This window comes from Paractinoplanes pyxinae, from assembly GCF_026626335.1.
Lineage (GTDB): Bacteria > Actinomycetota > Actinomycetes > Mycobacteriales > Micromonosporaceae > Actinoplanes > Actinoplanes pyxinae.
In genome coordinates this window covers 170945-225144 of sequence record NZ_JAPNTZ010000014.1, presented here as the reverse complement: position 1 = coordinate 225144, position 54200 = coordinate 170945, and the positions used below count along the sequence as shown (strand labels likewise).

The following is a 54200-nucleotide window of genomic DNA, read 5'->3' as shown; positions in this document are numbered from 1 at the left end:
ATCAGTGCCTCCTGGGGATCAGGGCGAAGGCCGGCAGCGTGGCCACCGCGGCCAGAAGGAACACCGCCGAGACGCCCAGCGACGCCACCAGCAGCCCGGCGACCAGCGCGCCGGCGGCCATGCCGAGGTCGTACGCGATGTTCCAGACCGCGCTGACCGTGTTCTCGCCACCGAGCGGCGCGCCGTCGTACATCAGCGCGAGGGTGGCGTTCTGCAGCAGACCGAAGCCCGCGCCGAAGACCAGGGCGGCCAGGATCACGGCCGCCGGCATCCCGGTCAGGGCGAGGCCCGCCGTCCCGGCCGCCGTCAGCACGAGGCCCGGGGCCAGCAGCCGGCGCTGGCCGTGCCGGTCCCCCAGCCGGCTCGCCACCCAGCGCGCGGCGGTGGCGGCCGCCGGCTGCACGAGCAGCGCACCGGCCACGACCCCGGCCGACAGCCGCCCACCGGCCAGCGGAAGAAACGTCACGAAGACACCGAGTGCCGCAGTCGAGGCGGCGAAGATGATCGCCGGCCGGGCCAGCGCGGCCCCCGCCCCGGACGACTCGGCGAAGGAAGTGGAACGGCGAGGCAGCCCCGGCACCGAGATCAGCGCCAGCAGCGTGATCACGGCCGTCGTGACGAACACCGGCCCGAAGCCCCACCGGTGCGCGGCCCACACCCCGGCCGGCAGCGCGAGCAGGCTCGACACCCCGCTGACCAGGCCGACGAAGGCCAGCCCCTCGCCACGCCGCTCGGGCGGGATCAGCTTGGCCGTCAACGCGCCGCCGGCCACCGTGCAGATGGCGAACCCGAGCCCGCGCAACACGCAGACGACCAGGATCACGGTGGGATCCGCGCTCACGGCGAGCACGAGCGTCGGCGCGCCGAGCAGACTGAGCCCGAGGGCGAGCGCCGAGCGGTAGCCGATCCGGGCGACCAGCCGCGGCGTGGCCATCTCGCCCAGAACCGTGGCCACCAGCAGCGCCACGGTCGAGAAGCCCGCGCCGCGGCCCGACGCGGCCAGCATCGGCACGACCGAGAGCGGCAGGAAGAAGCCCACCGAGGCGCCGAGAATCGACACGGAACGCAGCAGCAGCGGGCGGGTGATCAGTCGGCTGTGGACCATCGTGGCGGTCATGAGAACGACGCTAGGGCCGGACCGGGTCACTGATAAGGTCCAGTTCCATGCCCGTCGAGTGGGCCGGTTCGGGGCCTTCACTACTCGTGACGATCGACCGCGGCGTCGGCGCGGGATTGCGTACGCAGCTCGAGGATCAGTTGCGAGCGGCCATCCGCGCCGGTCGGCTGGCCGCCGGCGAGCCGCTGCCGTCCTCGCGCGAGCTGGCCCGGCAGCTCGGCCTGTCCCGCGGGCTCGTCCAGGACTGTTACGCCCAGCTGCAGGCCGAGGGCTATCTGACCAGCCGTCCCGGCGCGGCCACGCGGGTGGCGACCGCTGTGTCCCGAGAGAATGTGCCGGCTCCCCCGCCTCCGGTGGCCACGGCCGTGTTCGCGATCGCCGACTTCCGGCACGGCGTTCCCGACCTCGGGCTCGTGCCGCGGCAGGACTGGGCGTGGGCGGTCCGCGAGGCCCTGCGCACGATGCCGGACGCGGCCTTCGACTACGGCGAGGCCGTCGGCGCGTCGCGGCTGCGTGAGGTGCTGGCCTCTTATTGCGTACGGGTCAGAGCCGCCGCGGCCACCCCGGCCGACCTGATCGTGTGCACCGGCACGCAGCAGGCGCTCGGCCTGGTGATCGGCGCGCTGGCGGCGGCCGGCGTCGACACGGTCGCCGTCGAGGATCCCGGCAGCGCCCGTACGGTTGATCCCCTGGCCGCGGCGGCCGGACTGACCGCCGTACCCGTGCCGGTCGACGATTCCGGCCTCGACGTCGCCGCCCTGCGCCGCACCCGGGCCCGGGCCGTCCTCGTCACCCCGGCCCACCAGTGGCCGACCGGTGTCGTGCTCACCGGCCCCCGCCGGCAGGAGCTGATCGCCTGGGCCCGCGAGCACGACGGCGTCATCATCGAGGACGACTACGACGCCGAGTTCCGCTACGACCGGGAGCCCGTCGGCTCCCTGCAGGGCCTGGCCCCGGACCGCGTCGTCTCGCTCGGCACGGTCAGCAAGTCACTGGCCCCCGCCCTGCGCCTCGGCTGGATCATCGCCCCGGAGCGCCTGCGCGAGCCGATCGCCGCCCGCAAGTGGCTGGCCGACCGGGGCAGTCCCGTCGTCGACCAGCTGGCCCTGGCCGTCCTGATCGAGTCCGGCCGCTACGACCGGCACCTGCGCCGGATGCGCGCCGAGTACGCGGCCCGCCGCGACACCCTCGTGGCCGCCCTGGCCCGGCACGCGCCGCACCTACGGCTGACCGGCCTGGCCGCCGGCTTCCACGCCGTCCTCGAACTGCCGCCCGGCGCCGACCGGGAGGCGCTGATCGAGCGGGCCGCCGAGCGCGGCGTCGGCCTCTACGGGATGGCCGGTCCGCGGATCATCCTGGGCTTCGGCGACACGTCCGGCCGGGCGATCGACGCCGGCATCGCGGCTATCGCTGATCTGCTGTAGCCGGTTCGCCGTCGACCCAGCGGTGGCCCTCGGGGCAGGCCCAGTCGGGGTTCACCTCGCCGATGACGCAGCCGCCGAAGGCGATCTCGCCGCGCTCGCCGGCGGCCATCAGCTCGGGGCCGGGCATGCCGTAGACGATCGGGACGCCGGGCCGGCCGCAGGTGGGACAGGGTGGGTTCACGCCGTTCAGCCTAGGCGAGCCGGAGGTTTCTCAGGCGCGGTCGTGCAGGGTGATGTGGTAGCCGCAGCCAGACGGCGGCGCCGAGGCCGGGCCGCTCGGCCGCGTCGAGGTCGGTGCCGGGGACGATGTCGCGCAGGGCGAACGCGATCGGCTTCGTCTCGAAGACGACGGCGTGCGGCGGGCCGGCCGGTGAGCGGACGAGGCCGAGGTAGCGCTCGTAGAACGCCTGCGAGGCGTCGAGGTCGCGGGCCTGCAGCGAGATGAAGTCGGGACCGGTGGCGGGCATGACGAAACTCCTCAGATCGACGTGACAACATGTCAGTTTACTGACACGCCCCACGGTATGTCAGAATACTGACATGAGTCAAGACGGTGCCGGCATCCACTTGGAGACGTCCCTGGGCTACCTGTTGAAGGAGGCGTCGAGCGCCCTGCGCACGGCCATGGAGGACGTGCTGCGCCCGCTCGGGATGACCGTGACGCGCTACTCCTGCCTCGAGCTGCTGGCGCAACGGCCCGGCCTGTCCAACTCCGAGCTCGCCCGGGGCACGTTCGTGACCCGGCAGTCGATGAACGTGCTGCTCCAGGCCCTGGAACGGGAGGGCCTGGTGACCCGGCCGCCGGAGGCGCCGGTGGGAAAGGTGCTGCCGACCCGGCTCACGCCCACGGGCCGGAAGGCTCTGGAGAAGGCGACCGTGGCGGTCCGGTCGGTCGAGCTCAGGATGCTGGCCGGTTTGACCGACGACGAGCAGGCGCAGGCGCTGCGGATCCTGCGGAGCATGGTCCGGTCCCTGCAGGCTTGACGGGCTCACTGGGCCAGCGCGGGCTCCGGGTCGCGCAGGCGGGAGCTGGGCAGGGCCCGGGGCACGGTCAGCGTGAACACCGCACCGTGCGGCTCATTGGGCTCGTACGCGACATCGAGCCCACCCGCCTGGGCCAGCTGCCGCACCAGATACAGACCGAGGCCGGTGCCCGCCGTGGTCGTGGCCACGCCCGAACCGGCCCGGGCGAACCGGTCGAACAGGTGCGGCACGAACTCCGCCGGCACGCCCTCGCCGTGGTCGGCCACCCGGATCGCCACCAGCTCCTCGGCGTTGGTCACGGTCACCTCGATCGGCGGCCGGCCGTACTTGGCCGCGTTGGTGAGCAGGTTGCCCAGGATGAGCTGCAGCTGACCGGGGTCGGCCAGGCCGGTCGTCTCGTAGTTGGGCGCGATGATCAAGATCTGGGTGCCCATGCTGACGTGGTGGGCCACCACCGCCTCGCGCACGGCCTCGGACAGGTCGAGCCGCACCGGCCGGGCCATCATCGCGCCCGCGTCGAACTGGGCCAGCATGAGGATGTCGGTGACCAGCTCGTTGGCGCGGTGGCCGGCCACGGTCATCCGGCGCACGTCGTTGGTCTTGGCGTGCTCGGGGATGTTGGCCCACTCCTCCAGCAGCAGCTCCCCCAGCCCGACGATCTTCGCCAGCGGCTGCCGGACGTCGTGGCTGAGCATCGCCATCACGTCGGCCAGGTGGGTGTTGGCGTCCTGCAGCTCCTCGGCCCGGCGGGCGATCTCGGCCTGGTTGCGCTCGCGTTCGCGCTCGAGGGCGTTGCGCTCGGTGACATCGATAATCTGGGTGGCGAAGTACTGAGGGCGGTCGTCCTCGTCGCGGAGCACGGCACTCGTGATCGTGGCCTCGACGATCCGACCGTCCGCGCGTACGAACCTCTTGTCCAGATCGAAGCCGTCGAGCAGCCCGGCCTGGGCGTCGCGCACCAGGTCGACGGCCGGTTCCACGTCGTCGGGGTGGGTGAACTCGGTGACGTGGCGGCCCAGCAGGTCCGGCTCGGACCGGCCGAGGATCTGCCCGGCCGCCGGGTTCACCCGCAGGCACTGGCCGTCGAGGTCGGTGAGCACCATGCCGATCCGGGAGCCGTCGAACACCTTGCGGAAGCGGCGCTCACTGACCAGCAGCTCGCGCCGATTGACCCGGGCCCGGGCCAGGGCCACCACCACGGCCAGGCCGACCAGGGCGGCGCCGGCCAGCGCAGCCCGGCCCGCGAACTCGGTGTTGCGCAGCGAGGCGAAGAGCACGTCCTCGCGTACGGTGGCCGACAGCCGCCACGGCGTGCCCCGCACCGCCACCGAGGCGTACCGCCACCAGGCCCCGTCCGCGTCGTACCGGCCGTCGGCGTCGTGGACCAGGGCCTCCTCGAGTGCGGTCTCCTGGGTCGCCAGCGTGGGCTCCCCGGTTGTGAACGGCTCGGTGCCGGCCACGATCGACCCGCGCGAGTCGTCCAGCTGCACGTGCGCCCCCTCGAGCGAGAGCGCACTGGTGAAGTAGGCGGCCAGCGGGTTGGCCTGAATGGGCAGGGCGCCCGAGAAGACGCGGCGGCCCGAGCTGGTCTCGAAGGGGACGGCGAAGGCCACGACCGGGGTGCCGCGGGCGACCGAGTCGACCACCTCGGAGACGGACGGGCGGCCCGCCAATGCCGCCTTCAAGTGCTCGTAGCGGCCGGCGAGGTTCTGGCCGACCGAGGTCGGATCGTCGGGCATGACGTGCAGGGCCCGGCCCTTGTCGTCGAGCAGGACGGCGGCCGGGTAGCCGAAGCCGGCCACCGCGCGCTCGAAGTCCCGGCGGGAGACGACCGGGTCGGACAGCGACGCCTGGGCCTGAACGCGTTCGCGCTCCAGCGCCTCGCCGGCCACCCCGGTCATGAACTCGCCCAGCGTGCCGACGCCGTGCTCGAAGCGCCCGGCCACCGCGTTCCGGCTGCTGTCCTGCTGCCACAACAGCACCGAAGTGCCCGCCAGCACCAGCAGCAGCCACACCACCAGGGGCACCACGACCGGACGCCCCCAGTGGCTGAACCCGCGCGGCACACGCATACCCAATAGTCGGCATCCGGCCCGGCTTACTGAGCGGCGCGGCCGCGCGGCCCGGTCAGCCCAGGGCGGGCTGCCAGACGTACGTCCGGGGGGTGACCGTGGCGACTGCCGAGGACCGGAAGTTCGCCTCGACCTGAGCCAGCTCGCGGGCGTTGGGGTACGAGTTGGTGCACGACACGGCGGCGCTGCTGCCGGACATCAGGTCGGCGCACAGGCCGGTCCGGCGGTCGGGCAGGCCGAGGATGTGGCCCAGCTCGTGGGCGGTGATCCGCGGCGGGTAGTAGCCGTCGGTGATGGCCTCGCGGCCCATCCAGACGCGCCCGTTGCCGAGCGAGGTGGTCTGGGCGCGGGGCCAGCCGTTGTCGGCGTAGATGCGGATGTTGGGCGTGCGGCCGGCGGTGACCGGTTGCAGGCGCACGTTGGTGGCCCGGCTGTTCCAGATCTGGGCGCCCTGGGTCCACGCGGCCGCGAACTCCTGGGCCTGGCTGGTGTCGTAGTACAGCACGCGCGGCGCGGCGGAAGCGGGCGCGGAACCGGCGACCAGCACGCCGGCGAACGCGACGGCCGAGATCAGCGCGGCCGCCATCCTTCGAAGAAGCATCGGTGCCCTCCTGCGGGGGATCGGGGGGTAGTCCTGGCCCCGACCCTAACTACGCAGAGGAGATTATCGATGCTTTCCGGGCATACCGATGAGGTCCTACCGCGGCGGGGCGGCCGTCACGTGGGCCACCACCAGGTCGCCGATCATCTGGCGCTGGTGGGCTCGCCGCGACGGGTCGAGCAGGTCGCGGTCGAAGATGGCCCGGAACGTGTAGCGGTTGGCCCCGCGGAAGATGCAGAACGCGCTGATCACCTGGTGGACGTCGAGGGCGTCGACGTCATCGCGGAACAGGCCGGCCGCCACACCCCGGCCCATGATCCTGGTCAGCACCTCGAGCGCGGGCGCGGCCAGGCCGTCGCGGACCTCGGACTTCAGCAGGTGCTGGGCGTAGTGGATGTTCTCGATGGCGACCAGGCGGACGAAGTCCTGGTGCTGCTCGTGGTGGTCGAAGGTGAGCTCGGCCAGCTTGCGCAGCGCCTCGACCGGCTCGAGGTGGTCGACGTCGAGCTTCTGCTCCAGCGCGCGGATGTGCTGGTAGGCCTGCTCGAGGACGGCCAGGTAGAGCCCTTCCTTGCCGCCGAAGTAGTAATAGATCATGCGCTTGGTCGTACGGGTCTTGGCGGCGATCTCGTCGACCCGGGCCCCCGCGTAGCCCTGATCGGCGAACTCGTGCGTGGCCACCTCGACGATCTCGGCCCGGGTCCGCTCGGCATCGCGCACCCGCTCGCCGGGCGCCGCCGCTCCCGTTGCCATCCGCTTCCCCTCCGCCGGTCCACCCGACTCTAGCGAACCCGGGATATTGAGCACCCTTCGAAACAGCAGACCTTTCAGGTCGGCGTGTCAGCGGCCGACAGTGCGGTCATGTCTCGTTGGTGCCGGGCCCATGCCCTTGAACTCACCGGAGCGCTGCTGGCCGCGTTCGGCGCCGTCTGGGTGGCCGCGGGCCTGGCGCACGAGTGGGCTCACCCGATCATCGGCTGGCTGCCGCTGCCGGTGGGCACCGCCTTGGCCGTCGTCGCCTGCGTACGGGCCGCCCGCGACGCCCGCCTCGACGCCGGCACCCGCCGCTTCTGGCGGCACCTCACGCTGGCCGGTGTCTTCTTCACGGCCGGTACGGTCGGCAACGCCTACGACGCGGTCGGCGGCCCCACACCCTCGCAGGTGCTCGGCCCGGTCACCGTGGCTCTGTATCTGGCCGTGCTCGGCCTGGTCATCTGGGCCCTGCTGCGCCTGCCCACGTGGCAGCGCAGCCGGGCCGACTGGATCCGATTCGGTCTGGACGCGTGCATGGTGCTGGTCACCACCGGCGCCCTGGTCTGGCACCTGGCGCTGCGCGACCACGACCGCTGGACGGCCCAGACCGGCTCGGCCGGCCCGATGCTGGCCATCATGCTGTCGGCCTTCGTGGGCGTCGCAACCTTCGTCAAGGTCGGCTTCGCCGGAGCCGGGCGGCTCGACCGGCAGGCCATCCGCATCCTGGCCATCGGCGCCGCGATCTCCGCCTCGCTCGGCGGCCTGTCGCCGTTCCTGGCCGACAAGATCTACCTGTCGTCCAGCCTGGTCTCGGTGCCGGTGGCCGCGCTCACCATCACCCTGGCCGCCACCCGCCAGCGGCTCAACGGGGACCGTGCGCCCGAGGCCCGCCGGACGTCGCGGCGGATCAGCATCCTGCCCTACGCCGCCGTGGCCGTGACCGACGCGCTGCTGCTCTCGACCGGCACCGGTGACGCGGCCGAGACGACCACCATGCAGCTGGCCGCCGTCGCCCTCACCGCGCTGGTCGTGGTGCGCCAGATCCTGGCCCTGCGCGACAACCACCGGCTGGTCGACGAACTGCGCGGCTACCAGGCCAAGCTCACCCACCAGGCGACCCACGACAGCCTGACCGGGCTGGCCAACCGCGCCCTGATGGAACAGCACGTCGAGGCCCTGCTGGCCGAGGGCCGCCCGTTCCACCTGGCCCTGCTCGACCTGGACGACTTCAAGATCGTCAACGACCGGCTCGGTCACCACGTGGGCGACCTGCTCATCGAGGCCACCGGCGACCGCCTGACCGAGGTCGTGGGCGATCGCGGTCTGGTGGCCCGGCTCGGCGGCGACGAGTTCACCCTGATCATTCCCGACCGGGGCGACATCGAGGAGCTGCTGCGGCGCTTGATCGTGGCGGTCGGCGCGCCGGCCGAGCTCGACGGGCACACCGTGGTCACCGCGGCCAGCCTGGGCGTCACCACCAGCCGCCCCGGCGACGTGCCGGCCGAGCTGCTGCGGCGGGCCGACGTCGCCATGTATGCGGCCAAGCACGCCGGCGGCGACGACCGGCACTGGTTCGACGCGGCCATGGACCGGGCCGCCGACGACGACGCGCGCCTGGCCGCCGAGCTGCGCCGCGCCCCCGCCGAGGGCCAGCTGGTCGCCCTGTACCAGCCCATCGTCACCCTGCCCGGCGGCGCGCCGACCGGCGCCGAGGTGCTGCTGCGCTGGCAGCACCCGGAGCACGGCCTGCTCGCGCCGGACACGTTCATCCCGCTCGCCGAGAGCAACGGGTTCATCGTCGAGCTGGGCGACTGGGTGCTGCGCGAGGCCGTCCGCCAGTCGATGGAGTGGCGCGACCGGCTGGGCGACCGGGCGCCCGAGCGGATCAGCGTGAACGTGTCGGCCCGGCAGCTGTCCGACCCGCACTTCGTCGACCGGGTGGCCGGGCTGCTGCTCGAGAGCGGCCTGCCCCCGCATCGGCTGATGCTCGAGGTGACCGAGACGGCCGTGCTGTCGGCCGGCGCCGCGATCGCCCAGCTGCACAAGCTCAAGGCGCTCGGGCTGCGGATCGCGCTGGACGACTTCGGCACCGGCCACTCCTCGCTCAGCCTGCTGCTGGACTGCCCGGTCGACGTGCTCAAGGTGGACAAGTCCTTCGTCAGCGGCACCACCGCGGGCCGGGCCGGCGCCATCATCGTGCGCAACCTGATCGGCTTCACCCAGGACTTCGGCATCGAGGCCGTCGCCGAGGGGGTCGAGACCACCGGCCAGGCGGCCCAGCTGTACGAGGCCGGCTACCGGTTCGCGCAGGGCTACCTGTTCGGCCGGCCGATGAGCGCCCCCGCCCTGGAGGAGCTTCTGACCGCCCCGGCCGAGCCGGGCTATCGTGCAGTGCATGCGGGTGCTGGTCGCGGATGACGAGAGGGTGCTGGCGGACACCGTGGCCGACGGGCTGCGCGACTTCGCCATGGCGGTCGACGTCGTCTACGACGGCGAGGCCGCCAAAGAGCGGGTGACCGTCAACCGGTACGACGTGGCCGTGCTCGACCGGGACATGCCCGGCGCCACCGGCGACGAGGTGTGCCGCGAGATGGTGGCGGCCGGGCTCGACACCCGGGTGCTGCTGCTCACCGCGGCCGCCGGCATCCGCGACCGGGTCGAGGGGCTGGGGCTCGGCGCCGACGACTACCTGACCAAGCCGTTCGCCTTCGCCGAGCTGGTCGCCCGCGTGCAGGCGCTGGGCCGGCGGGCCAACGCCGCGCACGGCCCGGTGCTCGACCGCGAGGGCATCACGCTCGACATCCCCCGGCACACCGCCTCCCGCGACGGGCTGCCGCTGCGCCTCTCCCCCAAGGAGTTCGCCGTCCTGCGCGTGTTGCTGCGAGCCGACGGCGCCGTGGTCAGCGCCGAGGAACTGCTCGAACAGGCCTGGGACGAGCACGCCGACCCGTTCACCCAGACCGTGCGGGTCACCGTGATGACGCTGCGCCGCAAGCTCGGCGACCCGCCGGTCATCCACACCGTGCCGAAGGTCGGCTACCGGCTGGGCAGCTAGAGGCGCTGCAACTGCGTGATCACCATGGCGACGGCGAAGAAGCCGTAGAACCCGATCGCCACCAGCATGCCGCCCAGGCGCCAGCCTCCCAGCCGTACGGGGGAAGGAAGGTCTTTGACGTTGAGGCGCACCAGCAGGATCGAATAGAGCAGCGTGACCACCGACGCCGCGCAGGTCGACACGATCAGCAGGCCCAGCGGCTGGGTGAAGCCGGCCAGCAGGATGATCGACCCGAGCACGATCTCGGCCCAGACGACGGTCAGATAGAGCCGCGGCTCGGTCCAGCGGGCCGACGTCTGCAGGTAGTTGCGGCGCAGGAAGTCGCTGGCCACCCGGCCGATGATGTCGAGCAGGCCCATCGCCGCCGCCCACAGCGAAACCGTGGCCACGGCCAGGAACAGCAGCTTCAGCCAGCCGCCGACCTGCTCGCTCAGGATGTCGCCCTCGATGCGCAGGAACGAGGTGTCGTTCTTGACGTCGTCCCGGCCGAACAGCAGCTGATAGGCCAGCAGGCACATGACGGTGATGGTCACGAAACAGACGGCGACGAAGGTGACCAGGTGCTCGGCGTTGGCCCTCTTCCACCACACCTGCCAGCGGGCCAGGTTCCGCTCGTCGGCCGGGAAGGCGTAGAGGTCGGTGCCCGCCGCCTCCTCGCGGCCGGTGATCGGTGAGACCAGACGCGGGACGTGCGCGCCCATGCCGTACCGCTTGTCGCGGATCCAGTTGCTGAGAACCAAATTGTGTACGCCGCCCGCGCCGGCCGCTCCGATGGCGCTCAGCAGCAGGGTGAACGTGACGCCGTCGGGGATCCGCCCGAACTCGGTGACCGTGGCCCGGGCCCCGTCGCCCCACGTGCTCAGCGAGATGACGAAGACAACCACGACGAGCAGGAAGAAGATGGTGAGGCCGACCTTCACCAGTTCGACCCGCTCGACGGTGTTGTAGACCACCTTGGACACCGACAGCAGTACGCCGATGGCGACCAGCGTGACCACGGTGATCCACACCGGGTCGCCCCCGCCGACCAGGTAGGTCAGCACGGTGCTGCCGCTCGTGGCCCAGCCCGGCCACACGTACTGGAAGGCCCCGGCCAGGCAGATGATGATGCCCCAGCCCTTCCACCAACGGGAGAAGCCGGCCACCACGGTCTGGCCGGTGGCCAGGGTGTAGCGCTCGATCTCCATGTTGATGACGAACTGGACGGCCAGCGTGCAGAAGGCCAGCCAGAGCAGGCCGAGACCGCCGATCGCGGTCAGATAGGGCCACAAGATGATCTCGCCGGCGGCCATGCCGATGCCCACGGCGACCACGCCGGGGCCGATCATCCGGCGCAGGGAGAGGGGTTCGGGCAGGTCGCGGGTCTCAGCGGGGATCTGGGTCCGGGAGGGATTCATGGCGGGCTCCGTCGTCGTTTTCGTTGCCGTGTCCGTTGCCGCTCAGATAGGCGTCTTCGGTGCCGCTCAGAACGGCGTCTAGGTGGCGCAACATGCGATCGATGTCCGGGGTTCGCCCGGTGAACAGCTCGAAGGCGGCGGCGGCCTGATAGGCGCACATCGCCGTCCCGCCGGCCGCCCGCAGCCCGGCGTCGCGGGCCGCCCGCAGCAGCGGCGTCACGACGGGCATGTAGACGATGTCGGCCACCCACAGGCCGCGGTGGAGCAGCTCGGTGGGCACGGGCAGTCCCGGGTGGTGGCGCATGCCGACCGGGCTGGCGTTGACCAGCCCGTCGGCGCCGGCGAGGGCCGAGGGAAGATCGGCCGGCGCCGCGACGTGCAGGCGGGGAAAGCGGGCGGCGAGCTGTTCGCGCCGCGCCCGGTCGGGGTCGATGACGGTCAGATGCTCGACGCCCAGGGTGAGCTGGGCATAGGCGCAGGCGGCACCGGCCCCGCCGGCGCCCGTCTGCACGACACGGCCCTTCACGAGGTCGCGGTACGCCTCGGTGAAGCCGTACGCGTCGGTGTTGTGCCCCTGCCGCCGCCCGTCACGGAAGACGACGGTGTTGACCGCGCCGATCGCCTCGGCCTGCGGGGACAGCTGATCGAGGAGGTCGGTGACGCGCTGCTTGAACGGGTGGGTGATGTTGAGCCCGGCATAGCCCTCGTCCTCGGCTTGCTTGAGGAGGTCGCCGAGCTCAGCCGGTTCTTCCGTGTCGAACAGGTCGTACGTGAGGTCGAGGCCGTGACCGCGCCCCTCGGCCTCGTGCAGCGCCGGGGACAGCGAGGTGCCGATGCCGGCCCCGATCAACCCACAACGCATGCCCGCTCCCGTCAATGTACGAACTGGTGAGTTAGTTATCCGCTGTGACCGGGGCCACTGTCAAGGGGGCTGGGCCTGAATCAGAGCCTCTACAACGGCTTCCTGACCGCCGGACGCGTGTGGGGCCTGCTCGCCGACAACTTCGGCGCCAAGGTCTTCTTCCTGGTGTGCGTGGCCATCGCCGGCATCGTCGGCGCCGCCACCGCCAGCCGCCGCATCCTCTTCGTCCAGACCGTCCCGGCCGTCCTCGCGCTGCTCTTCGTGCTGCTCGCCTGAAGTTGTCGTACCCCGTCCCTAGGCTTCCCCGCATGAGAAGTTGGTGCATCACGGGCGGCACGCAGCTGGTGCTTGGCAGCGCTGTGTCCCAGTCCCTGGACGGCATCCGCGCTCACGAGGCCGTCTCGCGCGGCGCCGACTTTCCCAGCGCATTTGCTGCGCCGCATGTTCGATGATCTCTTCAGCCGGCACGTGTTCATGGCGATGGCGCGGCAGATGGCGCTGGCCGATCTGATCGGCGAGCGGGACTGGTCGGTCGACCTGGGCGCCGGGGCGGTGACGTTCGGGACGGACCTGAAGTTTCCGATCCAGCTGCTCGGCAGCGAGAGCCACGGCGACGGCACCTGGCTGTGGGCGTGGGCCAACGAGGCCAGCAATCTGCCGCCGGCCCTGCTGCAGCTGTGCGGGTGGATGCGCGGCTACGGGCAGAACGCCGGCATCCCCGAGCTGACCGAGGCGACATTCCCGCTCGACCGCGCCGACGGACACCGGCTGGCGCTGCTCGCCTCCGGGCTGACCGGCCGGCCGTACTACCGCGGGCCGTACGACGGAGGTGCGCTGTTCTTCCACCTGGAGGGCGTGCCCCAGCAAGAGGTCACCCCCGAGCGGGCGGTCACCGTGATCAGCCAGACCATCTCCGCCTTCCCCATCGACCACCGCGTCGCCGTCGTCGGCTTCTTCGAGCAGCTGGGCTGGCCGGTCGACCAGACCGCCGACGCCGTGACCGGCGGCCCGCTGCGGGTCACGTTCGACAACCTGGGCCGCATCGCCCAGCTGAGCGGCACCATTCCTCCGCGTTGAAAGAGGAAGGCAAGGTCGCCCTGGTGGCCGGGGCGACCCGTGCCTCGGGGCGAGCCATTGCCATCGCGCTGGGCGCCTTGGGCGCCACCGTGTACGCGACCGGGCGCAGCACTCGGGACGGCCGGTCCGAGATGGGCCGACCCGAGACGATTGAGGAAACCGCCGAGGCCGTCGACGCGGCCGGCGGCACGGGCATCGCGATCAGGGTCGACCACAGCGTCCCGGGCGAGGTCGCGGCGCTGGCCGAGCGCGTCGCTGTCACGCCGGGGTGGCTGCGGTCGGAGCGGATGCTCGAGAACTTCGGGGTGACCGAGCACAACTGGCGGGACGCGACGGCCAGCGAGCCACACTTCTGCGCGAGCGAGTCGCCGCACTACGTCGGGCGCGGGGTCGCTGCGCTGGTTGCCGATCCGGGCGTGGGGCGGTTCAGCGGGCAGACGTTGTCGAGTGCTGACCTCGCCGCCGCGTACGGGGTGACTGACACCGACGGCACGCGGCCCGACTTTCCGCGGTACTTCGCGGAGGTCATGGCGCCGGGCCGCGCCGCCGGGGATGAGAACTACCGGTGAGGGTCAGCTGGCGGCCAGCGCCTCGAGGATGACCTCGGCGACCGCCTGCGGCTGCGAAACGCTCAGGGCGTGCGAGGCGCCGGGGATCTCGCGGGCCGTCTTGGCGCCGGCTCGGCCGGCCATCCAGCGGTGCAGTTCGACCGGGATGTTGAGGTCGGCGTCGCTGTAGACGAACCAGCTGGGGATGGACTGCCAGGCCGGCTCGTCGGCCGAGAGGGCCGTGGACAGCGCCGCTTCCGTGACCGGGCGCTGGGTGGCGGCCATCAGCGCGGCCTGGGCCTCGGGGACGTCGGCGCAGAACTGGTGGTGGAAGGCGTCGCGGCGGATGGTGAACTCGTTGCCGCCGGTCGAGACGGGGTAGGCGGCCAGGGCGTCGCCCAGCGTGCTACCGGGGAACTTCAGGGACAGCGCGAATGCGGACTCGCCGGTGGCGGGGGCGAACGCGTCGACGTAGACGAGGCCCTTCACCTCCTCGTTGCCGGCGGCCGCCTCGGTGACGACCATTCCGCCGTACGAGTGGGCGACCAGCAGCACCGGGCCGCCGACGCCGTCGATGACGTCGCTGACGTACTGGGCGTCGCCGGCCAGGCTGCGCAGCGGGTTGGCCACGGCGATCGCGTCGAGCGACTCGGCGGCCAGGCGCTCGACGACGCCGTTCCAGCTGGCGGCCTCGGCGAAAGCGCCGTGCACGAGCAGGACAGTGGGTTTGGTGCTATCGGGCATGATCTTCCCCCTCGGATGCTGATGTGCGGTCCATCAGCCGTGACCGGACAGCCCCCGGATCTGTGACGGAGGCGATCGTCACGGGCCCGGGAACTGGCATCGGGGCTGGTCGCGGGGCCAGGATGGAGCGCGGTGAAGGGGGCGGGAATGGGTCTGGGTGATCTGAACGAGGCGGCACGGGTGTTCACGGAGGTGCGGCCGCGGCTGTTCGGTATCGCCTATCGCATGCTCGGCAGCGCCACCGAGGCCGAGGATCTGGTGCAGGACGTGTGGCTGCGCTGGCAGACCTACGACCGGGACACTGTGGAGAATCCGGGCGCGTTTCTGGCCACCACCACGACCCGGCTCGCCATCAACAATCTTCAGTCGGCCCGCGTACGCCGGGAGACTTACGTGGGCCCTTGGCTGCCGGAGCCCGTGGACACGAGCGCCGACCCCTACCTGGGCGCCGAGACGGGCAACGCGCTCCAGTTCGCCGTGCTCATGCTGCTCGAGAAGCTGACCCCGAACGAGCGGGCGGCCTACGTGCTGCGCGAGGCCTTCGACTACCCGTACGGCCAGATCGCCGACATCCTGCAGAGCAACGAGCCGGCCGTACGCCAATTGGTGAGCCGCGCCCGCAAGCACGTCGCCGGCGAGCGCAAGGCGCCGGTCTCGGCCACCGCCCAGCGCGAGCTGCTGGCGACGTTCATCACGGCCGCCCGCAGCGGCGATCTGCAGGCCCTCGAGAAGCTGTTCGCGTCCGAGGTGGCCAGCATCTCCGACGGCAACGGGGCTCGGCAGGTCTCGCGCAAGGCGGTCGTGGGCGCGGTCCGCGTGGCCAAGTACATCGCGGCCTTCTCGGCCTGGTGGTGGGACGGCGTCGAGGTTCGCTTCATCACGGCCAACGGCCAGACCAGCGCCGTTCTGCACCGCGGCGACGAGACGCTGGCGGTGCTGACGATCGACGCCTCGGCCGACGGCATCGAGCAGGTGCTGTGGATGATGAACCAGGAGAAGATCGCCGCTGTGAGCTGACGGACACCCTGTCACGAATCGCCGCCCTCACTTGTCTTACTGACGACAAGCTCGTCACCCCGCCGGAGGCGGGAGAAACAGAGGGCACGATGCGGACGATCCTGGTGGTCGGTGGTGGCTACGCCGGCTTCTACACGGCCTGGAAACTGGAGAAGAAACTCCGCCGGGACGAGGCGAAGGTCATCGTGGTCGATCCGCGCCCGTACATGACCTATCAGCCCTTCCTGCCCGAGGTGGTGGCCGGCTCGGTCGAGGCGCGCCACGCGGCGGTCGCGCTACGGCGGCACCTCAAGAAGACCCGGTTGGTCAACGGGAGCGTGACGAAGATCGACCATTCCCACCGTACGGTTCTGGTGCAGCCAGCCGTGGGCGAGAGCTTTTCCCTCCCGTACGACATTTTGGTGGTGACCGCCGGGGCGGTGACCCGCAAACTCGCGATCCCGGGCGTCGCCGAGAACGCGATCGGCATGAAGCACGTCGAGGAGGCGGTGGCCATCCGCGACCGCATGCTGACCGCGTTCGATCAGGCGGCCACGCTCCCCCACGGGCCCCAGCGGCAGCGACTGCTCACTGTCACGTTCGTCGGCGGCGGCTTCTCCGGCGTCGAAGGCTTCGGCGAGCTCATGTCGCTGGGGCAGGCGCTGGTGAAGAAGTATCCCGAGCTCGACGCCTCGGAGCTGAGCTTCCACCTCGTCGAGGCCCGCGACCGGATCCTGCCCGAGGTGACCGACGAGCCCGGCCGCTGGGTGGTGCGCCACCTCGAGAAGCGCGGCGGCCACGTACACCTGAACGCGCAACTGCGCTCGGCCGAGGGCGGCCACATCGTGCTCTCCACCGGGGAAGCGTTCGACTCCGAGCTCATCGTGTGGACGGCCGGCAACGGCGCCAACCCGATGGTGCACAACCACACCGACCTGCCGATCGACGCCCGCGGCCAGGTCGTCGTGCGGGCCGACCTGCGGGTGGGCACGGACGCCGAGCCGATCGAGGACGCGTGGGCGGCCGGCGACGACGCCGCGGTGCCCGACCTGGCCATCGACCAGCCGGGCGTCGCGACCGTGCCGAACGCCCAGCACGCCGTACGGCAGGGAAAGCTTCTGGCCAAGAACCTGATCGCCGCGCTGCGCGGGCGGAAGGCCAAGCCGTACAAGCACGCCAGCCTGGGCGTGGTGGCGACGCTGGGGCTGGGGCGGGGCATCTTCCAGTGGCACGGCATCGTGATCAAGGGCTTCCCGGCCTGGGTCATGCACCGCGGCTACCACGTGCTGGCCGTGCCGACCTGGGAGCGCAAGGTGCGCGTGCTGGCCGTGTGGGCGACCGCCGTCTTCTACGGGCGTGACATCGTCTCGCTGGCCTCGGTGCAGCACCCGCGGCAGGCGTTCGAGACCGGCGGCGAGCCGGCGCGTGCGACCGCGGGAACCCGTGCCTGACCCGTTCCACCCCCTGTCCCACCTGCTCGGCGCCTGCTCCTCGGCTGACCTGGCGGCGATCGAGTCCCTGCTGACCGCCGACGTGGTGGCCGTCTGCGACGGCGGCGGCCGCGTCTCCGCACCGGACGAACCGGTGCGGGGCGCGGCCGAGGTCGCGATGCTGCTGCTGGGCCTGTTCGCCGGCACGCGTCTGATGCTCGCGACCGTGAACGGGCTGCCGGGAATGGTCGCGCACCGCGCCGACGGCACGCCGCTGGCCGTGCTGGTGGCCACCGGCTCCCCGGTGGAGATCTCGACGCTGTGGATCGTGCTCAACCCCGACAAGTTGCACCGCTGGGCCTTGTATTCGTAGACCATGGTTACCGCCCTCGGATCGCGTCAAGGTGGACACAAATCCGCTACTGACCTGGGAGTTCTTGTGAGTACCAAGCTGGCCGTGGTGACCGGGGCGAGCAGCGGCGTGGGCCTGGGGCTGGCCGCCCGGCTCGCCGCCGAGGGCGCCGAACTGCTGTTGCCCGTACGCGATCCGGCCAAGGGCGAGGCGGCGGTCGCCCGCATCCACGCCGAGACGCCGGACGCCCTCGTCACCCTGGCCGAGCTCGACCTCGCGTCGCTGAAGTCGGTGGCCGAGTTCGCCGGCGGTGTCGACCGGCCGATCGACATCCTCGTCAACAACGCCGGCGTGATGGCCCCGCCCGTGCGGCACACCACCACCGACGGCTTCGAGCTGCAGTTCGGCACCAACCACCTGGGGCACTTCGCGCTCACGACCCGGCTGCTGCCGCAGTTGCGGGCCGGGCACGCCCACGTCACCACGATGACCAGCAGCGCTGCCCGCAACGCGTCGGTGAACTGGGACGACTTGCAGAGCACCGGCAGCTACTCGGCCATCAAGGCGTACGGGCAGTCGAAGTTGGCGAATTTGCTGTTCGCTCTGGAGCTGGATCGTCGGTCGCGGGCCGAGGATTGGGGCATCATCAGCAATGCCGCGCACCCGGGCACGACGCTGACCGGCCTGTACGCGGCCGGGCCGAACATGGGACGGGACAAGCCGGCCCGGCTGGAGGCCATCATGTCGCGGCTGGCCCGGTGGGGTGTCTTCGTGCAGGGGGTCGAGCAGGGGCTGCAGCCCGCCCTGTACGCGACGACGGCTCCGGGCGGCCGGCTGTACGGGCCCGACGGCCTCGGGCAGTTCACCGGGAAGCCGACCGAGCTGGCCATCTACCGCCCGGCCCGCGACCAAGCCGCCGCCTCCCGCCTGTGGGACGTGTCGGCCGAGCTGGTCGGGAGCTGACGATGGACCGCACTCTTCTCGCCGACTACCTGCGGACCCGCCGCGAGGCGTTGCAACCCGAGGACGTGGGCCTGCCGCGCGGGCAACGACGGCGGACGCGGGGACTGCGGCGGGAAGAGGTCGCGGTGCTCGCCGGCATGTCGATCGACTACTACACCCGGCTCGAGCAGCCGCGCGGGCCGCACCCCTCGGAACAGATCCTCGAGTCGCTGGCCCGGGCGCTGCGGCTCCCGCTCGAGGAGCGGGAGCATCTGTTCCGGTTGGGCGGCTACGCTACCGGTCGGCGTACGACCGATTCCGATCACATCAATCCGGGGATGCGCCGCATCTTCGACGGCCTGCAGGGCGCTGCGGCGCAGGTAGTGAGCCCCCTCGGCGAAACTCTGCTGCAGACGCCGCTATCGGTCGCGCTGATCGGCGACGAGAGCGTCCACAGTGGGCTCGCGCGCAGCAAGCACTACCGCTGGTTCACCGATCCGGCCGAGCGGCTGGCCTACCCGCCGGAGGACCGTGCCGAGCAGGGCCGGCTCATCGTGGCCGACCTGCATTCGTCGTACACCCGGGACGGAAAGGACTCCCGCGCGGGCGCGCTCGTGGCGGCGCTGCTGCGCGAGAGTCCCGAATTCGCGGCGCTGTGGCGCGAGCACCCGGTGGCCGGGCCGTACTGCGGCCAGGTGCGGCTGATCCACCCTGAGGTGGGCGCGCTCGAACTGTTCTGCCAGCGGCTGATCGACCCCGACCAGTCGCAGCAACTCGTCGTCTACACGGCGACGCCGGGAACCGAGAGCGCCGGAAAACTGGAGCTGCTCTCGGTTCTCGGCGCCTCGGCTACTTCTGGGCGGCCAGGAACTCGCGGAACGTCTGCTTCGCGATGATCGAGCCCGCCGGGCCGGTCAGCACGTCACCCTGGACGGCGGCGAACATCCCGGCGTTGTTGTCGGTCACCACCGTACGGTCGTCGCCCTTCGCGGCCCGGGCGATGCGGCCCAGCTCGTCGAGCGGGAACACCTCGGGGCCGACGATGTTCACGACGGCGTTGAGCGGCCGCCCGGCGGCGACCTTGGCCACCTCGCGCGAGATCTCGGCCGAGGCGAGCGGCTGCACGGGCGTGGCCGGCAGGTGCACGCCGTCCTCGTCGACGACCCACGACAGCACCGACTTCATGAACTCGAAGAACTGGCCGGCCCGCACGATCGACCACGGGACCGGGCCGCCCTTGAGAATTTCCTCCTGCAGCACCTTGGCCTTGTAGTAGTCGAGGCCGGGCACCTGGTCGACGCCGACGATCGACAGGATCACGGCGTGGCCGACACCCTGGCGGTCGGCCGCGGCCAGCATGTTCTCCATCGTGGTACGGAAGAACGGGATCGACTTGTCGTCGAACGTCGGCGAGTTGGTCAGGTTGACGACCACGTCGGCGCCCTTGAGGCCGGCGTCCAGCCCCTCCCCCGTGAGCAGGTCGACCCCGTTGGCCGGCGACAACGGCTCCGCGTCGTGCCCGTGCTCCCGCATCAACGTGACGACCTGCGAGCCGATCAGCCCGGTCCCACCCAGCACGGCGATCTTCATGTCCGTCACTTCCTTCGTCTAGCTGGCTCAGTTGTCAGCTTCGACCGGACAGCACCGCCTCTTGTGACATGCGACCCGCGTCACGCACGGCCCAGGGCACGAGCGCCCGGTCGCGGCGAGGAGCCCACCGACCACGTACCACCCGGGCGTTCCCCAAGTGATGCAGAGTGCGATGAGCAAGCCCGGCCCAACCGCCTCGGCCAGCCCCGCGCCCAGCCCGAAGACGCCCAGATACTGCCCCGTGCGATGCGGCGGCGCGAACGCGAAGGACACCTCGAACCCCCCCCCCCGGCCGCATGCCACAACTCCCCCAGCGTGTGAACGACGACCGCCACCACCAGCAACACGGCCGCGGCCCGGCCCGGGACCCCGGAGGTCAGGCCGACCGCCACCACGAAACCGGCGAACCCGTCGACGAGCACGAAGACAGCGGTCGCGACGGCTTGAACGACCAGCGTCACCGCGTACACCCGGCGCGCGCCGAGCCGGTCGGCCAGGTGCCCGACGGCGACGCCCAGCCCGAGCCCTTACAGCGAGGCCTGCTCGGCGGCGATTGTCGTGTCGTCGCCGTGGCCGGTGTGCACGACTGTGTCGCCGGGCAGGGCGAACAGCTTCGTGCGGATCGAGTCGACGATCACGCCGGCGTCGGAGTACGAGCGGCCGGTGGCGCCCGGGCCGCCCTGGAACAGGGTGTCGCCGGTGAAGACGCAGCCGAGGTCGGGGGCGTAGAGGCAGACGGCGCCGGGGGCGTGGCCGGGCGTGTGCAGGACGGTCAGGGCGGTGCCGCCAACCTCGATCTTCTGGCCGTCGGCGAGGTCGGCGTCCCAGGCGACCGCCGGGCCGTGGGTGAGTTCCCACAGCGGGCGGTCGTCCGGGTGCAGCAGGATCGGGGCGCCCGTGAGCTCGCGCAGCGCGGGCGCCACCCGGACGTGGTCGTCGTGGGCGTGGGTGCAGACGATGGCGCGGACCGTGCGCCCGGCCACCACGGCCAGGATCGCGTCGACGTCGTGCGGGGCGTCGATCACCACGCACTCGGCGTCGTCGCCGACCACCCAGATGTTGTTGTCGACGTCGAACGTCTGCCCGTCCAGGCTGAACGTGCCGCTGACAACGCCGTGGCCGACCTTCGCTTGCTGCATGGCTCGCCCTGATCCTTCCGCACCCGTGACCCGTCCGGCTCAGACTAGCGACCGCTCCCGTTCGGTCGAGAGCGTGCCGCCCGATTCGTCCAGGCCGGCCCGGGCGTGCACCCGGCGGGCCCAGCCGGGCGCCCACCAGTTCGCCTTGCCGGCCAGCTTCATCAGCGCCGGCACCAACGTCGCCCGGACGATGAAGGCGTCGATCAGTGCGGCCAACTCGACGTGCTGCGCCTGATGGCCCGCGGCGCCTCCAACCGCGAGATCGCCGACCGCCTGGTGCTGGCCGAGACCACCGTCAAGACCCACGTCGGCACCCTCTTCACCAAGCTCGGCGCCCGCGACCGCGCCGCCGCCATCGTCTACGCGTACGACGCCGGAATCGTCCGCCCCCACAACCCATAGGCCCCTGATCAACTGGGCCGCCCTGAGCAGGCGATGACTTTCGCCACTGTCACTACAGTGATCGCCTTGCTAGGTTGTTGCCAATAACTTGCAACAACAAAGGGGTGGCAGTGCACGACGTGCTCGGGCTGCGCGCTCAGCGCCGCCGCACGACGTTCTGGGTGACGGTGCTGGCTGCCGGGCTGGCAGTCACCGGGGTGATCGCGGTCGGCACGGGGGCGATCGCGATCGGCCCGGCCTCCGTGGCCCGCATCCTCGCCCACCAGCTGTTCGGCCTCGGCGAAGTGAACTGGGCGCCACCACAGGAAGCGATCGTCTGGCAGGTGCGGTTCCCGCGCGTGCTGCTCGGCATGCTGGTCGGCGCGGGGCTCGCCGTCTGCGGTGTCGCCCTGCAAGCCATGGTCCGCAACGTGCTCGCCGACCCTTACCTGCTGGGCATCAACTCCGGCGCCTCCAGCGGCGCCGCGGCGGCCATCCTCTTCGGGGCGGGTGCCGGCTTCGGCCAGTACGCGTTGTCGGCCAGCGCCTTCCTCGGAGCGCTGGCCGCCTCCCTGCTGGTGTTCCTCATCGCGCGCAGCGGCGGCCGGGTCACCTCGATCCGGCTGCTGCTGGCCGGGGTCGCCGTCGGCTACGCCCTCTACGCCACCACCAGCTTCCTCATCTTCGCCTCGGGCTCGGCCGAGGGCGCCCGCTCGGTGATCTTCTGGCTGCTCGGGTCGCTCGGCCTGGCCCACTGGGACGCGTTGCTGCTGATAGCGGCAGCCGTCATCGGCGGTACGGCGATCTATCTGACCGTGTCCGGCCGGCGGCTCGACGCCCTGGCGGTCGGCGACGAGACCGCCCACACCCTCGGCGTGAACCCCGACCGGTTCCGGATCCGGCTGCTGGTCATCGTCTCGCTCTGCGTCGGCGTGCTCGTCTCCGCGGCGGGCAGCATCGGCTTCGTCGGGCTCGTCGTGCCGCATCTGGCCCGCCGCCTCGTCGGCGCCCCGCACGTACGCGTGGTGCCGGTCGCCGCCCTGCTCGGCGCGATCCTGCTCGTCTGGGCCGACGTGATCGCGCGCGTGCTACTCGCCCCGCAAGAGATCCCCATCGGCATCATCACCGCGCTGCTCGGCGCCCCGTTCCTGCTCGTCCTCATCCGCCGGCTGCACGGAGGCACCGCATGAAGAAGATCGCCGTCCTGTCCGCTGTTCTGCTGGTCGCCGCCGGGTGCGGGGCCACCGATGACGGCGCCGCCAGTGAGGCCGGCGCCGGCTACCCGCTGACGGTCAAGAACTGCGGCGTCGACGTCACCTTCGACAAGGCCCCCGAACGGACCGTGCTGCTCAAGAGCGCCGCCGTGCCCTACCTGCACGACCTCGGCGTACTCGACCGCGTGACCGCCCGCGCCGGGCAGTACCCGAAGGAGTACTACGACGACGCGACGTTGGCCGCACTCGACAAGATCCCGCTGCTCACCGACAAGACCGACACCAGCGGCCACCTGCAGATCTCCAAAGAGGTCGTGATCAGCCAGCAGCCCGACCTCGTGTTCGGCGAAGTCGACAACCTGTCCCGCGACACCCTTTCGGCCGTCGACATTCCGCTGCTCGAAGAGCCCGCCATGTGCGCGAACAACACGTCAGTGCCGAGCTTCGACGACATCTACCGCCAGCTCGACACGTACGGAAGGGTCTTCTCGAAGCCTGAGCAGGCGACCACCGCCGCCGCCGAACTGAAGGAGCGCGTCGGCAAGGTTGAAAAGGTTGGCGATGGGCGTACGGCGGCGGTGCTCTACCCGACGGTCGGCGGCGGCGTCACCTACGCGTACGGGTCGACCAGCATGGCGCACCCGCAGCTCGAGGCGGCCGGGTTCACCAACGTGTTCGGCGAGAGCAAGGAGCGCGTCTTCGAAGTGACGCTCGAGGAGCTGCTCGGCCGCAACCCCGACGTGCTGATCCTGCTCTACGGCGACGGCGACCCGGCGAAAGTCGAGCAGGCGGTCACCAGCCTGCCCGGAGCCGAAAAACTCAAAGCCGTGCAGAACAAGCAGATCCTGACCCAGCTGTTCAACTTCACCGAGCCCCCGTCGCCGCTGTCGGTCGACGGCCTCGAGCGGATCGCTTCCCGGTTCGCTTCGTGATCAGCGCCTCCGGAGTCTCGTGGCGCTACGGGGCCAGCCCGGTGATCGACGGCGTCAGCGTGACCGCCCGGCCGGGTCGCGTGCTCGGGCTCATCGGTCCCAACGGCAGCGGCAAGACCACCCTGCTACGGCTGCTCTACGGCGCCTTGCGCAGCCCCACCGGCGCGGTCACGGTCGACGACGACCCGCTGCGGTCGTTGACGCCGCGCGAGTCCGCGCTGCGCATGGCCGTGGTGGTGCAGGAGACCGGCGGCGAAACGGCGCTCACAGTGGCCGAGATGGTGCTGCTCGGCCGCGGGCCGCACCTGTCGACGTTCCAGCGCACGAGCCGCGACGATCACGAGATCGCCGCCCGCTGCCTGGCCCGCGTCGGCGCCACCCACCTCGGACCGCGCCCGTTCAGCGGCCTGTCCGGCGGCGAACGCCAACGCGTGCTCATCGCCCGTGCTCTCGCTCAGCAGGCCACCCATCTGCTGCTCGACGAGCCCACCAACCACCTCGACATCCGCTACCAGCACGAGGTTCTGGGCCTGGTCCGCGGGCTCGGCACCTGCTCGGTCGTGGTGCTGCACGACCTCAACCTGGCCGCCCGCTACTGCGACGACCTCGTGCTGCTCGGCTCGGGCGGGGTCGCGGCGGCGGGGCCGGTCGACGAGGTGCTCGATCCGGTGATCCTCGAACCCGTCTACGGCATCGGCATCAAGCGCCTCGACCTCGACGGCCATCTGCACCTGCTGTTCCACCCATTCCACGAGGAGGCCGCATGACTGCCCAGAACCAGATCAACGACTACTGGACCGGCCGCGCCCCCAGCTACGCCGAATATCAGCTGCAGCCCGACCGGCTGGGCGACGACATCGAGGCCTGGTCGAATGTGTGGGCCGGCGCCCTCCCGGCTGCACCCCTGGACGTTCTTGACGTCGGCACCGGCAGCGGCCAGGTCGCCTCGATCCTGGCCGGGCTCGGGCACCGGGTCACGGGCATCGACCTGGCCCCCGGCATGCTCGAACAGGCCCGTTCCTCGTACGGGAACGTCGATTTTCGCCTCGGTGACGCCGTCGAGCCCGCGTTCGCCGACGGCAGTCTCGAGGCGGTGACCGGCCGATACGTCATGTGGACGCTGCGCGACCCCGATCTGGCCGTGAAGAACTGGATCCGTCTGCTGCGCCCCGGCGGCACGATCGCCGTGGTCGACAGCACCTGGTTCCCGGACGGCCTGCAACCCTTCTATGACGCCTCGGTGTGGGAGGCCTTGCCGCTCGCGCAGGCCACCGACATCAACCAGACCGCCGTGGTCCTCTCCCGAGCAGGCCTGGCCGATGTCACCGTCACTCCGCTGACTGCCATCCATGCGCTGGACGAGAAGTACGGGGTCGCGCCCGGCCACGAGGTCCAGATGCAGTACCTGATCACCGGGCGGGCCTGATGAAATTCCGCGAGGTGCTGCGCGGCCGGCGCATGGTTCGCAACTACCGCACCGACACCGTGCCGGACGATGTGCTCGAACGCGTCGTCAAGGTCGTGCACCGCGCCCCCAGCGCCGGTTTCAGCCAGGGCCACCGCCTGGTCGTAGTCACCGACCCGGCCGTACGGGCGGCGCTGGCCGCCGTGGCCGAACCCTGGTATCTGGCCAACGGCTTCGAGCCGTGGATCTCGCAGGCCCCGGTGCAGATCGTCCTCGGCATCCGCGAGCAGTCCTACCACGAGCGCTACACCGAGACCGACAAGCTGGAAGACGACGGCGAGGAGATCCCATGGCCCGTCCCGTTCTGGTGGTTCGACTCCGGCGCCCTGTTCACGCTGCTGCAACTGGCCGCGGCCAATGAGGGCCTGGCCAGCGGTTTCTACAGCCCCGCCCCGCCCGAGGAACTGGCCGCCCTGGCCGCGGCGGCCGGCCTGCCCGACGATGTCGCCGTCGCCGGAGTCATCACGCTCGGCTACCCAGCCGACGACCCGGCTGTACCCACCGCCAAACTCGCCAAGCGCCGCAAACCGATCGACGACCTGGTCAGCTGGCGACGCTGATGGGCGCCCCGGTTCGTGGATCATCGCCCCAGGGCGCCCTCACAGCCGGAACGCCGGGTCACGGCCACGCAACACCCGTTCCTGAGGCCATCATTCCGTAGTTGCCAAGTCCTGGCAACAAGGCTCAAGAGGTGACGCGAGCAGTGAAGGTCAGCGGTGGTCCGGTTCCGGTGTGCGCCACAACGGTGAAATCGGTGCGCCGGCCCGGCACCAAGGGCACCGCGGCCAAGGCCAGGGCCGGCGAAAGCACCTGGGCCACGACCGGCTGCCCCGGTCCAGCGACGACGGTCCACGAGCGGACCGGGCCCAGCGCCTCCCCCGCGCAGAGATGCAGCAGCGCGGTGCCGTTGCGCACCGGCTCGGCCCGGACGAGCAACTGCCGACCACCGGCATAGGCGGCGGTCGACGTCCGTACGGGGCAAGGGCCTTTCGCTTTCGTCGGCGTGATGTACGCGCCGGTCAGGAGCAGTGTCGCGGCGGTGAGCACAACGCTCAGGCAGGCCACGACAGCGAGGAGGCCTCGGCGCGAGCGCTCAGGTGGGGCCACGTTCGCGTGCGTACGTACGAGAAGCAGGCCGCTGGGACCGTGCCGCACGGTGAGCGTGCTCCGGGGCACGACGTCCTGCCGCCGGCGCCGAGCGTGGCAGAAGCGAGTGCGCGCCGCCGGCCCGTACTCCCTGTTCTCCATGCCCGGGTAGTCGGTGCGCCGGCCTCGTTGGTTCCGCGCTGGCTACCGTAGGGATCTTCACCTTCAACTGCAGGGAGACACGTGAGCGAGACCGCCGAGGGCTGCACGGTGACCGTGTGCCGCGACTGCTGCTGCGGCAACGCGCTCAAGCATCCGTCGCTCGACCACGACGCCCAGCTCGAACGCTTGGGCGCCGCCTTGGCTCCGGACCATCGCGTACGCCGCAGCCAGTGCCTGGACGTCTGCGCCGAGGCCAACGTCATGGTCGTGCATCCCACACCCACAGCGCGGCGGCAGGGCGCCACGCCCGTGTGGTTCGGCCTGGTGCTCAGCCCCGCCATCGAGCAGGACCTGATCGCCTGGGTCCGAGCCGGCGGCCCCGGCACCGCGGACATCCCGCCGATGCTCGACCTGTCCGTCATACCGGCCCCCGGCCGGTCATAGAGTGGACGCCGTGCCGAGTTCCGAGGTCGACGCCCGTACGGCGTTGGAGGCGGCGGCCGAGCTCGGGCCTTACTTCGCCTGGCAGCCCAGGGACGCCGACGCCGGATGGCGCCCCTTCGCCGACCTGCTCGAGCCTTCCGTGGTGGCCGAGCGGGTCCGGGCCGGCCAACGTGTGCTCATGCGCATGTCGGGCCGGAGCAGCGACGAGATCGACGAACGGGTGGTCGCCTCCACGGTCTTCCTGGGCTTGGCCTCGCGCCTGCTCTCACCGTTGCTGGCCGCCGCCGCCCTCACGCGAGTGGTTCCCCTGGCCACTCCGGACCACCTGTGGTGGCGTCCCACCGAAACCGGCCCGATGCCTATCGCGTACGAGCATCTGAGCGCAATCAGACTCCCAGCCGCAGCCTCCGAGGTCGGCCGGCCCGCGAACGACCAAGCGCCCACCACCGGGCCGCCCGCCGCAACCAACCTTCCCGGCGTGCCCAGGCCGGGAGCCGCAGACGATCAACCGACTGCAACCGAACAGGCCTACGCCCACACCCTTCCCAGCGTGGCCGGGCCGGGAGCCGCAGACGATCATCCGCGCGCAACCGGACAGGTCGCCGCAACCAACGTCCCCGGCGTGCCCGCGCCGGGAGCGGCAGATGACCGACCACCCGCAACCGGACAGTTCGCCCCAGCCGACCTTCCGGGCGTGCCCCGGCCGGGAGGTGCAGGCAACCGACCGCGCGCAACCGAAAAGGCCGCCGCAGCCATCATTCCCGGCGCAAACAGACAGCCAGCCATAGGCAATCCGATACTGCCGACCACGCCCGTCGGCGCCACCGAACAGATGGACGCAGCCGAGCTTCTTTCCCGAACCGCGGTCAGCAACCTCGTAGGCCCGGTGCTGGAGGCGTTCCGCGAGCGCTTCGTCCTGTCCCCACAGGTGATGTGGGGCAATGTGGCGTCAGCACTCGGCGGTGCGGCCGGAATGATCGCCGACCACGTGACCGCCCCGGCCGCGGCCGGGGCGAGCGCGGCAATCGTCGCCGGGATGCTGGCGCGGGGCCCCTTGACCGGCACCGCCTCGCTCGAGCGCCCCGATCCACGACGGGCCCGCTGGTTCCTGGTCCGCAACAACTGCTGCCTCTACTACCGCCTCCCCGGCGGCGGCACCTGCGGCGACTGCATACTGACGCCAGACGCAGTCCGCCGCCGACACTGGCAACGGATGCTCAACCACTAACCGCGGCCGCCAGGCTCGATGCACGCCGCCAAGCCGACGCGAGCCGTCGCGGTCCGGCCGTCAGGGTTAACGCTGCTGAGCGGCCCACCAGGACAGGCTGCCGGCGTCGACGAGCGTGACACCGGCCTGAGCGGCCGCCTCCAGCAGCGGGCTGGGCGAGTCCGTGCCGAGCACCAGCATGGTGACCTCGGCGCGGCGCATCCGCCGGGCACTGTCGGCGAAGCGATGGACGTCGGCCGGGGTGAGCCGGGCCGGATCGTGGTGGCAGCGCAGCAGCCACCGCCGGCCGTCCACGCCGACCGCGACTACATCTGTCCCAAGGTGGCCCATAGCGGCGGTCACGGTGACCTGCCGCCAGCCACCGGCGCGCATCAGGGCGGCGACGCGACCGGTGAGCCGACGGTCAGTCATCCCCACCCGTCAGAAGTCGTCGTCGAAGCTGACGGTTCCGGTCACGCCGACCTGGTAGGCCGAGACGCGGCGCTCGAAGAAGTTCGAAAGCTCCTGGACGTCCTGCAGCTCCATGAAGGCGAACGGGTTCCTGCTGCCATAGAGTTGCGCGATACCGAGCGCTTGCAGTCGGCGATCGGCCACATGTTGCAAGTACTCGCGCATATCGCTCAACGACAGACCGGACACACCTTGCTCGAGGATGTCCGCGGCGAACTGCACCTCACACTCGACGGCCTCGGACAGCATGTCCCGGACCTGCCGCTCCATCTCGGCGTCGAACAGGTCGGGTTCCTCCTGGCGGACGGTGTCGACCACGTCGAAGGCGAACGCCATGTGCATGCTCTCGTCGCGGAAGACCCAGTTGGTGCCCGACGCAAGCCCGTTCAGCAGCCCACGCGAGCGCAGGAAATACACGTACGCGAAAGCGCCGTAGAAGAACAGCCCTTCGATGCACGCGGCGAAACAGATCACGTTGAGCAGGAATGTCCGACGGTCCTCCCGCGTCTTGAGCTCGCGCATCTCATAGATCGAGTCGATCCACTTGAAGCAGAACTCGGCCTTACGCGCGATCGACGGAATGTTCTCGACGGCCGCGAACGCCGCAAACCGTTCGTCTTCGTTCGGAACGTACGTGTCGAGCAGGTTCAAATAGAACTGGACATGCACAGCCTCCTCGAACAACTGCCGCGACAGGTACAGCCGGCCCTCGGGCGAGTTGACGTGCTGATAGAGATTGAGCACCAGGTTGTTGGCCACGATCGTGTCCCCGGTGGCGAAGAACGCGACCAGCCTGCTCACCAGGTGCTGCTCAGCCGGCGACAGCTTGGCCAGATCAGCGAGGTCCGAGTGCAGGTCGACCTCCTCGACCGTCCAGGTGTTCTTGATCGCGTCCTTGAACCGGTCGAAGAACTGCGGATAGCGCATAGGCCGCAACGTGAGATCCATACCGGGATCGAGCAACATCCGACGCTCAACGGCAACGCGCGGTTCGGGAACGGTGGTCACTGGCAGGCCTCGCAGGTCTCAGGGTTTTCCAAGGAGCAGGCAAGCGCTTCGGCGTCGCTCATTACACCCACTGTCGGCAGCGAGTTGAGCCCACCGACCGCCGCCACCGACGAGCTGGCCGTGAGCGACGTCGGCGCACCGGCGGTAACCGTCGTCCGCGCGCCTGTGAACGGCAACGTCGGCGCACCGGCGGCGACCGTCGTCGGCGTACTGGCGGACGGCGACATCAACGCACCACCGGTAACCGTCGTCACCACACCGGCGGCAGCCGTCGTCGGTGGCTCGGCGGACGGGGACGTCGGCGTGCCGGCGGTGGCCGTCGCCGGGGTGGCGGCGGTTGTCGGGGCGACGGAGACGGTCGCTTGCTGGATGCGCGTGGCGGGGCGTGAGCGCAGGTAGTACGACGTCTTCAGGCCGGCCTTCCAGGCGTACAGGTACATCGACGACAGCTTGCCGATGGTGGGCGCACTCAGAAACAAGTTGAGCGACTGTGACTGATCGATGAAGGGCGCACGCGCTGCGGCCAGATCGATCAATGCCTTCTGCGGCAGTTCCCACGCCGTGCGGAACAGTTCGCGCACGTCGTCGGGCAGTTCGGCGATGCCCTGCACTGAGCCTTCGGCCCGCTTGATCTGCTCGCGGATGGCCCCCGTCCACAGGCCGCGCGCCTTCAGCTCGCGTACGAGATAGGTGTTGATCTGCAGGAACTCGCCGGACATGGTCTCGCGCTTGAACAGGTTGGACACCTGCGGCTCGATGCATTCGTAGCAGCCGGCGATCGACGCGATGGTGGCCGTCGGGGCGATCGCGACGAGCAACGAGTTGCGCAGACCGCTCGTTCGTGCACGATCGCGCACGTTCGTCCATCGTTCGGTTTGCGCAGGCGTCGCTCCCCACAGATCCGGGTGAAGATCGCCGTTCGCCGCGCGCGTTTCGGCGTACGCGGGGTGCGGTCCGAACTTTTCGGCGAGGTCGGCCGACACCTCGAGCGCGGTCAGGAAGATCTCTTCCTGGACGCGGGTGGACAGCTCACGCGCCTGGTCGGAGTCGAACGGCAGCCGCAGCGTGAAGAAGGCATCTTGCAGGCCCATCAGCCCCAAGCCGACCGGCCGCCAGCGCGGGTTGGACGCGGCCGCCTGCGCGGACGGGTAGAAGTTGATGTCGATGACGCGGTCGAGGAAGACGACCGCCGTACGGACAGTTTCGCGCAACTTCGTCCAGTCGACGCCGTCGGCGGTGACGTGCGCGCCCAGGTTGATCGAGCCGAGGTTGCACACGGCCGTCTCGTCGTCGCTGTTCACCTCGAGGATCTCGGTGCACAGGTTCGACAGGTGGATCGTGTTGCCGGGCGCGCCGGTCTGGTTGGACAACGCGTTCGAACGGTCCTTGAACGTCATCCAGCCGTTGCCGGTCTGCGCAAGTGTGCGCATCATCCGCCCGTACAGGTCGCGGGCCTTGACCTTCTTGACGGCCTTCTTCTCGGCGTTGAGATAGGCGGCATCGAATGCCTCGCCGAACAGGTCCGGCAGTTCGGGTGCGTCGGACGGGCCGATCAGCGACCAGTCGCCGTCGGCCTCGACGCGGCGCATGAACTCGTCCGGGATCCAGTTGGCCAAGTTCAAATTGTGCGTACGCCGTGATTCCTCGCCGGTGTTGTCGCGCAACTCGAGGAACTCCTCGACGTCCGGGTGCCACGGCTCGAGATAGACGCAAGCCGCGCCCTTGCGCCGACCGCCCTGGTTGACCGCGGCCACCCCGGCGTCGAGCGTCTTGAGGAACGGGACGATGCCGTTCGACTTGCCGTTAGTGCCCCGGATGAGCGCGCCCCGGCCACGCACCCGCGACCACGCGATGCCGATCCCGCCGGAGAACTTGGACAGCTTCGCCACCTGGTGGTAGCGCTCGTAGATGGAGTCCAGCTCGTCGCGCGGCGAGTCGACCAGGAAGCACGACGACATCTGCGTGTGCCGGGTGCCGGAGTTGAACAGCGTCGGCGAGCTGGGCAGGTAGGCCAGCGACGACATCAGCCGGTAGAAGCCGATCGCCTCGGCCGGCGTCGTACTCAAACCGCACGCCACGCGCAGCAGGAAGTACTGCGGTGTCTCGACGACAGTGCGCGCTTGCGGATGCCGCAGCAGATAACGGTCGGCCACCGTGCGCAGTCCGAAGTACTCGAACCGCAGGTCGCCGTCGGCATCGACAGCTTCGTCCAACTCTTGCGCGTTTTTCTGCACGAAAGTGGCCGTTTCGTCGCCGATCAGGCCGTGCGAGTGCGCGTTTCTGATCGCTTGGCTGAAACTGTGCACTTCTTGCAGGCGCACTTCCTGATCAACATACGCGGCGAGCAGACGCGCGGCGAGCTTCGAGTACTGTGGCTCCTCGCCGATCAGTTCGGCCGCCGTCTGGATGGACAGCTTGTCGAGCTCCGCCGTCGTGGCGCCGTCGTACAGGCCGCTGATCGTCTTGGTCGCCACGCGCAGCGGGTCCACCTCGTCGAGGTCGGCCACCCACCGCTCGACGGCCTTGACGATCTTGTTGACGTCGACCGTTTCCAGATCGCCGTTGCGCTTGCGGACCCGCATAACGTGCCGGCGCTGTTCCGGCACGGAAGCCTGCGTGATCGTCATGTCCCCCTCTTTCACGCCTTCGCGAGGTCGTGAAGCGCGCAGGGGGACGCCACCGGCAGCGGCGTGAGCCGGGCCGGCTGATGGCGTGGGCCGTCCCGCGCGGCCTCCGACCACCGCACGCCACGGCGGCGTGCGGTGCGCTGGCAGGTCTTCGGACTCGTGGGCGCGTTGCACCAGGCCTACTGGCCGTCGCTTCCCAGGCGTCGTTCAACGCCCAGTGCTGTATGACGGCGGTCGTTCCCACTCACCGCTGCGGGGCAGTCCCGGATTCACACCGGGTTCCCTCTTGCCTCGATCACCGCAGGACGATGATCGAACCAGCTGCGAGAGCCACCATATATGGACGGCCACCACCGAACGCAACACCACATGCTGTGCCCGGCGTGTCGTGACGCCCTCCTCACCGACGGCAAGCACCCGACGTGCCCATCCACCGGGACGACGGGCTTCCGCTTCCGGGAAGCCCGAACGAGCAACAAGCGGAAGTGAGCGGCAAGCAACAGGCAACCAACGACAACCAACGACCAACGCGCTGCAAGCGACAAGCACGCGCAACAAGCGACGGCCGCCGCGCAACAACGACGACAGTCGCGCAACACCCGACGGCCAACGCGCGGCAGGCGACAAAGATCGCGCATCAACCGACGACCATCGCACAACTACCCACAGGGCCGGAAGCGATAGGAAACGCGCAACAGGCAACGACCAACACGCGACAAGCAACAGTCGACGAACAACGCGCAGCAAGCGACACCGACGAGCGACAGCGCCGCGACAACGACAACGACAACGACAACGACAACGACAACGACAACGGAACCTCGTCGACGAACTAGCGCGTGGGCAAGCAGGGACGACACTCGAAAGCCGATGGGGAAGCAGGCAGGCGGTCGGCGAGTCGGCTACTGCGTCAGCCGGCGACTGGGATGGGGGTCGTCTCGAGGCTGCGCCAGAGGTACATGGAGGCGCGAGTTCGGTGGGGGCGCCAGGCCTCGCCCATGCGGGTCACGTCTGCGGCCGCGGGCAGGGCGGGTAGGCCGTACTGGTCGCGCACCGCCTTGCGGATGCCCAGGTCGTTGGCGGGTAGCACGTCGGGGCGGTGAAGGGTGAAGAGCAGGAACACGCCGGCGGTCCAGTCGCCGATGCCGGGCACGGCTGTTAGGCGTGCGCGGATCTCGTCGTCGCTCAGTGAAGGCAGGGTGGCCAGGTCCAGCGCGCCCGACTCCAGGTGCTCGGCCAGCGCCCGCATGGCCCGCGTCTTGGCGTGCGACAGGCCGGCCGTGACCCGCAGTTCGTCGGGATCGGCGGCGAGCAGGGCCGCGGGCGACGGAACCTGCCCACCGAACTGCCCGAGGACACGGTCGTACATCGCTCGGGCCGCCCGGGTCGAGAACTGCTGACTGACAATGGCCAGGATGAGCGACCCGAACAAGTCGGTCCCGGCCTCGACCGTCGAGAGCGGCCCCAGACGCTGAATCAGGCCGCCCAGGACAGGGTCGGCGTCGGCCAGGTGTCGATCGGCGTCGTCCAGTGGCGTGCCGTCGGCATAACCCGTCGGGCGTTCCGGGTCCGTCATGGTCCGAACCGTACCTCCGAGCCACCCGTTCACACTGGCTGACGCCCATCGGGCCAACTCGGCGCAGTCCGCCGGGCGATCCGGACCCGTCACGGCCCGAACCAAAACCGCCGACCCAGCCGCTCACACCGGCCCACGCCCACCGCGCCAACCCGGCACAACCCGCCGGGCGATCCAGGCCCGTCACGGTCGAACCGTGCCGTCGATGCGGCCGTCCGCAGCGACCCACGCCCACCGCGCCAACGAGGTGTGGCGGATCGCCATGAACAGAACCGCCGGCCGGGCCGGTCGTGCCGTTCGCATGGCCGCTGCCCCGGGCCACGCGCAAGGCGACCTGGACCGGCCTTCTTGAACCGTCTACCACGTTCGTGATGGATGCCCCACGGCGGCTCGGTGTTGTGGTTCTCTGGCTGGAAACACCGGAACGGAGGAATCGACGTGACTCTGGCAGTGAACGCGATCGTCCTGGCCGTGAAGGATTTCGACCGGGCCAAGGACTTTTACGGCAAAGGCCTGGGCGCCGAGCCGATTCAGGACTACCCGGGCTTCGTTATGTTCCGCCTCGGCGAGGGCTCTTCGCCGCTGGCGATCTACAACCGTGAGACGGCGGCGCAAGAGGCCGGTGTGCCCTCGGAAGGCAGCGGCTACCGCGCATTCTCCTTACACCACCTCGTTTCCGACCGCACCGAGGTCGACGAGATCATGGCCCGGGCCGAGTCGGCCGGCGCCACTGTCGTGAAGCCGGCTGAGGCCGCGCAGTGGGGCGGTTACTTCGGCTACTTCGCCGACCCGGACGGCAACCTGTGGAAGGTCGCCACCAACTCCTGACAGATCGCTGGGAACTAACTCGGGCCGGGGGACGACCACAGGACGGCACCATCCCCAATGTCGTCGTGGACCCCCGGAACGAGGAGCCCATGTCCGCCGTCCCCGAAACACAGGTCAAGCCGGCCCCCTCCCCCAGGCCGGAACGAAAGTCCAGCGGCTTCGGTGCGCTGCTCTTACGCCTGCACTTCTACGCGGGCATCTTCGTGGCGCCTTTCCTGTTCGTGGCCGCGCTCACCGGGCTCGCCTACACGGTCACGCCGCAGCTCGACAGCCTCGTCTACAGCAACGAGCTGACCGTGGCCAGCACCGACGGCACCCCGCGCCCGCTGGCCGAGCAGGTGGCGGCGGCCCGCCAGTCCCACCCCGAGGGCGAGATCGCGACAATCCGGCCCGGCGAGGGCGACGGCACCACGCAGATCGACTTCAACGTGCCCGAGCTGACCAACGACCGGCAGCACACCGTCTACGTCGACCCGTACACGGCCGAGGTGAAGGGCCAGCTCACCACCTGGTTCTCCTACACGCCGCTCAAGACGTGGTTCGACGACTTCCACCGCAACCTGCAGCTGGGCGACCTCGGGCGGCACTACTCCGAATTCGCGGCGAGCTGGCTGGCGATCATCGCGCTCGGCGGGCTGGCGCTCTGGTGGCGGCGGCAGCGGGGGAACCGTACGGCGAAAAAGCTCTTGGCCCCGGATCTGGCTGCTCGCAAGGGTGTGCGGCGCACGCGGAGCTTCCACGCCGCGACCGGCGTCTGGCTGACCGTCGGACTGCTGTTCCTGTCGGCCACCGGGCTGACCTGGTCGCGGTACGCGGGCGAGAACTTCGGCGCGGCGCTGGACGCTCTTGATTCGCGGACGCCGTCGCTCGCCACCGGCGTCGAGGCGCCCAGCGGTGGTCATCATGGCGGCGCGTCCGGAGCGGTGGCGTTCGATCCGACCACTGTGGACGCTGTGGTCACGGTGGCCCGCGACAACGGCCTCGACGGGCCGATCGAGCTGAGCGTGCCCGCCGACGCCGCGACGGCTTGGACGGTCGCGCAGAACGACTCCGAATTTCCCGTACGCAAGGACAGCATCGCCGTCGACGCGGCGAGCAGCACCGTGGTCGACCGGAGCGATTTCGCCGACTACCCGTTGCTGGCCAAGCTCACCAGCCTGGGCGTGAGCGCGCACATGGGCATGCTGTTCGGCATCTTCAACCAGATCCTGCTGGCCCTGCTGGCGATCGGCCTGCTCAGCGTCATCGTCTGGGGCTACCGCATGTGGTGGCAGCGCCGGCCCACCCGCCGCGGCTCGCTGGTCGGCACTCCCCCGGTCCGGCGCGGCGCCTGGCAGAACCTGCCGCCGTGGGCCATCGCGGTCGGCGTCCCGGCCGTGATCGCGCTGGGCTGGGTGGTGCCGATGTTCGGCATCCCCCTGGCGGCGTTCCTGCTGGCCGACATCGCCGTCGGCGCGTGGCGTACCCGGCCGGGCCGAGGGCCCTCGATCCCGGTGTCCCCGCCGCCGGCCGGGAGCTGAGACAAGCCGGCAGCCGAGACGGGCCGACAGCCGAGACGAACCGGCAGCCGAGACGGGCCGGCAGCCGAGACGGGCCGACAGCGGAGACGGGCCGACAGCGGAGACCCCCGCCCGCCCACCGGCCGGTAGCTGAGGACTCCGCCCGGCCGCCGGTTCGGGCAGGATGGGCGGGGTGACGACCGCGGATCTCGTACGCCTGGAAGCGGTGACCCACCAGCGCGGCCCGACGGCTGTGCTGAGCGAGGTCAGCCTGGCCCTGCCACCGGCCCGGCTTGCCGTTCTGGCGGGCCGGTCCGGCTCCGGCAAGTCGACCCTGCTGCACCTGGTGGCCGGCATCATGGCGCCGACCCGCGGCGAAGTGACGGTCGCGGACAAGGCGGCCACGACAGTGCACGACTGGGGGCAGGTGGCGCTGCTCCCCCAGCGTCCTGCCCTCACCCCCGAGCTGACGGTGGCCGAGAACGCGCACCTGCCCGCCCGGCTGCGCGGCCGCGACCCCGACCCCGAGTTGCTGACCCGCCTGGGCCTCGACGCGCTGGCCGCCCGCCCGGCCCACGACACTTCCCTGGGCGAGCAACAACGAACGGCATTGGCCCGTACGCTCGTGCTGAACCCCGCGGTGGCGCTGCTCGACGAGCCGACCGCCCACCAGGACGACGAGCATGTCGCCCTGGTCCTCTCCGCGCTGACCGCCGCGGTCGCCGCTGGCACGCTGGTGCTGGTCGCCACCCACGACCAGCGCATCATCGATCTCGCCGATGACCTGCTACCCCTGCGCTCGGGCCGCCTGCTGGAGCAGCCGGCCCCCTGAACGGGGTACGCCCTGAGGCCGACCCCGACCGGCGGCAAGCCCGCCGGAAGACCGATGGACATCAACCCTAAGACCTACTAGTTTGGTAGGCGATTGCGGGTTTGACATCGGGGGTGGTCCGCGTGGTGCGGGTGGAAATACGTAGGGCCGGCGTGGTCCGGGGCGGGCGCCGGCTCTTGGGCGGCGCCGATCTGGTGCTGGAGCCGGGCACGCTGACCGTGGTCACCGGCGCCGAGGCGACCACCCTGCTCGAGCTGGCCGCCGGCCTGGCCCCCGCCGAGGGTTCGGTCCGGTTCGACGGCGTCGACGTCCGCCGCCTGGGCGACGAGGTGCTGGCCTCGAGCGTGGCCGTCGTGACCCGCCGCCCGTTCGTGACCGCCGGCTCGATCCGCGACAACGTCACCCTCGGCGCCGGTGCCGATCCGCGCGAGGCATTGCGGATCGCGGCTCTGCCCGAGGACGGCGACCCCGGCGACTACCGCCACCAGATCGCCATCGCGCGCGCCGTGTCGCGCCGCCCCCGCCTGATCGTGCTCGACGACGCCACCACCGACCTCGAACCTGCTGTCGAACTGCAGGTGCTGCAGAATCTGGCCACGACCGGCATCACCGTGGTCGTCACCACGACCCGCCCGGTCCCCTTCGCCGACCAGGTCGTGCAGCTGTCCGAGGGCCGCCGCCCGCACCCCGTCGCCACCGGCCGCCCAGTCGGCGCCACAGCCTAAAGGGGCTGCCGCCGGGGACGGCCTGGCTCTAGGCTGCCGCCATGGAGCTGGCGGGTAAGACGGTCGTCCTGACCGGAGCTACCAGTGGAATCGGTCTGGCCACAGCCCAACGGCTGGCCGGGCGGGTCGGATTGCTGATCCTGCATGGAATCGAGCCCAGTTCGCCGCTGCCGCCGCGCAACGACGTGGCCTACTTCCGGGCCGACTTCTCGTCGCTCGAGGCGGTGGCCGGACTGGCCTCCCGGATCCGGGGCATCGCCCGGCACATCGACATTCTGGTCAACAACGCGGCCCGGCCGGGGCCGCCGCATCGCACGATCGCGTCCAGCGGCTTCGAGCTCACGTTCCAGACCAACTATCTGGCGACGGTCGCGCTCACCCGGCTGCTGGGCGAACCGGACCGGATCGTGAACGTGGCCTCGGCGACACATCTGTCGGCGACGCTCGACCCGGACGACGTGAATCTGGCCCGGCATCGTTATGCGCCGGGGACGGCGTACGCGCAATCGAAGTTGGCCTTGGTGACCGAGACCTGCCGGCTGGCCGGCACGTTGCAGAAGACGACCCGGACGGCCGTCAGCGTGCACCCGGGCATCGTCAGCACGGCGCTGCTGCACGCCATGTTCTCGATCCGGGGCGACGATCCGCAGCACGCCGCGGGCAATCTGCTGCACGTCATCGGCGAGGACTACGACAACGGCACTTACTACGACGAGAGCACTCCCGCGGCGCCGAACCCCACCGCGACCGCCCCTGCTTTCCAGCGCGCGCTGTTCGAGCTCACCGAGGCCGCGTTGAACGGCGTTGCCCCGGGCGCCCGATCGTCCTGAACCCTGGTTTGACGAACGTCACTCCAGGGGAAGTCCATCGTGGACTTCGAGATGGGGGTACAAGTGAAGACAGTTGCCATGGCGGCGGGAATTCTGCTCGCCCTGACACCGGTGGCGCCCGCTTCGGCGGCGAGCAGCGGGACGTTCCTTCCGGTGCGCTATCTCAGCACCGGTTCGATCGAGACGAACGCGGTCGCGGTGGCCGACGTGACCGGGGACGGGCGGCCGGACATCCTGGCCGGGCTCGGGCCGGCCGACAACACCGAGACGAGCGCGCTGCTCGTGTTCGCCCAGCGGGCCGACCGCACCTACGGCGCGCCCACGCGGATCGCCGGGCACAGCACCTACTACGACGTCCGGCTGGCCGCCGGCGACGTCGACGGCGACGGCCGCACCGACGTGGCCATGGCGACCTCGAAGGGCGTCGACGTCTTCTACCAGCGCGGCGGAAAACTGACCGCGCCCGTTCTGGTGCCCGGCCCGACCGACGACGTGGCGATCGCCGACATCAACGCCGACGGCCGCCGCGATCTCGTGGTCAGTGCGGGCATCGGCCGGGTCCGCATCCACCACCAGACGACGGCCAAGACCTTCCCGGCCTCGGTCACGCTGAGCGCCCCGGTGCCCGACGTCACCGTGGTCGACCAGGTCTTCGTGGCCGACTTCAACGGCGACGGCCGGCTCGACGTGGCGCAGGCGTTCGGCGCCGGCGCCTGGGTGCGGCTGCGTCAGGCCAACGGCTCGTACGCGGCCGCCACCAGCTACCAGGCCCCGAGCTACCTCACCCAGGCGGCCGCGGTCGGCGACGTCACCGGCGACAAGAAGGCCGACCTGGTGCTGAGCTCGTCGCGGAACCAGCCCGACGCCGCCGTCAACGTCTTCGCCCAGCAGGCCGGCGGCCTGTCCAGGACCCCCACCGTCTATCCGGCCTACGACTGCCCGGCCGGCCTGGCCATCGGCGACCTGACCGGCGACGGCCGGGCCGACCTGGTCGCCGCCCACGCCAGCTGGCTGGCCACGACCGTCTTCTTGCAGCAGACCACCCGCCGTCTCGGCGCCTACACGGTCAACCCGATCGACGGCGTCGGCAACCAGCCCGACGCGCTGGCCATCGCCGACGTCACCGGCGACGGCAAGCCCGACATCCTCAGCGTCGCCTACACCAAGCTGGCCATCCTGCAGCAGCGCTGACTCGTCAGGGCACCGCGATTCCCACCAGACGCTCGGATGCGGCCATGAAAGCGGCCACACGGTCCGGCGTCAGCGCCGGCGAGGCGGGGATCGCGGTGCCCTTGCGGCTGAACATCGTGCCGCTGGGCGCGTTCACCGACAGCAGCGGCACGACTCGTTCCGCGTACGCGGAGGGCTTGGTGTAGATCGGCGCGAGCACGGTTTCCATGAGCCGGTAGCGCAGCGAGCCCTCGCCGAACAGGTTGCTGCGGATGCCGGACTTCACAAAGCCCGGGTTCAGGCCGAACACGTCGAGATGCGGGTAGCGGCGGGCGGCGTCGAGGACGAGCGCTTCGTTGGCGGCCACGGTGTTCATGTGTACGGCCATCGCCTTGTACGACCGTTCGGCGTTCAGGTCGTCCGGGTTCCCCGCCTGCCCCTTGCCGGGGAAGCCCATCACGAAGACGCGGCCCCGCTCGAGGCGCCCGGCCAGCTCACGCAGCATCACGAAACGGCTCAGGTAGCTCACGGCCATGTCCGACTCGATCCCCTCGGCCGTCTGCTGCCGCTTCGAGGCGGCCATGATGCCGGTCGTGAAGACCACCGCATCGAGGTCGGCCGGCAGGTCGGCAGCGACCCGGGCCGCCTCGCGCATCGAGCTGAGGTCGGCCCGCACGAACTCGAGCCCGGGCACCCCGGCGTCCCGGAACGTGCGGCCCACCACCAGCACGCGTGAACCCTGAGCGGCCAGCGCTCGGCTGATCGCCTGCCCGATGCCCGCGGTGCCCCCGACGACTGCGACGTTGCCCATGGTGAACCTCCGATAGTTGACTCACTAATTGGTTGAGCGAGTCACGCATTCCGACCGTAGCCGGAGATGCGTGAGTGAGTCAACTATTGAGTTGGCGTAGTATTCTGGCCGTCATGCCGACCACAGAGGCGCGGTTCGCCGAGGCGAGCCGACTGGCCCAGCTGCTCATCACCATCGCCGACGAGGCCAAGGCGGAGTTCGTGACGACGGTGGGCGCCTTCGGCCTGCCCGTGCCGCTGGCCCGCGTGCTGGTGCTGCTCTCGACGCCCGCGCCCATGCGTGACCTGGCCGAGCAGCTGCACTGCGACCGGTCGTACATCACGGGCCTGGCCGACCAGTTGGAGGAGCGCGGCCTGATCACCCGCATCCCCGGCACCGACCGGCGCGTCAAGCTGCTGACCCTCACCGACGCCGGCGAGGCCATGCGCGATCAGATCTCGACCGCCGTGGCCGAGCGGAACATGATCCTGCTCCGCCTCACCGACGCCGAGCGCCGCACCCTCGCTCCCCTGCTCGAGCGTCTGCAGGGCGACCCGGACGCCGCCTGCAACCCCTGAGTCAGCGCAACGGCGCCGTCGATTCGCGGGTGACGAGCTTGCCCGGGAACTTCTCGACGCCGGAGCCGAGCGTGCCGCCGATCGCCGCGAACAGGCGCTGGGCGGCCACCCGGCCCAGCTGTTCCAGGTTGAGGTCGATGGTGGTCAGCGGCGGGCGGGCGTTGGCCCCCAGGATCGTCCAGTTGTCGTAGCCGATCACGGCCACCTGGCCCGGCACGTCCAGGCGTTCCTCGTGCAGCACGTCGACCACGCCGCGGGCGATCTCGTCGGAGCCGGCGAAGATCGCGTCGACGTCGGGGCAGCGCTCGAGCAGCATGCGGGTCGCGCCCCGGCCCCACGCCTCGGACCACATGCCGAACCACACCTCGCCCCCGGCCACCTCCAGCCCCTCCTCGGCAAGCCGGTCGACCGCGCCGCGCGCCCGATCCTGCGCCGCGCCGTAGGTGGCGTCGCCGGTGATGTGGGCGATCCGGCGGCGGCCGCAGCGGATCAGGTGGTCGACGGCCAGCCGGCCGCCGCCCTCGTTGTCACTCACCAGCGACAGGTCGGCCGGGTCCTCCGAGGGCGCGTACGCGTAAATGACCGGCACCGGCAGATCGCGCCCGAGCGAAGGCCGGCTGTCGGGGCGCGCGCCCACGACGATCAGGCCGTCGACCCGGCGGGACAGCAGCGCCCGCAGGTGATGCCGCTCGCGGATGCTGTCGCCGCGCGCGTCGCACAGGAAGACCGACGTCTGGTCGGTGCCGAACGCGTCCTCGGCGCCCATCAGGATGGGGATCGAGAAGCGGCCCTCCAGGTCGGACGTCAGCAGCCCGACCGTGCCGGTGCGCTGCGTGATGAGCGCCTGGGCGTGCGTGTTGGGCGAGAAGTCCAGTTGGGACGCCGCCTGCATGACCCGCTCGCGGGTGGACGCCCGCACCTGCGGCTGACCGTTGAGGGCCTTGGACGCGGTCGCGACGGACACCCCGGCCAGCCGGGCCACGTCGCGCAAGGTCGCTCGCTCCAACCTGACTCCCCCAGGACGAGAACACTCTTGACAGCAAAATAGCCGCAGGATTACGTTCCTGAAAACCTTTTCGGCAGTTGAGCTCCCGGCCTAGGAACCGGCTTGAGCTGCACTGACAAGCTGCCACCTTACTCCCCGTGAATCGCCGGACCGAAAACGGAGGAGCACCTTGAGCATTCGCAGAGCGGTGGCCGTGATATCGATCGCGGGCCTGCTTGCCTCGGCCGCAGCGTGCGGCGGGGACGACGACAACGCCACCGGCGGCGGCCAGATCACCGCCGAGGGTGTCGACGACGGCTCGGCACTGACCCTCTGGACCCGCGCCCCGCTGGAGCTTCAGGCCAAAGCGCTCGTCGACGCATACAACAAGAGCCACAAGAACCAGGTCAAGCTGACCGTCACCCCCAACGACGACTACGTGGCCAAGGTGGGCGCGGCGGCCGGCAGCGGCGGCCTGCCCGACCTGTTCGCGGCCGACATCGTCTACGTGCCCAACTGGACCAAGGCCGGCCTGTTCGCCGACCTCACCGAGCCGATCAAACTTCTCCCGTACGCCGACAAGATCAACCAGGGGCATCTCACCGCGGGCACGTTCGAGGACAAGAAGTACGTGCTCCCGTTCATCCTCGACCTCTCGGTGATCTTCTACAACAAGAAGCTCTACAAGGAGGCGGGCCTCGACCCCGAGAAGGGCCCGACGACCATCGACGAGTTCAAGGATCAGGCGCTCGCGATCCAGAAGCTCGGCAAGAAGGACGTCTACGGCACCTACTTCGGTGGCAACTGCGGCGGCTGCAACGTCTTCACGTGGTTCCCGATGGTCTGGGCCAGCGGGCAGGAGGTCATGAACCCCGAGGGCACCCAGTCCCTCATGGACGGCACGGCGGCTCAGAAGGTCTACAGCACCTGGCGTGAGCTGCAGGAGGCGGGTGCGATCGCCCCCGGCGCCAAGGACGAGACCGGGGCGACCTGGGTGGCGGCCTTCCAGCAGGGCAAGGTGGGCGTGATGCCGTACCCGGCAACGCTTCTGTCCACCGCGGCCAAGACGGTCGATGTCGGCGTCGTCCCGATCCCGGGTGTCGACGGGGGCGGCTCGACGTTCGTGGGCGGCGACGGCATCGGCATCTCGAAGGACTCCAAGAAGAGCCAGCAGGCCTGGAACTTCCTGTCCTGGATGACCTCCGAGGCGGCCCAGGTCGACGTGATCGCCGCGACCGGCAGCACGGTCTCACGCACGGATCTGGTCGACAACAAGTACAGCCAGAAGGATCCGAGGGTCGCGACCGTCAACAAGGTGGCCGCGGCGCCGCAGAGCAAGACGCCCGTGGCGGTCAACTTCCAGCAGGCCTTCAACGCCCCCGGGAGCCCGTGGATGACGCTGGTCCGCAATCAGGTCTACGGCGACGCCGGCGGCCTGGCCAAGGACAACACCGCACTGACCGACGCCCTGGCGCAATAGCGTGGGGAAGGCGAAGGCGTACGCCGGTTGGGCGTACGCCACCCCCACCGCCCTGTTCGTGATCGTGTTCTTCGTCCTGCCGATCCTTCTGGTCGGCCGGATGTCGGTCTCGGACTGGGGCCTGTTCGCCGGCAACCGGGGCTGGAACGCGCCCGAGAACTTCACCGACGCCCTCGACAACCGGCTGTTCTGGCCGGCCGTCTGGTTCACCGTGAAATACACGGTGGTGACCACGGTGATTCTGCTCGGGCTCGCGCTCGGCCTCGCGTTGCTGGTGCAGGAGTCGTCGCGATGGACCGGTTTCCTTCGTACGTCGTTCCTGGTGCCATCCGCGCTCGGGCTGGCATCGGCGTCGCTGCTCTTCTACGCCTTGTACTCCCCACAAGCGAGTCCTTTCCCCGGCCAGATCTCGTTCCTGGGCACGCCGTGGTCGGCGCTGTGGTCGACGGTGGCGCTCATCGTGTGGCGGTTCGCCGGCTTCTACATGCTGCTGCTTCTGGTCGGCCTCAACAGCATTCCGGGCGACGTCTACGAGGCGGCCCGCCTCGACGGCGCGAGCCGGTGGCAGACCTTCCGGCACGTGACGCTGCCGTTGCTGCGGCCCTCGCTCGCGCTGTGCACGATCCTGTGCGTCACCGGCTCGCTGCTGGCCTTCGACCAGTTCTACATCCTCACCAAGGGCGGGCCGGACAACAGCACGGTCACCATCGTGCAGCTCGTCTACAACGTCGCCTTCCAGGGGCAGAACAACCTGGGCCGGGCGGCCGCGCTGTCCATCCTGATCCTGGTCGCGCTCCTCGTCCTCAACGTGTTGCAGTTCCGCGGTCTGCGCGGGAAGGAGCGCTGACCTTCGTGAAGAACCTTCTGCGTACGCCGCAACACGTGCTCGCCGGCGGGCTGGCCGTCGTGTTCCTGTTCCCCCTGGCCTGGGCCACGCTGGCCTCGGTCTCGCCGCAGGCCGGCACCCAGCAGAGCGACGGCTGGGGCTTCGGCAACTACGCCACGCTGGCCAACTATCAGGCCGGCGTCTGGCAGTACATCCTGAACTCGACGGCCATCTCGCTGTTGACGGTGGCGTTCACGCTCTTCGCCTCGGTCACCGGCGGGTACGCGTTCGCCACCTTCCGCTTTCCGGGGCGCGACGTCTTGTTCCTCGTCACGCTGGCGATCCTGATGGTCCCGTACGCGACGCTGTTGATTCCCTTGTACGTCTTGCTCAATCAGCTCGGGCTGCAGAATTCGCTCGTCGGGCTCGCTCTCGTGCTGTCCATGTTCCAGCTGCCGTTCGCCACGTTCATGATGCGGATCTCGTTCGAGGCCGTGCCGGGCGAACTTCGTGAGGCGGCCCTGATCGACGGCTGCGGGTCGCTGCGGGCGCTGCTGCGCGTGCTGCTCCCGGCGGCCAAGCCCGGACTCATCACGGTGGGCCTGTTCGCCTTCCTGGCCGCCTGGAACGACTTCATCACGCCGCTCGTGCTGATCAGCGACTCCGACAAGATGCCGCTGCCGCTGGCCGTGGCCAACCTGCGCGGCCAGGTGATGGGCATCGTCGACTACGGCGCCACCGAGGCCGGCGTCGTCGTGCTGGCGCTGCCCTGCGTCGTGCTTTTCCTGGCCCTGCAACGGCATTACGTCCGCGGCTTCATGTCCGGCGCTCTCAAAGGGTGATGCTCACATGACCGTCTCCACTCCCGTCGTGCCCAGCCGGGGCCGCCTGCGCCCGCTCGGGCTCAGCGAGGTCAGTCTGCGCGCGCCCGGCTTCTGGGCCGGCCGCCAGCAGGTCAACGGGTCGGCCACGCTCGACCACGTCGAACGATGGCTGGACAAGGCCGGCTGGCTCGGCAACTTCGACGGCGGCCCGCGGCACGGCCGCGAGTTCTCCGACACCGAGATCTACAAGTTCCTCGAGGCCCTCGCGTGGGAGCACGGGCGTACGCGCGACCCCGCCCTCGACGCGCGCTTCCGGGCGATCGCGACCCGGGTGGCCGCCGCGCAGGAGCCGGACGGCTATCTCAACACCAACTTCGGCCGGCCGGGGCAGCAGCCGCGCTACAGCGACCTCGAGTGGGGGCACGAGCTCTACTCGTACGGGCATCTGATCCAGGCCGCCGTGGCCCGAGCCCGCACCTACGGCCACGACGAGTTCGTCGCCGTGGCGGTGCGCGCGGCCGACCATGTGTGCGAGGTGTTCGGCACCGGCGGTATCGAATCGGTGTGCGGCCACGCCGAGATCGAGCCGGCCCTGGTCGAGCTGTACCGCGTCACCGGCAACGTGCGGTATCTGGAGCAGGCACGGCTGTTCGTGGAGCGGCGCGGTCACCACGTGCTGTCGGACATCGAATTCGGGCGGTCCTACTTCCAGGACGACGTGCCGGTGCGTGAGGCGACGGTGCTGCGCGGCCACGCCGTCCGGGCCATGTATCTGGCCGCGGGCACGGTCGACGTGGCGATCGAGACCGACGACGACGAATTGCTGGCGGCCGTGGCACGGCAGTGGCGCACGACGGTCGCCCGCCGCGTCTACCTCACCGGCGGCGTGGGGGCACGGCATCAGGACGAGGCCTTCGGGGACGACTTCGTGCTGCCGCCCGATCGCGCGTACTCGGAAACCTGCGCCGGCATCGGGTCGGTCATGCTGGCCTGGCGGTTGCTGCTGGCGTACGGGGATTCCCGCTACGCCGACCTCATCGAGCGCACGCTGTTCAACGTCATCGCCACCTCGCCCTCCGACGACGGCACGCGCTTCTTCTACACCAACACGCTGCATCAGCGCACGCTCGGCACCGTGCCCCCGCCGGACGAGATCGTGCCTCGGGCCTCGTCGAACCTCCGCGCGCCCTGGTTCACCGTCTCGTGCTGCCCGACCAACATCTCGCGCACGTTCGCCAGCCTGGCCGCCTATCTGGCCACCGCCGACGACGACGGCATCCAACTTCATCAGTACGCCGCCTCGTCGGTGCAGGTGGGCGACGTGGCCCTGGACATCGACACCGACTATCCGGTAAGCGGCCGGATCGCCGTCCACATCCGCCGTACCCCCGAACCGCCGTGGACGCTGACCCTGCGCATTCCGTCCTGGGCCGCGGGCGCCACCCTGGACGGCGAACCGGTCGAGCCCGGCTGGGCCCGCGTCCGCCGCCGCTTCACCGAGGGCGAGACCGTCGTGCTCGATCTGCCCGTCCAGCCCCGCCTCACGTTCCCCGACCCGCGCGTCGACGCCGTCCGCGGCTGCGTGGCCGTCGAACGCGGCCCGGTCGTCTACTGCGCCGAGTCGGCCGGCCCGAACGTGGACACCTTCCGCCTCGACACCGCCCAGCCCCTGACCGACGACGGCTCGGGCGGCGTGACCGCCCAGTGCCACATCGTGGAGCCGCCCGACGACGACTGGCCCTACACCCCCGACCACCCCGAGCCGCCCTTCGAGAAGGCCGCCGTCACGCTGCGCCCGTACCACGACTGGGCCTCCCGCGGCCCGTCGACGATGCGCGTCTGGCTGCCTCAGGTCTAGGGCTTCTCTCGGCGTATACTCTCGGCGTATAGTGAGCGGCATGACGGTGCCGCTCACTCTTCTCGGACTCCTGGAACGCGAGCCCAGCCACGGTTACGACCTCAAGCGCGACTACGACGCCTTCTTCGGGCGTGACAAGCCGCTCTCGTTCGGCCAGGTCTATTCGACGCTGAGCCGGCTCGCCCGCGACGGCAAGGTCGTGATCAGCGACCCCGAGGCGGGCGCCGGCCCCGACCGCAAGCGGTACGTCATCACCGATTCCGGGGCGACCGAGGTCGACACCTGGCTCACCCAGCCGGTCGCCCCCGAGCCGCACCTGCAGACCGTGCTGTTCGCCAAGGTGACCCTCTCGCTGCTGCTGGACCGCCCGGCCGAGCAGTATCTCGACACCCAGCGCGCCGCCCACATGCAGCGCATGCGCGAGCTGACCACGGTCAAACGCACCGGCAGCCTGGTCGACTCGCTGCTGGCCGACCACGCCCTCTTCCACATCGAGGCCGACCTGCGCTGGATCGACCTGACCGCGGCCCGCCTCGACGCGCTCGCCCAGGAGGTCAGACGATGACGATCGTTCTCGAGGCCCGCGACGTCCACTACTCTTTCGGCCGCACCCCGGCTCTGCGCGGCGCCGACCTGCGGCTGGCCGAGGGTGAGATCCTGGCCGTCATGGGCCCCAGCGGCTCCGGCAAGTCGACGCTGCTGCACTGCCTGGCCGGCATCCTCGTGCCCGGCTCGGGCGAGATCCACTTCGACGGCCGCCGCATCGACCGGCTCGGCGAGACCGGTCGCAGCGCCCTGCGGCGCGACCGGTTCGGTTTCGTGTTCCAGTTCGGACAGTTGGTACCCGAGCTGAGCGCGGAGGAGAACGTCGCGCTTCCCCTGCTGCTTTCGGGCGTACGGCGGTCGAAGGCGGCCGCCGAGGCCAGGCTCTGGCTGGCCCGGCTCGGCCTCGACGGGCTGGAACGGCGCACCTCGGGCGAGCTCTCGGGCGGGCAGGCCCAACGGGTGGCGCTCGCCCGGGGCCTGGTGGCCCGCCCACGAGTGCTGTTCGCCGACGAGCCCACCGGCGCGCTCGACTCGCTCACCGGCGAGCAGGTCATGGACCTGCTGGTCGGCACGGCGCGGGAGGAGGGCACGGCGGTCGTGCTGGTCACGCACGAGCCGCGGGTGGCCGCGTACGCGGACCGCGAAGTTGTCGTGCGCGACGGCAAGGTGCTGGCGCTCACCGCGGAGCCGGTCTCATGATTCGCTTCGGTCTGCGTCTCACGCTGGCGGGGGGTCGTGAGGCGGCCGTACGACTGATCGTCATCACCGTGGCCATGGCGCTCGGGGTCGGGCTGCTCCTGGCCGCCCTGGCCGGGCTGGGCGGCGTCTCGAGCCAGAACGACCGCTACGGCTGGGCCAACTCGCGCACCGCGGCCGGCCCGGATCCGCTGCGGTGGCAGCTGCGGATCGACGGCTTCGACGCCCGCACGATCGGCCGGGTCGACCTGGCCGCCACCGGCCCGCGATCGCCGGTGCCGCCGGGGATTCCGCGACTGCCCGCGGCCGGCGAATACTTCGCGTCCCCGGCCCTGGCCGAGCTGATCGCTTCCTATCCGGCCGCCGAACTGGCCGACCGCTACCCCGGCCGCCTGGCCGGCACGATCGGCGACGAGGCCCTGCCCTCGCCCGACTCGCTCGTGGCCGTCGTCGGCTACTCCCCCGCCGAGATGTCGCAGCGCCCCGGCGCCTGGCGCGTCGGAACGATTTCCACGACGGCGCCGACCAGTTGCCCGGGTGGTTGCTGGTCCGGCATTCCCACCTCGGGGCTGCAGCTGATCCTGGCCGTGGTCGCCGCCGCGCTCATCTTCCCGCTGTTCATCCTGGTCGGCACGGCCACTCGGCTGGCCGCCACCCGGCGCGAGCAGCGCTACGCCGCCATGCGGCTGGTCGGCGCGACGCCGCGGCAGGTCGGGATCGTGTCGGCCGTCGAGGCCACGGTGTCCGCGATCGCCGGCACCGCGGTGGGCTTCGCGCTGTTCCTGGCCTTCCGCGACGCGGTGGCCGCCGTCCCGTTCACCGGCGCGCCCATGTTCCCGTCCGACCTCGCATTGACCGTTCCGCTCGTGCTGAGTGTCGCCGTGGGGGTTCCGTTGCTGGCCGCGGCGGCCGCGCTGGTCGCGCTTCGGCGCGTACGGGTGTCGCCGCTCGGCATCACCCGCCGGGCCGCAACCCGTCCACCCCGCGCCTGGCGTCTCGTGCCGCTGCTGGCCGGGCTGGCCGAACTAACGTACTTCGTGGGACGCCGTCCATCCACGGTGGATGGCCAGATCCTCGCCTATCTGTCCGGCATCTTCGTCGTGATGATCGGGCTGGTGGTGGCCGGGCCGTGGCTGACGATGGCGGTCGCCCGGGTCGCCGCCCGCCGCGCGAACGGCACGGCGGCCCTGATCGCGGCCCGGCGCCTGGCGAGCAACCCAAAGGCCGGGTTCCGGTCGGTCAGCGGCCTCGTCATCGCGCTGTTCGTCATGACGGTGGCCGTCGGCATCATGGGGTCGTTGTCCGCCGACCGTGCGGAAGCCCTGAACGCCCTGCACAGCGCCGACCGTTCGGTGCTGTTCACCATCTTCCGCGACGGTCTGCCCGCCCCGACCGGCGATCCGGTGCCGGCCGGATTGGACGACCAGTCAGGCGTACGCGGAAACGCAGTGACCCGCCGTCCTCCGGCCGACCTGACGCCGCCGCAAGAGGCGCTGGGTGATTGGGGCTGGCCGACGGCGCTCGTTTCGTGCGCTGACCTGAGCCGGATGACCTCGAACGGCCGCTGCGCACCCGGCGCCGGTACGGCCTGGGTCTACAACAGCCTGCAGGGCCCGGAGAGCTGGAACGGCGTCTGGCCCACCGCGGCCATCTCCCCTGACCGGCTGCCGTCGCTGGCCGTCGACTCGATCGTCACCTGGACCGACGGTTCCCGGGCGGCGCTTGAACAGGCCCGCACCACCTTGGCGCTGGCCCACCCGATGATGTATTCGCCGTACACCGACGCCGAATGGAACGCCGAGGCCACCCGCACGTACGCCGGCTGGCAGCGCCTGGCCGACGTGGTCGTGCTGACCAGCCTGGCCATCGCCGGATGCAGCCTGGCCGTGGGGATCGCGGCCGGCCTGACCGAACGCAAGCGCCCGTTCAGCATGCTGCGCCTGGCCGGCGTCCCGCTGCGAACATTGCGCCGCGTGGTCGCCCTGGAAAGCGTGACGCCGCTACTGGCCGCCGCGGCGGTGGCCCTGGGCGCGGGCCTGCTGGCCGCGCACCTGTTCCTGCGGGCGCAGATGGAGATCTCGCTGCATCCGCCGGGCCTGTCCTTCTACGGCATCGTGCTGGGCGGCATCGCGGCCTCTCTGGCCGTCATCAGCCTGACGCTGCCGTTGCTGCGCCAGATCACCGGCCCGGATGCCGCCCGCAGCGACTAGGCCGTATCGATGTGTCGCGTCACGGCGTCGACGACGGGGGCGAGGTCGGCCGGGCCGATCTCGCCGTCCGGCCGGAACGGCAGGCGGGCCAGGCGGTCGACGCCGTCGGCCCAGATGGTGCGCTCGTCCGGGGCCGGCGTGTGCAGCTGGGTCCGGTCACCGCAGTGCGGGCATGCGAAGTAGGCCATATTCTCGACGCCGCCCAGCACCGGCGTCCGCACCTCGCGCAGCACGCTGAGCGCCCGCCCCGTGTCGAGGTGCGACACCTCGGCCGGCGTCACCACCAGGATCGTGGTCACCCGACCGGCCCCGGAGAGCACACCCTGCTGCGTGAAGCTAATTCCCGGCGGAAGGTCCACGACGAGGACTTCGACGTCGCCCCAGTTGGTCTCTTTGACGAGCCGCCCCAGAAGGAGGTCGCCCAGGTCCGACCCGAACGCCAGCGCCTGCGACCCACCGAGCAGAAACCCGGCCGACGCCACCTTCAGCCCGTCCACCTCGACGGCTTCCAGCCCCCCGCTCTGCCCGTCCCGCCCCCACCGCGCGAGGGTGACCGACCGGGCCGGCGCATCCCGCCGAATCCCCAGCATGCGTGGCACGTCCGGCCCCGAGAGGTCGGCGTCGACCAGCCCCACCTTCCGCCCACCCCGCACCAGCTGCCGAGCCAGAGCAACCGCCACGCTGCTCTTGCCCACTCCACCCTTGCCACTGGCCACCGCGACGATCGGCAGTTCGCTCATCCGCCCACCGTACTGACGCCGCTCAGCTCCCGGCGACTCGCCGACCCGGGTCGACAATGGGTCGATGAGGCGTGGCCTGTGGCCGGTGGTCGGCCTGGTTGTAGGCGGGGTGGTCGGCTTTGCGTGGGGCTGGTTCGGCGCCGGCGGCTACGAAGCGCTCGATTCGGCGGCCGGCACCAGCTTTCTGTGCGCCCTGGGGGGTTTGTTGATCGGCGGCATCGTCTACGGCGTCTCGCGGCGGTGAGACCGCCGACCGGTCAGGAGGCGGGGCGGCAGGAGACGGCGAGCATCGTGGGGATGGTGGCGAACCAGCGTTCGTAGTCGGTCCACTCGGATTCCGGGCGGGCGTGGTGCGGCAGTGTCGGCGGCTCGTGCAGGGCGGTCACCGTGAAGCCGTGGCGGGTCAGTAGGTCGAAGTACCAGGACAGCGGCCGGTGGTAGTGGTGATGCCCGCCGAAGGACGTGATCCAGCGCCGCTCGTGGTCCAGGTATCCGGTGACCCTGCGGTATCGCTCGCCGCTGTCTTCGACCGGCTCGTGGCTGAAGAAGCTCGGATGCAGGATCGAGAACACGAACGGCCCCCGGTCGACGAGCGAAGCGCGCACATCCTGCACGAGGTTGTCGAGTTCGGGCACATCCATGAGCACCATATGCGCGACCACGGCGTGATACTCCTGCAACGGCTGCGGCAGGCCGGCGGTCAGGTCGTGCTCCACGAAGTGGATATCCGGATAGTTCCGGGCCGCACGCTCCAGGAGCGCGGCGCTGCCGTCGATTCCCGTCACGACGGCCCCGGCCGAGCGCAGTTGCTCGCCGAGCCACCCGTGTCCACAACCAAGGTCGAGCACCGACCGACCACTTATGTCGCCGAGTGTCTTCCACAGCAACGGGCTCAGCCGCCGATAGAACGAGTCGCCCACCCCGGTGATGTGTTCGGCGTACTGGCCGGCCACCTCGTTCCACAGGCGTATGTCATGACTGCTGGACAAGCCGGTCGCCTTTCGCCGGGCGCCACATCATGGTCATCTCGTGACCGGTGGCGGCCGTGATCTTCCGATGAAGCCCAGCCGGCCGTAGCGACCGCAGATAGGCCGGCGCGCCCTCGGCACGACGGTCGAGGTCCGGGAAGGCCGGCCCCCATAGTGGGTCGTGGAGGAAGGCCGCCGTCAGGATCTCGACGACGCGATCGATGTCGTCCGGCCGGCCGACCCGGGCTGATCCGGTGGTCACATCGGAACCCTAGATCGCTCGCGCAACGACGTCCATCGACATCGATGAGGCCGTCAAACCTCGCCGAGCGGCACCGAGCGGCTCGGGATGCGGGCGGCGTCGCCAGTCATGGTGAGCATCGCCGTCAGGGCCTCGCGGGCCGCCGCCAGCTTCTCGGGGCCGACCGCCTCGTACACCTGGGCCTCCAGCGCGGCCTGCACCTCACGGGCGGTCTCGACGGCGGCCCGGCCGCGGGCGGTCAGTTCGATCGTGCGCACCCGGGCGTCGGCCGGCGACGGCACGCGGCCGACGTAGCCCAGGTCCTCCAGCTCGCGTACCTGTTTGGACGCGCCCTGCTGCGTGATGCCGAGCGCCTTCGCCAACTGGCCAACCGTGGACGAGCCGTCGATGAGGCGCTGGAAGACGTACCCGTGGGAACGGCGCAGCCCAGGAAAGCCGGCCTCGGCCAAGCGCGCCAGCTGCAGCCGTTCGAGGGAACCGCCGGCCAGGCCGGTCAGCACAATCACGTTGAGGTCCACAGGTGCCATTACACCTTTGACAACCAAGGTTGTGCAACTTAGGTTGTGGATATGGATGAGCACGAAAGTTTGCTGCGGAAGATGTACGCGGCCATCGAGGCCGGGGGCGACGTGTCGCCGTTCTTCCACCCCGAGGCCGAGCAGATCGAGTATCCAAGCGTGATGCGGCCCCACGGGCACCGGCGGCCGCTGGCCGAGATCCTGGGCGGTGCCGAGCAGGGCCGCCGAGCGATCGCCAGCCAGAGTTACGAGGTGCGCACTGTGCTGCTGGACGGCGAACGGGCCGCCGTGCAGCTCACGTGGCAGGCCACGACGGCAGTGGAGCTGGGCGATCTGGCCGCAGGCACGGCCCTGACCGCGCACGTCGGAGCCTTCTACGAGTTCAAGGACGGGCTGGTGCTGCAGCAGAGCTCGTACGACTGCTACGAGCCGCTGCACGGCTGAGCAACCGTCGATGGGATACTTCCGAAGATCGTGACCGCTCGACACAAACGGGAGACCGCGGCCTGATGGTTGCCTTTGAGCTGGCTGTTCAGGATGCGCAGGGGCTGGCCGTGGCGGCCCGGCTCGGGGTGAGCCGGATCGAGCTGTGCTCGGCGCTGCCGCTGGGCGGGGTCACACCGTCGCTCGGGTTCGTCGAAGCGGCCGTGGGCACGCCGGGCATGCCGCCGGTGCACGTGCTGGTGCGGCCGCGCCCGGGCGGCTTCGAGTACGACCCGGCTGAGGCGGCCACCATCGTCGCCGACGTCCGGCACGTCCTGCGCGCCGGCGCGGCCGGGGTGGTCGTGGGCGGCGTCCGAGCGGGAGAAATCGACGGCGATCTCACCGAGCGGGTGGTGGAAGCGGCGGCGGGGGCCGAAGTGACTTTCCACCGCGCCTTCGACACGGTCCAGGATCCGTACGCGGGAATTGACGCCCTTGTCAACCTAGGCGTGCGGCGGATCCTGACGTCGGCCGGGGCGGCCCAGGTCGCCGACGCCCTGCCGGCGCTGGCCGGGCTGGTCACCGCGGCCGCCGGGCGTATCGAGGTCATGGCCGGCGGCGGCATCCACCCCGGTGTTGTCGAAAAGATCGTGGCCACTGGAGTGCCGTCGGTGCACGCCTCGGCCAAGCGGGTCGTGCGCGACGCGGTGGGTGTCGCGCTCGGCACCGCCGACAGTTCCGGCCGCGAGACGACCGATGAGGACGAGGCCGCCCGCATCATCGAGGTGCTGCGCACCCTGGCCGGATAGCGCATCCGCCTCAACTCCACGTCCCGTCGGCCGAAGGAAGATCGTGCCGAGAACGTGGTGGGGCGTCTGGCTGGTCTGCGGAAGCGTCGCGGCCGTCGTCCATCCGATGCTGCCGTACGGGTGGTGGGCGGCGGTGCTGTCGGCGCT

General features: G+C 70.6%; 62 protein-coding genes, 1 pseudogene and 1 riboswitch (2 of these 64 running past the window's edge). Of the genes and pseudogenes, 39 read left to right on the top strand and 24 right to left on the bottom strand.

The genetic code is table 11. From position 1 onward, the window contains the following. Both OWR29_RS35010 and OWR29_RS35005 read right to left on the bottom strand, forming a co-directional pair. Window positions 1–2, bottom strand: partial view of an alpha/beta hydrolase gene (locus tag OWR29_RS35010; protein WP_267567759.1) — a 2-nt sliver only. It extends 1078 nt beyond the left edge of the window; only 2 of the gene's 1080 nt are visible here; only part of the start codon is in view: it crosses the left edge, with 2 bases visible at window positions 1–2; its stop codon lies off the left edge, out of view. Beyond that, the gene (locus OWR29_RS35005; RefSeq protein WP_267567758.1) at window positions 2–1117 is read right to left on the bottom strand and encodes an MFS transporter; all 1116 of its coding nucleotides are present in this window, start codon (window positions 1115–1117) and stop codon (window positions 2–4) included. The genes OWR29_RS35010 and OWR29_RS35005 overlap by 1 nt, the downstream gene beginning before the upstream one ends. Before the next feature lie 47 nt (window positions 1118–1164). On the opposite strand from OWR29_RS35005, the gene pdxR reads away from it, so the two are divergent. Next, window positions 1165–2541: a MocR-like pyridoxine biosynthesis transcription factor PdxR gene (gene pdxR, locus OWR29_RS35000; protein WP_267567757.1), complete on the top strand. Its 1377-nt coding sequence runs from the start codon at window positions 1165–1167 to the stop codon at window positions 2539–2541. Here pdxR and OWR29_RS34995 read toward each other — a convergent pair. Together OWR29_RS34995 and OWR29_RS34990 are read right to left on the bottom strand one after the other, a co-directional pair. Then, window positions 2522–2722, bottom strand: coding sequence for a hypothetical protein (locus OWR29_RS34995; RefSeq protein WP_267567756.1), 201 nt, complete (start codon window positions 2720–2722; stop codon window positions 2522–2524). The two genes, pdxR and OWR29_RS34995, sit on opposite strands and share 20 nt — an antisense overlap. A gap of 64 nt (window positions 2723–2786) precedes the next feature. Continuing rightward, window positions 2787–3008, bottom strand: a pseudogene (locus tag OWR29_RS34990) (VOC family protein); the annotation flags it as partial. A gap of 73 nt (window positions 3009–3081) precedes the next feature. On the opposite strand from OWR29_RS34990, the gene OWR29_RS34985 reads away from it, so the two are divergent. Then, window positions 3082–3525: a MarR family winged helix-turn-helix transcriptional regulator gene (locus tag OWR29_RS34985; protein WP_267567755.1), complete on the top strand. Its 444-nt coding sequence runs from the start codon at window positions 3082–3084 to the stop codon at window positions 3523–3525. A gap of 5 nt (window positions 3526–3530) precedes the next feature. Here the strand turns inward: OWR29_RS34985 and OWR29_RS34980 are convergent, their stop codons facing one another. From OWR29_RS34980 to OWR29_RS34970, 3 genes are all read right to left on the bottom strand, one after another. Continuing rightward, window positions 3531–5597: a sensor histidine kinase gene (locus OWR29_RS34980; RefSeq protein WP_267567754.1), complete on the bottom strand. Its 2067-nt coding sequence runs from the start codon at window positions 5595–5597 to the stop codon at window positions 3531–3533. 55 nt (window positions 5598–5652) lie between these two features. Then, entirely contained in the window at window positions 5653–6198 is a 546-nt protein-coding gene (locus OWR29_RS34975) for a snapalysin family zinc-dependent metalloprotease (RefSeq protein WP_267567753.1), read from the bottom strand. 96 nt (window positions 6199–6294) lie between these two features. Further along, window positions 6295–6951, bottom strand: coding sequence for a TetR/AcrR family transcriptional regulator (locus OWR29_RS34970; RefSeq protein WP_267567752.1), 657 nt, complete (start codon window positions 6949–6951; stop codon window positions 6295–6297). A gap of 108 nt (window positions 6952–7059) precedes the next feature. On the opposite strand from OWR29_RS34970, the gene OWR29_RS34965 reads away from it, so the two are divergent. Further along, window positions 7060–9369, top strand: coding sequence for a putative bifunctional diguanylate cyclase/phosphodiesterase (locus OWR29_RS34965; RefSeq protein WP_267567751.1), 2310 nt, complete (start codon window positions 7060–7062; stop codon window positions 9367–9369). Beyond that, a complete protein-coding gene (locus tag OWR29_RS34960) occupies window positions 9347–10006 on the top strand; it encodes a response regulator transcription factor (protein WP_267567750.1) in 660 nt (219 codons plus the stop codon). The genes OWR29_RS34965 and OWR29_RS34960 overlap by 23 nt, the downstream gene beginning before the upstream one ends. Here the strand turns inward: OWR29_RS34960 and OWR29_RS34955 are convergent. Together OWR29_RS34955 and OWR29_RS34950 are read right to left on the bottom strand one after the other, a co-directional pair. Further along, a complete protein-coding gene (locus OWR29_RS34955) occupies window positions 10003–11403 on the bottom strand; it encodes an Nramp family divalent metal transporter (RefSeq protein ID WP_267567749.1) in 1401 nt (466 codons plus the stop codon). The two genes, OWR29_RS34960 and OWR29_RS34955, sit on opposite strands and share 4 nt — an antisense overlap. Continuing rightward, window positions 11372–12265 carry a shikimate dehydrogenase gene (locus OWR29_RS34950; protein ID WP_267567748.1) on the bottom strand — a complete coding sequence of 298 codons (894 nt, stop codon included), beginning with the start codon at window positions 12263–12265 and terminating at the stop codon, window positions 11372–11374. The genes OWR29_RS34955 and OWR29_RS34950 overlap by 32 nt, the downstream gene beginning before the upstream one ends. A gap of 57 nt (window positions 12266–12322) precedes the next feature. Between OWR29_RS34950 and OWR29_RS34945 the strand changes: the two genes are divergently transcribed. The 3 genes from OWR29_RS34945 to OWR29_RS34935 all read left to right on the top strand — a co-directional run bounded on the left by OWR29_RS34945 (window position 12323) and on the right by OWR29_RS34935 (window position 13911). Further along, window positions 12323–12541 (top strand): DUF1304 domain-containing protein, encoded by a 219-nt coding sequence (locus OWR29_RS34945; RefSeq protein WP_324291289.1) that lies wholly within the window; start codon window positions 12323–12325, stop codon window positions 12539–12541. A 165-nt stretch (window positions 12542–12706) separates the two neighbouring features. Continuing rightward, window positions 12707–13342: a DUF6882 domain-containing protein gene (locus tag OWR29_RS34940; protein WP_267567747.1), complete on the top strand. Its 636-nt coding sequence runs from the start codon at window positions 12707–12709 to the stop codon at window positions 13340–13342. Continuing rightward, a complete protein-coding gene (locus OWR29_RS34935; protein WP_267567746.1) occupies window positions 13339–13911 on the top strand; it encodes an SDR family oxidoreductase in 573 nt (190 codons plus the stop codon). Before OWR29_RS34940 ends, OWR29_RS34935 begins: the two co-directional genes overlap by 4 nt. Before the next feature lie 3 nt (window positions 13912–13914). Here the strand turns inward: OWR29_RS34935 and OWR29_RS34930 are convergent, their stop codons facing one another. Next, window positions 13915–14634: an alpha/beta fold hydrolase gene (locus OWR29_RS34930; RefSeq protein ID WP_267567745.1), complete on the bottom strand. Its 720-nt coding sequence runs from the start codon at window positions 14632–14634 to the stop codon at window positions 13915–13917. 147 nt (window positions 14635–14781) lie between these two features. On the opposite strand from OWR29_RS34930, the gene OWR29_RS34925 reads away from it, so the two are divergent. The 5 genes from OWR29_RS34925 to OWR29_RS34905 all read left to right on the top strand — a co-directional run bounded on the left by OWR29_RS34925 (window position 14782) and on the right by OWR29_RS34905 (window position 19250). Next, a complete protein-coding gene (locus OWR29_RS34925) occupies window positions 14782–15651 on the top strand; it encodes an RNA polymerase sigma-70 factor (RefSeq protein WP_267567744.1) in 870 nt (289 codons plus the stop codon). An 89-nt stretch (window positions 15652–15740) separates the two neighbouring features. After that, window positions 15741–17081: an NAD(P)/FAD-dependent oxidoreductase gene (locus OWR29_RS34920; RefSeq protein ID WP_267567742.1), complete on the top strand. Its 1341-nt coding sequence runs from the start codon at window positions 15741–15743 to the stop codon at window positions 17079–17081. Beyond that, complete coding sequence (locus OWR29_RS34915; RefSeq protein WP_267567740.1) at window positions 17074–17433, top strand: sigma-70 family RNA polymerase sigma factor family protein; 360 nt, start codon at window positions 17074–17076, stop codon at window positions 17431–17433. The genes OWR29_RS34920 and OWR29_RS34915 overlap by 8 nt, the downstream gene beginning before the upstream one ends. A gap of 66 nt (window positions 17434–17499) precedes the next feature. After that, window positions 17500–18375 carry an SDR family oxidoreductase gene (locus OWR29_RS34910; protein ID WP_267567738.1) on the top strand — a complete coding sequence of 292 codons (876 nt, stop codon included), beginning with the start codon at window positions 17500–17502 and terminating at the stop codon, window positions 18373–18375. A 2-nt stretch (window positions 18376–18377) separates the two neighbouring features. Continuing rightward, window positions 18378–19250 (top strand): helix-turn-helix transcriptional regulator, encoded by an 873-nt coding sequence (locus OWR29_RS34905; protein WP_267567736.1) that lies wholly within the window; start codon window positions 18378–18380, stop codon window positions 19248–19250. On the opposite strand, the gene OWR29_RS34900 is transcribed toward OWR29_RS34905, so the two are convergent. The 3 genes from OWR29_RS34900 to OWR29_RS34890 all read right to left on the bottom strand — a co-directional run bounded on the left by OWR29_RS34900 (window position 19204) and on the right by OWR29_RS34890 (window position 21299). Further along, window positions 19204–19944: an SDR family oxidoreductase gene (locus OWR29_RS34900; protein ID WP_267567734.1), complete on the bottom strand. Its 741-nt coding sequence runs from the start codon at window positions 19942–19944 to the stop codon at window positions 19204–19206. The two genes, OWR29_RS34905 and OWR29_RS34900, sit on opposite strands and share 47 nt — an antisense overlap. A 527-nt stretch (window positions 19945–20471) precedes the next feature. Beyond that, window positions 20472–21083, bottom strand: coding sequence for an MBL fold metallo-hydrolase (locus OWR29_RS34895; protein WP_267567732.1), 612 nt, complete (start codon window positions 21081–21083; stop codon window positions 20472–20474). A 39-nt stretch (window positions 21084–21122) separates the two neighbouring features. After that, a complete protein-coding gene (locus OWR29_RS34890) occupies window positions 21123–21299 on the bottom strand; it encodes a hypothetical protein (RefSeq protein WP_267567834.1) in 177 nt (58 codons plus the stop codon). 6 nt (window positions 21300–21305) lie between these two features. Between OWR29_RS34890 and OWR29_RS34885 the strand changes: the two genes are divergently transcribed. The 6 genes from OWR29_RS34885 (at window position 21306) to OWR29_RS34860 (ending at window position 25635) form a co-directional block, all read left to right on the top strand. After that, window positions 21306–21485 (top strand): response regulator transcription factor, encoded by a 180-nt coding sequence (locus tag OWR29_RS34885; RefSeq protein WP_438872699.1) that lies wholly within the window; start codon window positions 21306–21308, stop codon window positions 21483–21485. Window positions 21486–21595: 110 nt separating this feature from the next. Further along, window positions 21596–22654: a FecCD family ABC transporter permease gene (locus tag OWR29_RS34880; RefSeq protein WP_267567730.1), complete on the top strand. Its 1059-nt coding sequence runs from the start codon at window positions 21596–21598 to the stop codon at window positions 22652–22654. Continuing rightward, window positions 22651–23610, top strand: coding sequence for an ABC transporter substrate-binding protein (locus OWR29_RS34875; protein ID WP_267567729.1), 960 nt, complete (start codon window positions 22651–22653; stop codon window positions 23608–23610). The genes OWR29_RS34880 and OWR29_RS34875 overlap by 4 nt, the downstream gene beginning before the upstream one ends. Then, window positions 23607–24377, top strand: a complete 771-nt coding sequence (locus OWR29_RS34870; protein ID WP_267567727.1) for an ABC transporter ATP-binding protein — start codon at window positions 23607–23609, stop codon at window positions 24375–24377. The genes OWR29_RS34875 and OWR29_RS34870 overlap by 4 nt, the downstream gene beginning before the upstream one ends. Further along, the gene (locus OWR29_RS34865) at window positions 24374–25036 is read left to right on the top strand and encodes a class I SAM-dependent methyltransferase (RefSeq protein ID WP_267567725.1); all 663 of its coding nucleotides are present in this window, start codon (window positions 24374–24376) and stop codon (window positions 25034–25036) included. Before OWR29_RS34870 ends, OWR29_RS34865 begins: the two co-directional genes overlap by 4 nt. After that, a complete protein-coding gene (locus OWR29_RS34860; protein WP_267567723.1) occupies window positions 25036–25635 on the top strand; it encodes a nitroreductase family protein in 600 nt (199 codons plus the stop codon). Before OWR29_RS34865 ends, OWR29_RS34860 begins: the two co-directional genes overlap by 1 nt. A gap of 124 nt (window positions 25636–25759) precedes the next feature. Here the strand turns inward: OWR29_RS34860 and OWR29_RS34855 are convergent, their stop codons facing one another. After that, on the bottom strand, window positions 25760–26323 hold the full coding sequence (locus OWR29_RS34855; RefSeq protein WP_267567722.1) for a hypothetical protein: 564 nt from the start codon (window positions 26321–26323) through the stop codon (window positions 25760–25762). 108 nt (window positions 26324–26431) lie between these two features. Between OWR29_RS34855 and OWR29_RS34850 the strand changes: the two genes are divergently transcribed. Together OWR29_RS34850 and OWR29_RS34845 are read left to right on the top strand one after the other, a co-directional pair. Further along, entirely contained in the window at window positions 26432–26767 is a 336-nt protein-coding gene (locus OWR29_RS34850) for a hypothetical protein (RefSeq protein WP_267567832.1), read from the top strand. Window positions 26768–26777: 10 nt separating this feature from the next. Continuing rightward, complete coding sequence (locus OWR29_RS34845; RefSeq protein ID WP_267567720.1) at window positions 26778–27995, top strand: (2Fe-2S)-binding protein; 1218 nt, start codon at window positions 26778–26780, stop codon at window positions 27993–27995. A gap of 66 nt (window positions 27996–28061) precedes the next feature. Here OWR29_RS34845 and OWR29_RS34840 read toward each other — a convergent pair whose 3' ends face one another. Genes OWR29_RS34840 through OWR29_RS34830 form a run of 3 tightly spaced genes read right to left on the bottom strand, consistent with a single transcriptional unit; the run spans window position 28062 to window position 32080 of the window. Next, window positions 28062–28406 carry a restriction endonuclease gene (locus OWR29_RS34840; protein ID WP_267567718.1) on the bottom strand — a complete coding sequence of 115 codons (345 nt, stop codon included), beginning with the start codon at window positions 28404–28406 and terminating at the stop codon, window positions 28062–28064. A 9-nt stretch (window positions 28407–28415) separates the two neighbouring features. Beyond that, on the bottom strand, window positions 28416–29411 hold the full coding sequence (locus tag OWR29_RS34835; protein ID WP_267567717.1) for a ribonucleotide-diphosphate reductase subunit beta: 996 nt from the start codon (window positions 29409–29411) through the stop codon (window positions 28416–28418). Window positions 29412–29449: 38 nt separating this feature from the next. Next, the gene (locus OWR29_RS34830) at window positions 29450–32080 is read right to left on the bottom strand and encodes a ribonucleoside-diphosphate reductase subunit alpha (RefSeq protein ID WP_438872698.1); all 2631 of its coding nucleotides are present in this window, start codon (window positions 32078–32080) and stop codon (window positions 29450–29452) included. A 125-nt stretch (window positions 32081–32205) separates the two neighbouring features. Next, window positions 32206–32417: riboswitch (cobalamin riboswitch) on the bottom strand. Window positions 32418–32502: 85 nt separating this feature from the next. Between OWR29_RS34830 and OWR29_RS34825 the strand changes: the two genes are divergently transcribed. Continuing rightward, a complete protein-coding gene (locus OWR29_RS34825; RefSeq protein WP_267567715.1) occupies window positions 32503–32916 on the top strand; it encodes a hypothetical protein in 414 nt (137 codons plus the stop codon). A gap of 74 nt (window positions 32917–32990) precedes the next feature. On the opposite strand, the gene OWR29_RS34820 is transcribed toward OWR29_RS34825, so the two are convergent. Next, window positions 32991–33656, bottom strand: coding sequence for a DNA-3-methyladenine glycosylase family protein (locus OWR29_RS34820; protein WP_267567713.1), 666 nt, complete (start codon window positions 33654–33656; stop codon window positions 32991–32993). Between the two features lie 438 nt (window positions 33657–34094). Here OWR29_RS34820 and OWR29_RS34815 point away from each other — a divergent pair, with 438 nt between their 5' ends. From OWR29_RS34815 to OWR29_RS34790, 6 genes are all read left to right on the top strand, one after another. Next, window positions 34095–34484: a VOC family protein gene (locus tag OWR29_RS34815; RefSeq protein WP_267567711.1), complete on the top strand. Its 390-nt coding sequence runs from the start codon at window positions 34095–34097 to the stop codon at window positions 34482–34484. An 89-nt stretch (window positions 34485–34573) separates the two neighbouring features. Next, window positions 34574–36004: a PepSY-associated TM helix domain-containing protein gene (locus OWR29_RS34810; RefSeq protein ID WP_267567710.1), complete on the top strand. Its 1431-nt coding sequence runs from the start codon at window positions 34574–34576 to the stop codon at window positions 36002–36004. Between the two features lie 172 nt (window positions 36005–36176). Beyond that, a complete protein-coding gene (locus OWR29_RS34805; RefSeq protein ID WP_267567708.1) occupies window positions 36177–36815 on the top strand; it encodes an ATP-binding cassette domain-containing protein in 639 nt (212 codons plus the stop codon). A 122-nt stretch (window positions 36816–36937) separates the two neighbouring features. Next, on the top strand, window positions 36938–37540 hold the full coding sequence (locus OWR29_RS34800) for an ATP-binding cassette domain-containing protein (RefSeq protein ID WP_267567706.1): 603 nt from the start codon (window positions 36938–36940) through the stop codon (window positions 37538–37540). Window positions 37541–37581: 41 nt separating this feature from the next. After that, window positions 37582–38370: an SDR family NAD(P)-dependent oxidoreductase gene (locus tag OWR29_RS34795; RefSeq protein ID WP_267567704.1), complete on the top strand. Its 789-nt coding sequence runs from the start codon at window positions 37582–37584 to the stop codon at window positions 38368–38370. Between the two features lie 63 nt (window positions 38371–38433). Further along, window positions 38434–39561 (top strand): FG-GAP repeat domain-containing protein, encoded by a 1128-nt coding sequence (locus OWR29_RS34790; protein WP_267567702.1) that lies wholly within the window; start codon window positions 38434–38436, stop codon window positions 39559–39561. A gap of 4 nt (window positions 39562–39565) precedes the next feature. On the opposite strand, the gene OWR29_RS34785 is transcribed toward OWR29_RS34790, so the two are convergent. Continuing rightward, a complete protein-coding gene (locus tag OWR29_RS34785; RefSeq protein WP_267567700.1) occupies window positions 39566–40351 on the bottom strand; it encodes an SDR family NAD(P)-dependent oxidoreductase in 786 nt (261 codons plus the stop codon). Between the two features lie 113 nt (window positions 40352–40464). Between OWR29_RS34785 and OWR29_RS34780 the strand changes: the two genes are divergently transcribed. Next, a complete protein-coding gene (locus tag OWR29_RS34780) occupies window positions 40465–40908 on the top strand; it encodes a MarR family winged helix-turn-helix transcriptional regulator (RefSeq protein WP_267567698.1) in 444 nt (147 codons plus the stop codon). A 1-nt stretch (window position 40909) separates the two neighbouring features. On the opposite strand, the gene OWR29_RS34775 is transcribed toward OWR29_RS34780, so the two are convergent. Then, window positions 40910–41914: a LacI family DNA-binding transcriptional regulator gene (locus OWR29_RS34775; protein WP_267567696.1), complete on the bottom strand. Its 1005-nt coding sequence runs from the start codon at window positions 41912–41914 to the stop codon at window positions 40910–40912. Window positions 41915–42083: 169 nt separating this feature from the next. On the opposite strand from OWR29_RS34775, the gene OWR29_RS34770 reads away from it, so the two are divergent. From OWR29_RS34770 to OWR29_RS34740, 7 genes are read left to right on the top strand one after another with little or no spacing between them, the layout of a single operon-like run. After that, a complete protein-coding gene (locus OWR29_RS34770) occupies window positions 42084–43373 on the top strand; it encodes an ABC transporter substrate-binding protein (RefSeq protein WP_267567694.1) in 1290 nt (429 codons plus the stop codon). Window position 43374: 1 nt separating this feature from the next. Continuing rightward, entirely contained in the window at window positions 43375–44220 is an 846-nt protein-coding gene (locus OWR29_RS34765; protein ID WP_267567692.1) for a carbohydrate ABC transporter permease, read from the top strand. A 5-nt stretch (window positions 44221–44225) separates the two neighbouring features. Continuing rightward, on the top strand, window positions 44226–45041 hold the full coding sequence (locus OWR29_RS34760) for a carbohydrate ABC transporter permease (RefSeq protein WP_267567690.1): 816 nt from the start codon (window positions 44226–44228) through the stop codon (window positions 45039–45041). A gap of 7 nt (window positions 45042–45048) precedes the next feature. Beyond that, window positions 45049–46881, top strand: coding sequence for a glycoside hydrolase family 127 protein (locus OWR29_RS34755; RefSeq protein ID WP_267567688.1), 1833 nt, complete (start codon window positions 45049–45051; stop codon window positions 46879–46881). Window positions 46882–46921: 40 nt separating this feature from the next. Beyond that, window positions 46922–47446, top strand: coding sequence for a PadR family transcriptional regulator (locus OWR29_RS34750; protein WP_267567686.1), 525 nt, complete (start codon window positions 46922–46924; stop codon window positions 47444–47446). After that, window positions 47443–48126, top strand: a complete 684-nt coding sequence (locus tag OWR29_RS34745) for an ABC transporter ATP-binding protein (RefSeq protein WP_267567684.1) — start codon at window positions 47443–47445, stop codon at window positions 48124–48126. Before OWR29_RS34750 ends, OWR29_RS34745 begins: the two co-directional genes overlap by 4 nt. After that, entirely contained in the window at window positions 48123–50333 is a 2211-nt protein-coding gene (locus OWR29_RS34740) for an FtsX-like permease family protein (protein WP_267567682.1), read from the top strand. The genes OWR29_RS34745 and OWR29_RS34740 overlap by 4 nt, the downstream gene beginning before the upstream one ends. Here the strand turns inward: OWR29_RS34740 and OWR29_RS34735 are convergent. Next, the gene (locus tag OWR29_RS34735; RefSeq protein ID WP_267567680.1) at window positions 50330–51073 is read right to left on the bottom strand and encodes an Mrp/NBP35 family ATP-binding protein; all 744 of its coding nucleotides are present in this window, start codon (window positions 51071–51073) and stop codon (window positions 50330–50332) included. The genes OWR29_RS34740 and OWR29_RS34735 overlap by 4 nt on opposite strands. 64 nt (window positions 51074–51137) lie before the next feature. Here OWR29_RS34735 and OWR29_RS34730 point away from each other — a divergent pair, with 64 nt between their 5' ends. Then, on the top strand, window positions 51138–51317 hold the full coding sequence (locus OWR29_RS34730; RefSeq protein WP_267567679.1) for a hypothetical protein: 180 nt from the start codon (window positions 51138–51140) through the stop codon (window positions 51315–51317). A 13-nt stretch (window positions 51318–51330) separates the two neighbouring features. Here the strand turns inward: OWR29_RS34730 and OWR29_RS34725 are convergent, their stop codons facing one another. Genes OWR29_RS34725 through OWR29_RS34715 form a run of 3 tightly spaced genes read right to left on the bottom strand, consistent with a single transcriptional unit; the run spans window position 51331 to window position 52821 of the window. After that, window positions 51331–52062: a class I SAM-dependent DNA methyltransferase gene (locus OWR29_RS34725; RefSeq protein ID WP_267567678.1), complete on the bottom strand. Its 732-nt coding sequence runs from the start codon at window positions 52060–52062 to the stop codon at window positions 51331–51333. After that, window positions 52046–52303 (bottom strand): hypothetical protein, encoded by a 258-nt coding sequence (locus OWR29_RS34720; RefSeq protein WP_267567676.1) that lies wholly within the window; start codon window positions 52301–52303, stop codon window positions 52046–52048. Before OWR29_RS34720 ends, OWR29_RS34725 begins: the two co-directional genes overlap by 17 nt. A gap of 53 nt (window positions 52304–52356) precedes the next feature. After that, window positions 52357–52821 (bottom strand): MarR family winged helix-turn-helix transcriptional regulator, encoded by a 465-nt coding sequence (locus OWR29_RS34715; RefSeq protein ID WP_267567674.1) that lies wholly within the window; start codon window positions 52819–52821, stop codon window positions 52357–52359. A 51-nt stretch (window positions 52822–52872) separates the two neighbouring features. Here OWR29_RS34715 and OWR29_RS34710 point away from each other — a divergent pair, with 51 nt between their 5' ends. The 3 genes from OWR29_RS34710 to OWR29_RS34700 form a co-directional block, all read left to right on the top strand. Next, window positions 52873–53265 (top strand): nuclear transport factor 2 family protein, encoded by a 393-nt coding sequence (locus OWR29_RS34710; protein WP_267567672.1) that lies wholly within the window; start codon window positions 52873–52875, stop codon window positions 53263–53265. A gap of 65 nt (window positions 53266–53330) precedes the next feature. After that, complete coding sequence (locus tag OWR29_RS34705; protein ID WP_267567670.1) at window positions 53331–54053, top strand: copper homeostasis protein CutC; 723 nt, start codon at window positions 53331–53333, stop codon at window positions 54051–54053. 43 nt (window positions 54054–54096) lie between these two features. Next, window positions 54097–54200 carry the beginning of a putative bifunctional diguanylate cyclase/phosphodiesterase gene (locus OWR29_RS34700; protein WP_267567669.1) on the top strand. The gene runs 2101 nt beyond the window's last position, so 104 of the gene's 2205 nt are visible here — the first part of the coding sequence; the start codon lies at window positions 54097–54099; its stop codon lies beyond the right edge, outside the window.

What these genes read in the sequence shown, in the direction of transcription:
- OWR29_RS34900 (WP_267567734.1), bottom strand. Translation starts at nt 19,944, where the DNA reads ATGAAGATCGCCGTGCTGGGTGGGACCGGGCTGATCGGCTCGCAGGTC.
- OWR29_RS34980 (WP_267567754.1), bottom strand. Translation starts at nt 5,597, where the DNA reads ATGCGTGTGCCGCGCGGGTTCAGCCACTGGGGGCGTCCGGTCGTGGTG.
- OWR29_RS34855 (WP_267567722.1), bottom strand. Translation starts at nt 26,323, where the DNA reads ATGGAGAACAGGGAGTACGGGCCGGCGGCGCGCACTCGCTTCTGCCAC.
- OWR29_RS34735 (WP_267567680.1), bottom strand. Translation starts at nt 51,073, where the DNA reads ATGAGCGAACTGCCGATCGTCGCGGTGGCCAGTGGCAAGGGTGGAGTG.
- OWR29_RS34740 (WP_267567682.1), top strand. Translation starts at nt 48,123, where the DNA reads ATGATTCGCTTCGGTCTGCGTCTCACGCTGGCGGGGGGTCGTGAGGCG.
- OWR29_RS34820 (WP_267567713.1), bottom strand. Translation starts at nt 33,656, where the DNA reads ATGACGGACCCGGAACGCCCGACGGGTTATGCCGACGGCACGCCACTG.
- OWR29_RS34860 (WP_267567723.1), top strand. Translation starts at nt 25,036, where the DNA reads ATGAAATTCCGCGAGGTGCTGCGCGGCCGGCGCATGGTTCGCAACTAC.
- OWR29_RS34975 (WP_267567753.1), bottom strand. Translation starts at nt 6,198, where the DNA reads ATGCTTCTTCGAAGGATGGCGGCCGCGCTGATCTCGGCCGTCGCGTTC.
- OWR29_RS34780 (WP_267567698.1), top strand. Translation starts at nt 40,465, where the DNA reads ATGCCGACCACAGAGGCGCGGTTCGCCGAGGCGAGCCGACTGGCCCAG.
- OWR29_RS34960 (WP_267567750.1), top strand. Translation starts at nt 9,347, where the DNA reads ATGCGGGTGCTGGTCGCGGATGACGAGAGGGTGCTGGCGGACACCGTG.
- OWR29_RS34810 (WP_267567710.1), top strand. Translation starts at nt 34,574, where the DNA reads ATGTCCGCCGTCCCCGAAACACAGGTCAAGCCGGCCCCCTCCCCCAGG.
- OWR29_RS34835 (WP_267567717.1), bottom strand. Translation starts at nt 29,411, where the DNA reads ATGTTGCTCGATCCCGGTATGGATCTCACGTTGCGGCCTATGCGCTAT.
- OWR29_RS34985 (WP_267567755.1), top strand. Translation starts at nt 3,082, where the DNA reads ATGAGTCAAGACGGTGCCGGCATCCACTTGGAGACGTCCCTGGGCTAC.
- OWR29_RS34950 (WP_267567748.1), bottom strand. Translation starts at nt 12,265, where the DNA reads ATGCGTTGTGGGTTGATCGGGGCCGGCATCGGCACCTCGCTGTCCCCG.
- OWR29_RS34895 (WP_267567732.1), bottom strand. Translation starts at nt 21,083, where the DNA reads ATGCAGCAAGCGAAGGTCGGCCACGGCGTTGTCAGCGGCACGTTCAGC.
- OWR29_RS34875 (WP_267567729.1), top strand. Translation starts at nt 22,651, where the DNA reads ATGAAGAAGATCGCCGTCCTGTCCGCTGTTCTGCTGGTCGCCGCCGGG.
- OWR29_RS34925 (WP_267567744.1), top strand. Translation starts at nt 14,782, where the DNA reads ATGGGTCTGGGTGATCTGAACGAGGCGGCACGGGTGTTCACGGAGGTG.
- OWR29_RS34865 (WP_267567725.1), top strand. Translation starts at nt 24,374, where the DNA reads ATGACTGCCCAGAACCAGATCAACGACTACTGGACCGGCCGCGCCCCC.
- OWR29_RS34930 (WP_267567745.1), bottom strand. Translation starts at nt 14,634, where the DNA reads ATGCCCGATAGCACCAAACCCACTGTCCTGCTCGTGCACGGCGCTTTC.
- OWR29_RS35005 (WP_267567758.1), bottom strand. Translation starts at nt 1,117, where the DNA reads ATGACCGCCACGATGGTCCACAGCCGACTGATCACCCGCCCGCTGCTG.
- OWR29_RS34785 (WP_267567700.1), bottom strand. Translation starts at nt 40,351, where the DNA reads ATGGGCAACGTCGCAGTCGTCGGGGGCACCGCGGGCATCGGGCAGGCG.
- OWR29_RS34955 (WP_267567749.1), bottom strand. Translation starts at nt 11,403, where the DNA reads ATGAATCCCTCCCGGACCCAGATCCCCGCTGAGACCCGCGACCTGCCC.
- OWR29_RS34745 (WP_267567684.1), top strand. Translation starts at nt 47,443, where the DNA reads ATGACGATCGTTCTCGAGGCCCGCGACGTCCACTACTCTTTCGGCCGC.
- OWR29_RS34905 (WP_267567736.1), top strand. Translation starts at nt 18,378, where the DNA reads ATGGACCGCACTCTTCTCGCCGACTACCTGCGGACCCGCCGCGAGGCG.
- OWR29_RS34970 (WP_267567752.1), bottom strand. Translation starts at nt 6,951, where the DNA reads ATGGCAACGGGAGCGGCGGCGCCCGGCGAGCGGGTGCGCGATGCCGAG.
- OWR29_RS34705 (WP_267567670.1), top strand. Translation starts at nt 53,331, where the DNA reads ATGGTTGCCTTTGAGCTGGCTGTTCAGGATGCGCAGGGGCTGGCCGTG.
- OWR29_RS34920 (WP_267567742.1), top strand. Translation starts at nt 15,741, where the DNA reads ATGCGGACGATCCTGGTGGTCGGTGGTGGCTACGCCGGCTTCTACACG.
- OWR29_RS34840 (WP_267567718.1), bottom strand. Translation starts at nt 28,406, where the DNA reads ATGACTGACCGTCGGCTCACCGGTCGCGTCGCCGCCCTGATGCGCGCC.
- OWR29_RS34795 (WP_267567704.1), top strand. Translation starts at nt 37,582, where the DNA reads ATGGAGCTGGCGGGTAAGACGGTCGTCCTGACCGGAGCTACCAGTGGA.
- OWR29_RS34940 (WP_267567747.1), top strand. Translation starts at nt 12,707, where the DNA reads ATGTTCGATGATCTCTTCAGCCGGCACGTGTTCATGGCGATGGCGCGG.
- OWR29_RS34755 (WP_267567688.1), top strand. Translation starts at nt 45,049, where the DNA reads ATGACCGTCTCCACTCCCGTCGTGCCCAGCCGGGGCCGCCTGCGCCCG.
- OWR29_RS34750 (WP_267567686.1), top strand. Translation starts at nt 46,922, where the DNA reads ATGACGGTGCCGCTCACTCTTCTCGGACTCCTGGAACGCGAGCCCAGC.
- OWR29_RS34965 (WP_267567751.1), top strand. Translation starts at nt 7,060, where the DNA reads ATGTCTCGTTGGTGCCGGGCCCATGCCCTTGAACTCACCGGAGCGCTG.
- OWR29_RS34710 (WP_267567672.1), top strand. Translation starts at nt 52,873, where the DNA reads ATGGATGAGCACGAAAGTTTGCTGCGGAAGATGTACGCGGCCATCGAG.
- pdxR (WP_267567757.1), top strand. Translation starts at nt 1,165, where the DNA reads ATGCCCGTCGAGTGGGCCGGTTCGGGGCCTTCACTACTCGTGACGATC.
- OWR29_RS34830 (WP_438872698.1), bottom strand. Translation starts at nt 32,080, where the DNA reads ATGACGATCACGCAGGCTTCCGTGCCGGAACAGCGCCGGCACGTTATG.
- OWR29_RS34730 (WP_267567679.1), top strand. Translation starts at nt 51,138, where the DNA reads ATGAGGCGTGGCCTGTGGCCGGTGGTCGGCCTGGTTGTAGGCGGGGTG.